Origin of the sequence: Crateriforma spongiae (genome assembly GCF_012290005.1) — a bacterium.
Taxonomy (GTDB): domain Bacteria; phylum Planctomycetota; class Planctomycetia; order Pirellulales; family Pirellulaceae; genus Crateriforma; species Crateriforma spongiae.
Genome location: NZ_JAAXMS010000002.1, coordinates 1 through 57,671, shown reverse-complemented (window position 1 = coordinate 57,671; position 57,671 = coordinate 1). Strand labels below are relative to the sequence as shown.

Annotated in this window: 46 protein-coding genes (1 of these 46 running past the window's edge); 29 read left to right on the top strand and 17 right to left on the bottom strand. The window is 57.8% G+C overall.

Translation table 11 applies throughout. The annotated features are described in order from the left end of the window. Both HFP54_RS04425 and HFP54_RS04420 read left to right on the top strand, forming a co-directional pair. Positions 1-245: the final stretch of a DUF6655 family protein gene (locus HFP54_RS04425; protein WP_168564240.1), read on the top strand. 385 nt of this gene lie to the left of the window's left edge; 245 of the gene's 630 nt are visible here — the last part of the coding sequence; its start codon lies off the left edge, out of view; the stop codon is at positions 243-245. A gap of 230 nt (positions 246-475) precedes the next feature. Continuing rightward, on the top strand, positions 476-2,272 hold the full coding sequence (locus HFP54_RS04420; RefSeq protein WP_168564239.1) for an endo-1,4-beta-xylanase: 1,797 nt from the start codon (positions 476-478) through the stop codon (positions 2,270-2,272). 45 nt (positions 2,273-2,317) lie between these two features. Here HFP54_RS04420 and HFP54_RS04415 read toward each other — a convergent pair whose 3' ends face one another. From HFP54_RS04415 to HFP54_RS26105, 3 genes are all read right to left on the bottom strand, one after another. Continuing rightward, positions 2,318-2,734: a thioredoxin family protein gene (locus HFP54_RS04415; RefSeq protein WP_196784368.1), complete on the bottom strand. Its 417-nt coding sequence runs from the start codon at positions 2,732-2,734 to the stop codon at positions 2,318-2,320. A gap of 245 nt (positions 2,735-2,979) precedes the next feature. Further along, positions 2,980-4,551: an SPFH domain-containing protein gene (locus tag HFP54_RS04410; RefSeq protein WP_206036005.1), complete on the bottom strand. Its 1,572-nt coding sequence runs from the start codon at positions 4,549-4,551 to the stop codon at positions 2,980-2,982. Positions 4,552-4,559: 8 nt separating this feature from the next. Further along, positions 4,560-6,260 carry an SPFH domain-containing protein gene (locus HFP54_RS26105; protein WP_168564237.1) on the bottom strand — a complete coding sequence of 567 codons (1,701 nt, stop codon included), beginning with the start codon at positions 6,258-6,260 and terminating at the stop codon, positions 4,560-4,562. Positions 6,261-6,398: 138 nt separating this feature from the next. Between HFP54_RS26105 and HFP54_RS04400 the strand changes: the two genes are divergently transcribed. Beyond that, on the top strand, positions 6,399-7,793 hold the full coding sequence (locus tag HFP54_RS04400; protein ID WP_168564236.1) for a hypothetical protein: 1,395 nt from the start codon (positions 6,399-6,401) through the stop codon (positions 7,791-7,793). Here the strand turns inward: HFP54_RS04400 and HFP54_RS04395 are convergent. Beyond that, on the bottom strand, positions 7,773-9,122 hold the full coding sequence (locus HFP54_RS04395) for an NTP/NDP exchange transporter (protein WP_235951271.1): 1,350 nt from the start codon (positions 9,120-9,122) through the stop codon (positions 7,773-7,775). The two genes, HFP54_RS04400 and HFP54_RS04395, sit on opposite strands and share 21 nt — an antisense overlap. A gap of 242 nt (positions 9,123-9,364) precedes the next feature. On the opposite strand from HFP54_RS04395, the gene HFP54_RS04390 reads away from it, so the two are divergent. The 4 genes from HFP54_RS04390 to HFP54_RS04375 all read left to right on the top strand — a co-directional run bounded on the left by HFP54_RS04390 (position 9,365) and on the right by HFP54_RS04375 (position 17,483). Then, complete coding sequence (locus HFP54_RS04390) at positions 9,365-10,678, top strand: Gfo/Idh/MocA family protein (RefSeq protein ID WP_168564234.1); 1,314 nt, start codon at positions 9,365-9,367, stop codon at positions 10,676-10,678. A 216-nt stretch (positions 10,679-10,894) separates the two neighbouring features. Beyond that, the gene (locus HFP54_RS26100) at positions 10,895-11,764 is read left to right on the top strand and encodes an EF-hand domain-containing protein (RefSeq protein WP_168564233.1); all 870 of its coding nucleotides are present in this window, start codon (positions 10,895-10,897) and stop codon (positions 11,762-11,764) included. Positions 11,765-12,044: 280 nt separating this feature from the next. After that, positions 12,045-13,217, top strand: a complete 1,173-nt coding sequence (locus tag HFP54_RS04380; RefSeq protein WP_390656852.1) for a DUF3500 domain-containing protein — start codon at positions 12,045-12,047, stop codon at positions 13,215-13,217. A 312-nt stretch (positions 13,218-13,529) separates the two neighbouring features. Then, a complete protein-coding gene (locus tag HFP54_RS04375) occupies positions 13,530-17,483 on the top strand; it encodes a PVC-type heme-binding CxxCH protein (protein WP_168564232.1) in 3,954 nt (1,317 codons plus the stop codon). A gap of 77 nt (positions 17,484-17,560) precedes the next feature. On the opposite strand, the gene HFP54_RS04370 is transcribed toward HFP54_RS04375, so the two are convergent. The 4 genes from HFP54_RS04370 to HFP54_RS04355 form a co-directional block, all read right to left on the bottom strand. After that, on the bottom strand, positions 17,561-19,153 hold the full coding sequence (locus HFP54_RS04370) for a hypothetical protein (protein ID WP_168564231.1): 1,593 nt from the start codon (positions 19,151-19,153) through the stop codon (positions 17,561-17,563). 70 nt (positions 19,154-19,223) lie between these two features. Then, entirely contained in the window at positions 19,224-20,570 is a 1,347-nt protein-coding gene (locus HFP54_RS04365) for a serine/threonine-protein kinase (RefSeq protein WP_168564230.1), read from the bottom strand. After that, positions 20,561-21,169, bottom strand: a complete 609-nt coding sequence (locus HFP54_RS04360; RefSeq protein WP_206036004.1) for an RNA polymerase sigma factor — start codon at positions 21,167-21,169, stop codon at positions 20,561-20,563. Before HFP54_RS04360 ends, HFP54_RS04365 begins: the two co-directional genes overlap by 10 nt. 155 nt (positions 21,170-21,324) lie before the next feature. Beyond that, on the bottom strand, positions 21,325-21,807 hold the full coding sequence (locus HFP54_RS04355; RefSeq protein ID WP_168564229.1) for a PDZ domain-containing protein: 483 nt from the start codon (positions 21,805-21,807) through the stop codon (positions 21,325-21,327). A 298-nt stretch (positions 21,808-22,105) separates the two neighbouring features. On the opposite strand from HFP54_RS04355, the gene HFP54_RS04350 reads away from it, so the two are divergent. The 5 genes from HFP54_RS04350 to HFP54_RS04330 all read left to right on the top strand — a co-directional run bounded on the left by HFP54_RS04350 (position 22,106) and on the right by HFP54_RS04330 (position 27,537). After that, positions 22,106-22,750, top strand: a complete 645-nt coding sequence (locus HFP54_RS04350) for an RNA polymerase sigma factor (RefSeq protein WP_146411102.1) — start codon at positions 22,106-22,108, stop codon at positions 22,748-22,750. After that, positions 22,750-25,047 (top strand): serine/threonine-protein kinase, encoded by a 2,298-nt coding sequence (locus tag HFP54_RS04345; protein WP_168564228.1) that lies wholly within the window; start codon positions 22,750-22,752, stop codon positions 25,045-25,047. The genes HFP54_RS04350 and HFP54_RS04345 overlap by 1 nt, the downstream gene beginning before the upstream one ends. A 222-nt stretch (positions 25,048-25,269) precedes the next feature. Further along, positions 25,270-25,770, top strand: coding sequence for a hypothetical protein (locus HFP54_RS04340; protein WP_145302554.1), 501 nt, complete (start codon positions 25,270-25,272; stop codon positions 25,768-25,770). A gap of 64 nt (positions 25,771-25,834) precedes the next feature. Then, entirely contained in the window at positions 25,835-26,497 is a 663-nt protein-coding gene (locus HFP54_RS04335; protein WP_168564227.1) for a hypothetical protein, read from the top strand. A 341-nt stretch (positions 26,498-26,838) separates the two neighbouring features. Continuing rightward, entirely contained in the window at positions 26,839-27,537 is a 699-nt protein-coding gene (locus HFP54_RS04330; protein ID WP_145302548.1) for a hypothetical protein, read from the top strand. 121 nt (positions 27,538-27,658) lie between these two features. Here HFP54_RS04330 and HFP54_RS04325 read toward each other — a convergent pair whose 3' ends face one another. Then, entirely contained in the window at positions 27,659-28,699 is a 1,041-nt protein-coding gene (locus HFP54_RS04325; protein ID WP_146411112.1) for a hypothetical protein, read from the bottom strand. A gap of 286 nt (positions 28,700-28,985) precedes the next feature. Between HFP54_RS04325 and HFP54_RS04320 the strand changes: the two genes are divergently transcribed. The 5 genes from HFP54_RS04320 to HFP54_RS04300 all read left to right on the top strand — a co-directional run bounded on the left by HFP54_RS04320 (position 28,986) and on the right by HFP54_RS04300 (position 34,062). Then, a complete protein-coding gene (locus HFP54_RS04320; protein ID WP_146414185.1) occupies positions 28,986-30,329 on the top strand; it encodes a hypothetical protein in 1,344 nt (447 codons plus the stop codon). Positions 30,330-30,416: 87 nt separating this feature from the next. Further along, a complete protein-coding gene (locus HFP54_RS04315; protein WP_197136022.1) occupies positions 30,417-31,244 on the top strand; it encodes a hypothetical protein in 828 nt (275 codons plus the stop codon). 14 nt (positions 31,245-31,258) lie between these two features. Beyond that, positions 31,259-32,668, top strand: a complete 1,410-nt coding sequence (locus HFP54_RS04310) for a DUF11 domain-containing protein (RefSeq protein WP_168564226.1) — start codon at positions 31,259-31,261, stop codon at positions 32,666-32,668. Positions 32,669-32,800: 132 nt separating this feature from the next. Continuing rightward, complete coding sequence (locus tag HFP54_RS04305) at positions 32,801-33,598, top strand: 50S ribosomal protein L11 methyltransferase (RefSeq protein WP_146411118.1); 798 nt, start codon at positions 32,801-32,803, stop codon at positions 33,596-33,598. Positions 33,599-33,759: 161 nt separating this feature from the next. Continuing rightward, complete coding sequence (locus HFP54_RS04300) at positions 33,760-34,062, top strand: hypothetical protein (RefSeq protein ID WP_146411121.1); 303 nt, start codon at positions 33,760-33,762, stop codon at positions 34,060-34,062. Between the two features lie 16 nt (positions 34,063-34,078). Here HFP54_RS04300 and HFP54_RS04295 read toward each other — a convergent pair whose 3' ends face one another. The 4 genes from HFP54_RS04295 to ftsY all read right to left on the bottom strand — a co-directional run bounded on the left by HFP54_RS04295 (position 34,079) and on the right by ftsY (position 37,353). Beyond that, complete coding sequence (locus HFP54_RS04295) at positions 34,079-35,218, bottom strand: hypothetical protein (protein WP_168564225.1); 1,140 nt, start codon at positions 35,216-35,218, stop codon at positions 34,079-34,081. A 90-nt stretch (positions 35,219-35,308) separates the two neighbouring features. Beyond that, positions 35,309-35,509: a hypothetical protein gene (locus HFP54_RS04290; protein ID WP_168564224.1), complete on the bottom strand. Its 201-nt coding sequence runs from the start codon at positions 35,507-35,509 to the stop codon at positions 35,309-35,311. Between the two features lie 287 nt (positions 35,510-35,796). Beyond that, positions 35,797-36,378, bottom strand: coding sequence for a MiaE family protein (locus tag HFP54_RS04285; protein ID WP_146411130.1), 582 nt, complete (start codon positions 36,376-36,378; stop codon positions 35,797-35,799). 81 nt (positions 36,379-36,459) lie between these two features. Next, positions 36,460-37,353 carry a signal recognition particle-docking protein FtsY gene (ftsY, locus tag HFP54_RS04280; protein ID WP_390656849.1) on the bottom strand — a complete coding sequence of 298 codons (894 nt, stop codon included), beginning with the start codon at positions 37,351-37,353 and terminating at the stop codon, positions 36,460-36,462. A gap of 637 nt (positions 37,354-37,990) precedes the next feature. Here ftsY and HFP54_RS04275 point away from each other — a divergent pair. The 4 genes from HFP54_RS04275 (at position 37,991) to HFP54_RS04260 (ending at position 44,547) form a co-directional block, all read left to right on the top strand. After that, on the top strand, positions 37,991-39,289 hold the full coding sequence (locus HFP54_RS04275; RefSeq protein ID WP_390656847.1) for a porin: 1,299 nt from the start codon (positions 37,991-37,993) through the stop codon (positions 39,287-39,289). 835 nt (positions 39,290-40,124) lie between these two features. Next, complete coding sequence (locus tag HFP54_RS04270; protein WP_390656845.1) at positions 40,125-41,291, top strand: porin; 1,167 nt, start codon at positions 40,125-40,127, stop codon at positions 41,289-41,291. A gap of 774 nt (positions 41,292-42,065) precedes the next feature. Next, complete coding sequence (locus tag HFP54_RS04265; protein ID WP_146414187.1) at positions 42,066-43,523, top strand: ammonium transporter; 1,458 nt, start codon at positions 42,066-42,068, stop codon at positions 43,521-43,523. Between the two features lie 676 nt (positions 43,524-44,199). Next, positions 44,200-44,547: a P-II family nitrogen regulator gene (locus tag HFP54_RS04260; RefSeq protein ID WP_145302519.1), complete on the top strand. Its 348-nt coding sequence runs from the start codon at positions 44,200-44,202 to the stop codon at positions 44,545-44,547. Between the two features lie 32 nt (positions 44,548-44,579). On the opposite strand, the gene HFP54_RS04255 is transcribed toward HFP54_RS04260, so the two are convergent. Next, positions 44,580-45,695 (bottom strand): hemolysin family protein, encoded by a 1,116-nt coding sequence (locus HFP54_RS04255; protein WP_168564220.1) that lies wholly within the window; start codon positions 45,693-45,695, stop codon positions 44,580-44,582. Between the two features lie 164 nt (positions 45,696-45,859). Next, on the bottom strand, positions 45,860-46,891 hold the full coding sequence (locus tag HFP54_RS04250) for a potassium channel family protein (RefSeq protein WP_146411146.1): 1,032 nt from the start codon (positions 46,889-46,891) through the stop codon (positions 45,860-45,862). Positions 46,892-47,243: 352 nt separating this feature from the next. Between HFP54_RS04250 and ccoN the strand changes: the two genes are divergently transcribed. The 8 genes from ccoN (at position 47,244) to ccoS (ending at position 56,158) form a co-directional block, all read left to right on the top strand. Beyond that, entirely contained in the window at positions 47,244-49,652 is a 2,409-nt protein-coding gene (ccoN, locus tag HFP54_RS04245; RefSeq protein ID WP_315853843.1) for a cytochrome-c oxidase, cbb3-type subunit I, read from the top strand. Between the two features lie 155 nt (positions 49,653-49,807). Then, complete coding sequence (locus tag HFP54_RS04240; protein WP_145302511.1) at positions 49,808-49,987, top strand: hypothetical protein; 180 nt, start codon at positions 49,808-49,810, stop codon at positions 49,985-49,987. Beyond that, the gene (locus HFP54_RS04235) at positions 49,980-50,609 is read left to right on the top strand and encodes a cbb3-type cytochrome c oxidase N-terminal domain-containing protein (RefSeq protein WP_146411149.1); all 630 of its coding nucleotides are present in this window, start codon (positions 49,980-49,982) and stop codon (positions 50,607-50,609) included. Before HFP54_RS04240 ends, HFP54_RS04235 begins: the two co-directional genes overlap by 8 nt. Before the next feature lie 124 nt (positions 50,610-50,733). Continuing rightward, positions 50,734-52,140: a cytochrome c oxidase accessory protein CcoG gene (gene ccoG / locus HFP54_RS04230; protein WP_168564219.1), complete on the top strand. Its 1,407-nt coding sequence runs from the start codon at positions 50,734-50,736 to the stop codon at positions 52,138-52,140. Positions 52,141-52,162: 22 nt separating this feature from the next. After that, positions 52,163-52,690, top strand: a complete 528-nt coding sequence (locus HFP54_RS04225; protein WP_168564218.1) for a FixH family protein — start codon at positions 52,163-52,165, stop codon at positions 52,688-52,690. Next, positions 52,687-53,454 (top strand): sulfite exporter TauE/SafE family protein, encoded by a 768-nt coding sequence (locus tag HFP54_RS04220; RefSeq protein WP_168564217.1) that lies wholly within the window; start codon positions 52,687-52,689, stop codon positions 53,452-53,454. Before HFP54_RS04225 ends, HFP54_RS04220 begins: the two co-directional genes overlap by 4 nt. A gap of 14 nt (positions 53,455-53,468) precedes the next feature. Then, positions 53,469-55,973, top strand: a complete 2,505-nt coding sequence (locus HFP54_RS04215) for a heavy metal translocating P-type ATPase (RefSeq protein ID WP_168564216.1) — start codon at positions 53,469-53,471, stop codon at positions 55,971-55,973. Continuing rightward, a complete protein-coding gene (ccoS, locus tag HFP54_RS04210; RefSeq protein ID WP_145302493.1) occupies positions 55,970-56,158 on the top strand; it encodes a cbb3-type cytochrome oxidase assembly protein CcoS in 189 nt (62 codons plus the stop codon). The genes HFP54_RS04215 and ccoS overlap by 4 nt, the downstream gene beginning before the upstream one ends. 362 nt (positions 56,159-56,520) lie before the next feature. Here the strand turns inward: ccoS and HFP54_RS04205 are convergent, their stop codons facing one another. Next, on the bottom strand, positions 56,521-56,763 hold the full coding sequence (locus HFP54_RS04205; RefSeq protein ID WP_168564215.1) for a hypothetical protein: 243 nt from the start codon (positions 56,761-56,763) through the stop codon (positions 56,521-56,523). A 154-nt stretch (positions 56,764-56,917) separates the two neighbouring features. Beyond that, positions 56,918-57,412, bottom strand: a complete 495-nt coding sequence (locus HFP54_RS04200; RefSeq protein WP_145302484.1) for a hypothetical protein — start codon at positions 57,410-57,412, stop codon at positions 56,918-56,920. Positions 57,413-57,671 lie beyond the last annotated feature (259 nt).

Sequence of the window (57,671 nt, the reverse complement as noted above, 5' to 3'; positions counted from 1 at the left end):
TGCCCGATGTCCATCTTTGCATTCGCGGCACCCAATACGGTGTCGCCAAGCTTTCGATGTTCGCCTGGGAAAAAGAAAGTGGTGCCGCCATTTGGCATTCCGGGATGATGCGTGCCGACGGCTACCAGGAATATCGCAAGTGTCTGGGAACCGGTCCCTACTACTCTGGAACCATTCAACATTCCGCCAATCGAATCGATCGAGCACGGTTGGGGTGGTTGCCATGGTTGTCCATCCGTCGCTAAGCCGGTGATCCCACCAAAAATCGTGGTGGGTTCAGGCGGGGGCAATCTCGTTCGCAATGGCGGTCAACGCCACGACATTGTCCTTGGATCGATCGAGCCGGCGGCCACGCAGATGGACGAAAGGAAGCACCGCATCGTCGCACCATGGCGTCGCAGGTGATTGTGGACTTCAATGGGATGTTTCCGACCGTCCACGTTGATTCGCATCTTTCTGGTTGCCGAGCACGACTATGTTCTCTTGGGTTTTCCGCACGCGTTTGCATGCTTGGATTTCGGTGCTGGTTCTGTTTGCCAACTGGCCGTTGTCGGTATCCGCTCAAGATTCGGCACTGATTGCCCGCCAAGACACGTTTGCCACGGTTGTCCGGCCCAACGCAGGCAGTGTGCTGCGATCCGGCGGGGTCTTGAAAGTGGATTCGCCACGTGACGGACTGGACGCCTGGGCGATTCAACTGCAGTCGCCCATGATCGGTCATCCCATTGGCAAAGGCGAAGCTTTTTCGGTTTGCTTTTCAGCGCGAACCGTTAGCGCGGGCAATCAGAATTCTGGAACCATCCATGTGACGGTTTCTAAAGATGATCCTTGGCGCGCGATTCAAGCAAACAATGGATTTCGCACTTTGGCCGTGCCGAATGTCTGGCATGATTTCGCGATTAACTTTCGCGCCGAACAGGACTTTTCAGCCGATCAGTTCCGCGCCTCACTGCAACTGGCCGCTCATCAACAGCAACTGGAGATTCGTGATCTGAAGTTTCGTCGTCACGGTCAGGCTCCCGATGCGTTGTTGCCCAAACAAAAGCTGTTTTACCCTGGCCGTTTTGCGGACCCGACATGGAAGCAACTGGCCGACGATCGGATTCGCCGGCACCGCCAAAGTGATCTTCGTATCCGAGTGACCGATACTCTTGGAAACCCGGTCCCCGACTGCACGGTGACGATTCGCCAACAAAAACACGCTTATACTTTTGGCACGTTTGTTGGAGATGTGCCCAATCGCAACGACGATGCCGGACAACGCTTTCGCCGTGAAACCCTACACAATTTCAATCGCGTGACTCTGCCACGTTACTGGGCCGACTGGGGAACGGATTCGCCCGAGGGCTTGGATCGAAGCAATGCCGTTGCTCGCTGGGCGGCGTCGACGGATTTGGAACTGAAGACGCACCTGTTGCTGTATCCCCGCTACATCCCAGAACGCGTCGTCGCCGATCGCCAGAATGCGGCGCTGTTTCGTGCGCAGGTGGTCACTGCGATGGAAGATGCCCTGGACCAGACACGGCATTTGAAGTGTTTCGTCTGGGACGCGATCAATGAATTGCGTGACGATGAACTGGTCGGAGACGTCTTGGGTCATGAGTTTTATGCCGAAGTCTTTAAACTCGCGAATCGTCGGCGTCCCGATGTTCGCTGGTTCATCAATGAGTACGGCTTGTTGACCGGAGGGGCCAAGCGTCAGGAATACCTGGACCAGTACATTCGCACGATCAAGCAAATTATGGCCGACGGGGGCGCTGTCGAAGGCATCGGCGTCCAGGGACACTTCACCGAAAGTCTTGTGACGCCGCAGCAGATTTGGGAAGTCTTGGATCGGTTGGATGATTTTGGTTTACCAATCGAAGTCACCGAATTCGACGTGGACACCGATGACGTGGTGACTCAGGCTGAGTTCACCGAAGACTTCATGACGGCGATTTTTGCGCACCCGTCCACGACGGGACTTACGACGTGGGGTTTTTGGGAAGGCGACATGTGGCGCCCCCGCGGCGCGATGTACCGAACCGATTGGACGATCAAACCCAACGGAAAGGTTTGGCAGAAACTGGTGTTGGACCGTTGGTGGACCGATGAAACGGCGGTGACCGATGGCACTGGCGAATGTGTCGTTCGCGTTTTTCACGGCGACCACACAGTGACGGTCCAAACGAAAACGCCGGAGCGAAGTGTCGCTCGGCGTTTCACAGTGACGGCCGATCAAGAGGCCCAGATTGTCCTGGGCGAACCGGAACCAACCGGCCAAGCGAAATAGAGACGGGCGTTAAAGCGACGCGGCCCGCCATTGACGGCGGCGGGGCTATTGGACGTTGCTGATCCAGGATTCCAATTCACCGGCCGACATGTAACCGACCCGATCGCTGACGACCGAGCCGTTACGGAACAGCACCATCTTGGGAATCGACGTGGCGCCGTATTCGCTTGCCAAGTCGGGGTTGTTGTCGACATTGATTCGCAGGATTTCCAAGTCGGAACCCATGCCCCCGGCCAGTTTCGGCAATTCTTCGTCGATCATCCGGCAGGGGCCGCACCAGGGAGCCCCAAACTTCACCAGAACCAGTTGGTCTTGGTTCACGGTGGCTTCAAATGCGTCAGGGGTGATGGTTGTTTCGTCGTCCATTTCCACCACCGCTGTTTCTGAATTGCATCCGGCCATCATGGCAACGGGAGCGATGATCAGTGATGACAAAGCAATGGTGGTCAGAACGGATCTCATGGAAACAGTCTTGCCGAACAGGGCCAGGGAAAAGATGCCCGAACCGGACATCAAGGATTGGGGGTAAGGCGGACGTCAAACGCCCTGTCAATGGAATGACCGAGCGGCCGAGTCTACCGTCACGGGCGGGCGGCGATTCGTCCTGAACCGCCGTCTTGCACTTCGTGGACTCACTATAGCGGCCGCGTCCCTCGGTGGCTGCGGCGATTTTTAACCCGTGCCGGCGGTGGGCGTGTCCGCGAATCCTACTTGTTCAATGGCAGTGTGGGCTGGACGCCCTTCAAGTCCGTCCACAGCGTTCCTTCGCCGGCATAAAACAGCTGCAGATCCAGGGCTTCCGGCAATTCTTCCGCAAATTGCCACTTGTTGTACGCGGTAGGCGAACCAAACGCTTCAACCGCCAAGCGGAATTTGTCCGCTTCGGCCTCTTTGGACATTTGTTCCGCTTCGGCGTCGGCACGCCCCAAGACGACCGTCTTCTGAGCGTCCAAGTCGGCCGTTTCCCGATCGATGGCGGCGACCAACTGTTTGGTTTCCGCTTCGATTTCGCGTGCCTTCTTTTCGCCCTCGGCCATCACGCTGGCTTTCAAGCGTTCGGTTTCGACTCGGATCCTTTCGGCTTCCAATTCCACCTTTCGTTCGGCTTCCCGCAAGTTGGCTTCGATACGTGCCGTTTTGGTTTCTTCGTCACGAGTCAGACGAAGTTCTTCGGAAACGTAGCCCTTCTGAATCGGTTCGCGGACGTTTTGGGGGATATAGATGTGACGCACCAACCCGTACAGCAGCGAGATATGCTTGTCGTCCAAGACATTCTTGAACTCGTCACTGACGGACGTCTGAAACGCTTCGCGTGATTCGCCCACCAGCAACTCGACCGCACCCATTTTGGATCCGTTGTTCCGGCAGATGCTTTCACTTTGCGGTTCGATCACCTTTTGCCGAACGGCTTCGATATTCCCGAATAGACGCACTATTTCCGGGGCGTTTTCGGGCATGACACCCCAGATCGCGCTGAAGTCCAGTTGGATGTCAAAGCCATCGTTGCTGGGAAAGTTGATTCCCGTGTCGGCAACGGCCAACGGTTCACCCTGTTCGTCAAACAAAATGTTGCCTTGGTTGTCCAACTGATTTTCGACCTGGATACTGGCTTCGGTGTATCCGACTTTAATCACATCGATTTGTTGTTCCCGAGGGTTGATCGGATACAGACCCGGCTGCAGGACATTGTCCTGGGTGCCCGGGCTGATTCCCAGAGCCTGATTGCCGGCTTGCATCGTGACGACGCCGACAAAACCAGTCGGGATTTCCACCCAGCCACTGATTTTTTCCTGGCTGCTGAAGTTGGTGACCTCCGTTTCGACAATCTTGAACTCGTAGGCGTACGGATTGGCACGATAGCGACCAGGTCCGAATACCTTGCGCAAGATGCCTTGATGTCGGGCTCGGTTTTCGCCCTGCAGATCGCCGTCGACCAGGAATTCACCTGGCGGTAACGGTTCACCAATTTTGCTGGTCACGACTCCAATTTCGCCAGGTCCGATGACGATGTCCGGAACGATTCGTCGTTCCCAGTAGATCGGGTTGAAGAAGTGCCGGCCGGGGCCACGCATTTGCTCATGCACACCGACTTCGTTGCCACGTGACAATCGACCCGGCTCCGGTTCACTGGCTGGTAACACGAGCGGGCCTTTGTAACGCAGCAGCAAGCTATGGCCCTCCGGGACATATTTGCGACAGACGAACCACTGGAATGCAAGGAACAATCCCAGCACGACCCACAAGCTGCTAAAGATCAATCCGATGGACGATTTTGCCATGCGAAAGTTCACTGGTCTTCTCCGGCTTTGGTCAGGGTTTCGTCGCGTTGTTTGGACGGTTGGTTCGATGGAGTGTCCCGAGTGACGGCACTGTCCGGTTCCGTATTCGCCGAATCGGGGATCTGGTTGAATTCGTCAAAGATGTTCATCAACGGACTGTCCGCCGTGTTGACCATCATCTTGCGGAACGCGGGAGCCATCTTGCGAAGCATCACCCAGCGTGCGTACTCGTCGCCGCTGCCACCATAGGCCTCCACGGCCTTGGCCCATCCGGCTGCTTCCGCTTCGTTGCCAAACTTGATCACGTCGGCCGCGGCGACCCCGCGTGCTCGGACGGCTTCGGCTTGGTCATTGGCAGCCGACAATTCCGTTTCGGCAACCTTTTTGCGTTGGTTGGCTTCGATCACGGCGACGTCCTGCTGTCGCTGGGCTTCGGTGGTCAGCGTCACGACCTCTCGATCGGCTTCGACCAACACCTCCTTGCGTTTGACCAGTTCTTGTTCCATTCGCAACTGTTGTTCGCTGGCCTGTTGCTCGATTTCTTTTTGATACTGTGCGGCCTGCTGAACGGCGATTTGACGTTCACGCACGGGCAATGCGATCTGTTGCGGCGGGCTGATACGTGTGATCAACGCTTGAACGATTTCGATTCCCTGTTGCTCACAGGTTTGTTCCAGTTCTTTTTGGAAATCCTTTTGAAACTGCAAACGCTTTTCGCCCAAGATGAAATCGCGGCCGGAGTTATCACTACCGCGAAGTCGGCAGAAAGATCGAGCGTTGGGCAGAATGATCTTTTGAATGATTTCCTGTTCGACTCTTGCGTCCAGGCCGTCATCGTTGTCCGAATCGTTGTAGGTCACAAAGACTTCGGCGGCCCGATCAGGATTGACGCGGAACTCGATTCGGCCGTCCAGTTTGACCCAGAATCCGTCTCGACTGGGAAAGCCCATTTCGCCGCCGGTGCTAAGGTTGAACCGCTGGCTGCGGCAGTCGACCAGAGAAACACGTTGGACGTACGGGTTGATGTAGTAGACACCGGGATCCAAGGTTTTCTGCTGAACGCCTCGGCGACCCTCTTCAACAATCAATTGGTTCGGGTCATCGGCAAGTGGCGCAGACAGGAGCGTGACCACGCCTTTGAATCCGGCCGGGATGACCACGGGCTCGTGCAATTCGATCAGTTCGATGTAGTTGTCACGAAACGGATTGGGATCTTTTCCGACTTCGTAGACGACGCCGTTGATCGGATAGCGTCCCGGTCGCAAGACTTCGGTTGAAATGCCCTTTTTCGATTCCGTATCGGCGATCAAGTTGCCGTAACCCAGATCGTCGCCATACAAGCGAATGCGAACGCCCAATCGGTTTTCAGGGATCTCCACCTGCGGAACGACATCCCAATCCCAACTCCATGGGTTGTAGAAATAGCGTCCTTCGGTCAGCACCTTTTCTTGGATGCCTTTGAACTTCCCGAAGTCAGCGGCGCTGACGATTTCCGTTTCATTGGTCAGGTCGTCGCCCGTCTTTTTGGTCAAGACGGCGATATGTCGACTGGGGACTTCGATCCGGCAGAACAGAAACACCCAGGCCGCCAGCCCGATCAGTCCACCGGCGATGAGAACAGCCGCACTGCCCAGGTTTGCCGGGTTCAGCAGACGTCGGAGTCCTTGTTCGGATTGGGAGTCCTCAAAATCATCAAATTTGTTGGACACGGTATGCTCTGTGGTTGGCGCGTGAACGGTACGTGCAAAACGCTGGACAGGATGCCCCCTGCCATTGGGCAGGAAAGGCTAGCACCTCGGGGCGCGCCACTGGCAAAAAAATCGTCTGACCCACCAGGAGAACTTCGGATGGACGCTTCGCGTTTGACGCTGATTCGGAACGGTCGCACGGATCGTCGCGGTTTTATTGCGGCATCCGCGGTAACGTGTTTGGCCGCATCGGGACAGACGCAAGCCGATTCACCCGCCGCTGACGCGCCTAGTTCGACCAGCCCGCAGGTCCTTCTGCCGCGGGACCGAGTGCCGGTGTCGTTCATCATTGATGACTCGACTTGCTTGGTGAACATGGGCTATTTCTGCACGCCGCAATTTGCAACCGCCTGGCCGGGGCGTGCGGAATACCGGAAACCCTGGCGGACTTGGCCGGCGGAAATTCCCGACGACTTTGTTCGCGAGTTCGGTCATTGGTGTGCCGAACATGGGGTGAAGGGAAAGTACAGCGTGGTGCCCTACCCCGCTTGCGTCGGTTGGATGGATCGAATGTTGCCCGGTTGGTCCAGACGTCAGTTGCGCGACAGCTTGGATTTGGTTCGTACGCTGATGTTGCCGAATTGGGACATTCACCCGGAAATGATCTCGCACACACGCGTGCTTGATCTGCGCACCGGACGTCCGATCGAAGCGATCAATGACGGGACGATGGAAAACTCGTTCCCTCAGAACGATGTCAGCGTGGATCACCTGACCGAGTATTTGGCCTACGCACTTCGGATCTTGAAAAACTGCGATCTTCCCTGTCAGGGAATCACAACGCCGGGCGGTTTTGGCAATCACGTGAAGCGAAAGTTGCCGATCGCAACCCACCAAGCGGTGCGAGATGTTTTTGGTGCATCTTTGCCGCACTACTTCAAGTATGTGCGTCAGGGCGAACAAGGCACTGAACCGGAGCTGGAGTTTGTAGGTGCCGATGGAGATATGTCGAACGTCACCGTCAACGTTCCCGCGGGGACGGGGGATTGGTACGGCGGTTGGCAGGGTGATGGTCAATCGGAACCGGATCGATACGTGACACGTGATGGACAATCCGGCCGGATGGCCGAACTGATTCAGCGGCGGCAGCCCGCCGTGATGCTGTGTCACTGGCCGGGGATGTACTGCAACGGGACGAAGTCTGGTTTCCAAGCGTTTCAGCAAAACGTTCTTTCGCTAGCGGAACACTACGGTGATCAGATTCACTGGATGAAGGTCAGCGAGATCGCGTCGTACTGGGCGGCCAAACAATGCACCACCATCCGGCCCGTTCCAGGTGGCTATCAGTTCGACGCCGTCCATGCGACAAGCGACTTCACCGTTCAGTTGGACGGCGTGGCCGCAGATCGGTTTTGGTTCGGTGATCGGAAGCAGCCACTGAATCGTGTCAACGATCGCCGGGCGCTGAAGCCCGGATCGTGCTTGCTTGAACGCGACAAATTGATCGTTTGTGTGGATCTGCCGGTCGGAAGCTCACCGTTGACCTGGGCCTGACTGCTTGTTCGATCCTTGATCGTCCGGGGCTAGATGGTCACTAGGGTTGCCATGTGTCTGTTGTGCCAGACGCCGTTGTTGTCGGCCCAAATTCCACGCCAACACGCCCCATCCGATTGCGATCGGAATGGCACAGATGTTTAACGTTGCCAATCCGAACCCGGCGAAGTTTCGAAGCGAACCGAAGATTTGCCCGGTCAGCGCGTCGCCTCCTCGTAGCACCACCGTGTCGATGAAGTTCTTCGATTTGTATTTGTCTTCGCGGCTGACCACGGTGAAAAGCACTTCGCGGGCGGGAACCGCGATTCCATAGGCGGTCGAACGACAGGCAATCATCGTCACCACCAAGATCGGCAGCGTTTGCGACACTGCCAAGGCGGAAAAACCGAGCCCGTAAACCAGCGGCAATAACACCAGGGCCACGCTGACCCCGAGACGGCGTAAGATCGGACCGGCGAAAACGATCTGCAACAGCAGCGTCAGCGTTTGGGTTCCCAAATCGATGTAAGCGAACAGCTGCGTTTTCTGGCCGTCGTCGGCCACCTGTTGCGCCACGATTTCTGCTTGCTGGAAATACAGCATCGTTCCGCCGGCTTGGATCAACACCAAGAAGCCGCAGATCGATGCCAGATAGCCAGACGATAGCACCCTCGCAATGCCCGTCAGCAGGCCGCCGCCGGTGGGACGTCCGTCGTCGCGATGCTGTTCGCGATCGGGATCCGAGCGATGCAAACAATCCGTTTGTTTTTCCAGTCGCCATGCACACCACAAACCACACTGGATTGCCGCCAAGGGCAACAACAGAATCAAGCTGGTCGACGTGGAAGCGGCAAGTTGACTGGTCAAAAAAGAACCCGTGATCGCACCGACGGTTCCACCAGCGGCGATCATGCCAAACAGACGTTTGCCCTGTCGGTTTGAAAACAAGTCGGCCAACACCGACCAAAAAACACTGGTCGCGACCAAGGCGAAGACATTCACCCAAATGAAGAAGACCCAAGCGGTCCAAGATCGAAGCGTTTCGCTGCCGGACTGTAAACCGATGGAGAAAAGAAGCAGACAAACACAAAAGAAGTGAAAGACGATCCGGACGACCCAGCGTCGGGGAAGCCGTGCGACCAATGCGGCATAAGCGGGAACAGCCACCAGCATGACCCCAAAGGTGATCAGCATCAGACCTTGCAAGCCTTGTGGACCGACGATCGCGCCCATCGTTTCGCGAAGCGGCCGCACGATGGAATAGCTAAGCAGGATGAAAAAGAACCATGTCGTTGCCCAAGCGACGCTGGCACCTTCGCCGACGTGAATCCGAGAGCGCCAGGGTCCCATTATCCCACCGGTTTGGGGTGTTGCCCGGGGGGCAGGAGGCGTCGGTTCACTTTGCGAATCACGGGATGTCATGAACGACGTTTTACACCAAAGCCACCAAGGCGCCCTGTGGCCGGCATTCACGCGGCATCTGGGGTGATCCATCACACATCGCTGTTGTCAGGTCGTGACAGCGGAACAACGATCACGCCGATGGGGATAAACTGCGGGTGTCCATTTCTGCACGCCTTGGAGCCGCACCGATGACCAAACCGATTCATCCAATGACGTCAACGATTGATCGCCGTGACATGTTGTCCGCCATGGCCGGAGGGATCATCGCCGGTGGGGTATGGGGGCAGGTTGCCGCCGAAGAATCCAATTCTGCTGGTCAACGTTTGCGATTGCTTTGCGTGGGGACCGCGAACCGGGCCGCAGCCAACATTCGCGAAGTCCGCAACCAGGAAATCGTCGGGTTGTGTGATGTCGACCAAAACTACTTGGACAAAGCGCATGCGGATTTCCCCAACGCCGCGACCTTTCGCGATTATCGAGAGATGATTGACGCAATGGCGGATCAAGCCGACGCGATCGTCATCGGGGCAAGTGACCATCATCACGCCCCCGCTGCGATCCGCGCGATCGAATCCGGTTTGCACTGCTACTGTGAAAAACCGTTGACGCACACAGTGGCCGAAGCACGTAAGATCACCAACGCGGCGCGGCGCAAAGGAGTTGCGACGCAAATGGGAACGCAGATTCACGCCGGTTCAAACTATCGACGCGTGGTGGAGATCATCCGCAGTGGCGCGATCGGCGATGTTACCCAAGTGCATGTTTGGGTCAACAAAGCTTGGGGCGGCGGTGAATTACCCTCGACCGCCGATCCGGTTCCGCCGCAATTGGATTGGGACCTGTGGATCGGCCCCGCTGCGATGCGTCCCTATGCCAAAGGTCAATATCATCCGGCCCAGTGGCGACGTTGGTGGGAATTCGGCCAAGGCACCTTGGGTGACATGGGATGTCACTACATGGATTTGCCGTTTTGGGCATTGGGGCTGAAGTATCCCGAACACATCCAGGCCGAAGGCGAACCGCCGCATCCGGAAACCTGCCCGCTGGGTTTGACGGTGAAGTATCAATTCGCTGCCAGCGATCAGCACGGTCCGTTGGAATTGATCTGGTACGACGGAAACCATGCGCCGAAAGAAATCGATGGTCATGCGGTACCCGGCTCCGGCATCATGTTTGTCGGTACCGAAGGAAAAATGGTGGCCACTTACGGTCAGTACCAGTTGTTACCGGAAGACAAGTTCGCTGATTTCCAGCCGCCCGAGCCGTCGATCCCCGATTCGATTGGTCACCACGCTGAGTGGATCAAGGCATGCAAGGACGGCACGCCCACCACATGCAACTTTGACTATTCCGGTCCGCTGACTGAAACGGTGTTGTTGGGCAATGTTGCTTATCGTACGGGCGGGGCGATCCAGTGGGACGCGGATAATTTGAAGGTGACCAATGATTCCCAGGCGAATCAGTACATCAGCAAGACCTATCGACCCGGCTGGGAAGTCTGACAAAGCCAGGATTAGAAAAAGTCGCTGAACCTTGGCCCGAACTTCCGGTTTTCGACGCATGAATCGATGACGAGACGATGATCATCGTTTTCGACGGTCGTTGTCTCGAAAAGATCCGACTTTCCCATCTTTGTTATCGGGGAAGATTCGGCCGGCGGAATCAGTCCGTCGCCGATCCACGGTGATTCAACATTTCGAAACTAGGAGATCCTTGTCGTGAAATTCACCCTGCCCCTTGTCATGGCATCCGTGTTGGCGGTTCTTGTCACTTCAGCGATCCAAGCACAGCCGCCCGGTGGGCGTGGGCAAGGTGGCCCTGGTTTCGGTGGCCAAGGTTTTGGTGGTCCCGGCCGTGGCGGACCCGACTTTGGTGGTCCCGGCGGACCGCCACCCAATGCGATCGCCGAAGCATTGGACACCGATGGCGATCATGTCATTTCCGGTGCGGAGATTCAAAAGGCCGTCGATGCACTGAAGAAGTTGGATCGTAATGGGGACGGTCGGCTGTCCAATGACGAATTTGATCCGATGGGTCCGCGATCCTTCGGTGGTCCTGACGGACGTGGTCCCGGCGGCGGCGGTCCGGGAGGACGTGGGCCCGATGGGCGTGGTGATGGTGGCGGGTTCGTCAGCCGCATCATGAGTTTCGATGAAAACGGTGACGGCAAAGTTAGCAAAGACGAATTGCCGGCTCGTATGCAAATGGCGCTTGATCGCTATGACGCCAATAAAGACGGCGTGCTGGACCAGGATGAGTTGGACAAGGCGTCGGCGGGAGCCGGTCCCGGAAATCGCGGCGGCCGTGGCCCAGGACCGGGTGGCCCAGGACCGGGTGGCCCTGGTGGCGAACGTGGTGGCGAACGCGGTGGACCTCCCAGCCCCGATCAGTTCGTACGCGAGGCGATGGAGTTTGATGCCGATGGCGACGGAAAACTGGACGCCGGTGAATTGGCCAAGGCAGCCGAACAACTGATGCGTCGTGGACCCGGTGGGCCCGATGGACGCGGTGGACCAGGGTTTGGTGGCGAAGGCGGACCTCGCGGACAAGGCGGCCGGGCGGGTGGTCGACCACAACGTCCCAACTGATCAACGCCCGAATCGAAGTGATCGTAAGACGCTTCGATGCAGCGGCAAAGCAGCCTTGATTCACTGAGAGATGTTTCGATCCGATTGCGCGGGAACCATCGCGGTTCCCACGCAATCGATGGCCGGGAAATGGACAAACTGCGTTGCATCGCACCTGTCTTTTCGCAAACAGAATTCCCGCCCGGCTCGGCCATACCGTAATCTGGCAATAGCCCACAATGGGCGTTGTGTGTTTATTGCCTCGGTCGTTTGTTCTGGATCAAGAAGGTTTACCGTGAAAATTCGTCATGTCATCGCTTTCGGTTTGTTGGTCGTCTGTCTTGTCGGGATCGCTGTCACTGCGTATTCCCAACAAGGTCGTCGCCGACCGATGCGCGGCGGTGGCAACGCAGCGGTGGATGAACCGTTTCGCGGTGTCACCGCAGGCGGAAAGATCCAACCCGATGTGTTCAAAATCGAATCCACCGGTGTCAGCACCAAACCAGTGGTTGATGCGGCCAACGCGTTTCTGGCATCGCTAAGCGCCGAGCAACGTGAAAAGACGACCTTTCCCGTGGATGATGCCGAGTGGCGGCAATGGGACAACCGTCACTTTCCAAAGCGGCAGGGAGTCGGCTTTGATGAAATGGACGAACATCAACGCGATCATGCGTTCGGATTGTTACAGGCCAGCTTGAGTGCCAAAGGTCTGGAGTTGTCCAAGGATATCATGAAGCTGAATGGCACCCTGGCGGAGTTGGCGGACAACTATGACGAATATGGTCGCTGGCTGTATTGGATCACGATCATGGGAACGCCGTCGGAAACCGAGCCCTGGGGATGGCAGATCGACGGACACCACCTGATCATCAACTACTTCGTTCTGGGCGACCAAGTCGTGATGTCGCCTGTATTCGTCGGCAGCGAACCGGTGCGGGCGGTCAGCGGCGAATTTGCGGGTACGGTTGTCTTGCAAGAACAGCAAGACAAGGCATTGCAATTGATTCAAGCCTTGGATGCGGACCAGCAATCCAAAGCGATCTTGTCAGAAGCCAAACCGGGAAACAATGCATTGGCCCAAGCGTATCGCGACAACGTGAATATTGATTATGCCGGCATCGAAGCTTCGAAGCTGGATCAAAAACAACGCGACCTGTTGATTGAAGTCGTCCAATCTTTTGTTGGGACCATGCGCGACGGCCATGCCGAAATTAAAATGGATGAAGTCAAGTCGCACCTGGACCAAACGTACTTTGCGTGGATCGGCGATACCAAGGCGGACAGCGTTTTCTACTATCGCATTCAAAGCCCCGTTGTCCTGATCGAGTTTGATCATCAACGTCGTGTCGCACCGTTCCGCACCGACCGCCCCACGCGTGATCACATTCACGCCGTTCTGCGGACACCCAACGGCAACGACTACGGAAAAGATTTGTTGCGCCAGCACTACCATTCCCATCATCACGGTGAATGATCTGCTGCGTGACGACGGTGGACGCATGATCAATGCTGGCAGGAGGCGACCCGGCCCGGATTCTGGGGACGGATGATCCAGCGTTTGGTGGACCCGCACGTCCGCCAGTTGATGCAAGATAAACCTCCCCAGCGTTGCCGCATGTGTCGGCCCCGGAATCGTGTGCGGTGATATGACGCGGATCCGGTTGGTCAACTATACTCAGTTCACGGGGCTTTCTCTTTCCCCCAACGCCGCTGCTGCGTCTTCCGCGTGGCCCTACCTGGCGGCCGGCCCATTCCGAATCCCTCCTTGCACGGCTTTTTCTGCGACATGCCAAAGCTCTCTTGCGCCCTGCCAACGTTGTTGTTCGTGGTGGCTTTCCTTTCATCCGTTCACCCGGCCACCGCACAGGACGGCGTGATCGATGGTGATTGGGGCCCCGACGTGATCACGACCGTCACCGACAATGAAACGCAGCAAACCAAACGTGTGCGTCCCGAATACCTGCAACCGTCGCCCGTCAAAGAGATCGCCGATGCGGTCACCTTGCCGCTTCAGCCGCGTGACGGCGAAACGATCGTGTTTTTGGGCAACGGATTGGCCGCGCGGATGGAATTGTTCAATGCCTTTGAAGCATCGCTTTATCAAAAGTTTCCCCAGGCCGAATTGACGTTTCGAAACATGGGCTATCCGGGGCACACGCCCGGGTTTCGGCCCGAAGCGGGGCGCGATGATCCTTGGGCGTTTCCGGGAGCCAGCCAATTTCGACCGGAAATCAAAGCTCACTTAGGCGAAGGTCACTATCCCAGTCCCGACGAATGGCTGACCATTGTCGGAGCCGACACCATCGTTGCCTTTTTTGGATTCAACGAGTCGTTCGACGGCACCGAAGGGATCGAAAACTTCAAGAACGAATTACGGGCGTTTGTCCAGCACACGCGATCGCGTTCCTATCGTCAAAACGCCGATCAACCACCGCGTCTGGTTTTGGCCAGTCCGATTGCGATGCAGCAGTTGAGCGAGTTCAACCTGCCCGATGCGGACGAAAGAAATTTGTTGCTGCGTAATTATGCCGATGCCGTCGCACAGGTTGCCGGTGAAATGCAGGTCGGGTATCTGGATTTGTTCTCACCCACGCTGCAGTGGTTCACCACCTCCGACCAACCGCTGACGATCAACGGCGTCCATCTGTCCGAGGCCGGTTATCGAAAACTGGCACCGGTCATCATGCAACAGTTGTTTGGGACCGATGCACAAGTCCCGGAAACCGATTCGCTGTTGTATCAAGCGGTCAAAGACAAGGCATGGTTCTGGCGAAATGATTACCGCATGCTCAACGGCGTTCACGCCTACGGTCGCCGCTGGGCACCGTACGGGAATTTCAACTATCCCGAGGAGATCGAAAAGATCCGCCAGATGACCGTCTTGCGCGATCGCAATTTGTGGGCGATTGCACAAGGAAAATCGTCCACCATCGAAGTCGACGATTCGATCACACGTCCCTTGTCGACCGTGGAAACCAATTACCGGGCAAGCGCAAAGAACGGAACGCTGGACTATCTGGATCCCGAAACCGAAGCGATGAAAACGTTCACGCTGCCGGAAGGTTACGACGTTTCGTTGTTCGCGTCGGAACAAGATTTTCCGAACCTGGGGAATCCAGCCCAAATGCGTTTCGACAACCAGGGACGACTGTGGGTTTCGACGCTGCCCAGTTATCCGCACTACAAACCGGGCGACGCCAAACCCAACGACAAAATTCTGATTTACGAAGACACCGATGGCGACGGGCGTGCCGATAAGGAAATCGTCTTCGCGGACGGTTTGCACATGCCGATCGGATTCGAACTGGCACCCGAAGGCGTCTACCTTTCGCAGGAACCGTTTCTAGTTTTGTTGAAGGACACCGATGGTGATGATCACGCCGACGAAATGGTGACGTTGCTGGACGGATTCGATCCTCACGACACGCACCACGCGATTTCCGCTTTTGATGTGGACAACGGCAACGGCATCTACATGTGCGAAGGTCGGTTTTTGCACAGCCAAGTCGAAACGCCTTGGGGCCCCCAACGGATGACCGACGGCGGCGTTTGGCGGTTCGATCCCAATTCGTGGAAAGTCGAACGCGTGATGCAAACCGACGTTTCCAACCCGTGGGGCGTCGCCCATGACGAGTATGGGCAAACGTTCGTCAACGACGCATCGGGTGGTTCACAGTATTGGATGCTGGGCTATTCGATGAACATTCCGCATTCGATGGAGGTGCCGAAGGTTTCGAAGTTCAACTACGAACACCACACACGGCCGACCTCGGGATCGGAATTCTTGCACAGCCGACATTTTCCCGACGACGTGCAAGGCGACTATCTGTACGCCAACACGATCGGGTTCTTGGGAATCAAGCAATACAACACGGTCGAAGATGGTGCTGAAATCAAAGGCAAGTTTCGTCAAAACTTGATCGAATCGACCGACGGCAACTTTCGTCCGTGTGACCTGGAAGTGGCTCCCGACGGCAGTCTGTACTTCATCGATTGGCACAACACGCTGATCGGTCACATGCAACACAGCGCGCGTGATCCGCTGCGGAATTCCGAATATGGCCGGATCTATCGCATCACTCACAAGCAGCGTCCGTTGGTTGATCCGCCGCAGGTGGCCGGCGCGACGATTCAACAACTGTTCGAAAACATGAAACTGCCCGAGCTGAATGCTCGGAAGCGTTCCCATCGCGAATTGCGCGGCCGTGATCGACAAGACGTGTTGAACGTGGCGATGCAGTTCGCCGACGCCAACGCCGGTGACGATCGTTTGGTCTTGGAATCGTTGTGGGCAACCTGGGGCCAACATGCTCCGTCGACCGAGCTGTTGCAGCGGTGCCTGAATGCCGATGATCATCGCGTTCGATCCGCAGCCGTTCGTGTCGTTCGGCATTGTTTGCATCTGCTGGATCAGCCCGAGACGTATCTGATGCAGGCGGCCAAAGACACCCATCCGCGGGTTCGCCTGGAAGCTTTGTCCGCCGGAACATGGATGGGCGGAAAAGCCGGTGCCGACATCTTGTTGGTCGTCGCGTCGCAACCGACCGATCGCTGGATCCGTAATGCACTGAATAGTGCGATGTGGACACTGAAGCCCTTCGTCGAACAGGCCGTTGATTCAAGTTCGGTGGACCCGGACAGTTTGTCGGTGGATTTCGAACAGCTTTTGGCTAGCAAGCTGGAAGGTGCGATGAAGCCCAAGGATTACCGCACCAAATCGCCAAAGTTCAAAGACAAAGCGTTTGCGCGGACCTACAAATTGGGCCAACAAGTCTTTTTCGAAGAAGGTTCTTGCTATGCATGTCACCGTGACAACGGCGAAGGCGTCGTTCGCATCTATCCGCCGCTGGCGGGCAGTGAGTGGATCAACGGTGATCCGGAACGTCTGATCAAGCTGACGCTGCACGGCATTTGGGGCAAGATTCGTGTCCGCGGCAAGATCTTTGAAACGACCCAAGGGGTGCCGCCAATGACGGCGATCGGGAACATGTTCACCGACGCTGAAATTGCCAGCGTGCTGACCTACGTCCGCAATAGTTGGGGGAACGATGCCAGCGAGATCACGCCGGAACAGGTGAAACAGATTCGGGCGGCGACCAGCGATCGACAACGCTTTTATAGCCCCGAAGAATTGCTGGAAATGCATCCGTTCCCCGAAGGCAGCCGACCCGAGCTGATCGAAGATCAGGTGGCCGGCAGCGAATTGGAAAAGGCGTTGTTGGCCGAACCCATCGCTGACTTGGTGCGTGACGCCGCAGCCGAAGGGGATGCGATTCGAGGGGCGAAACTTTTCTACTGGGAAAAGACCGCCTGTGCGACTTGCCACGACGTCGGCCAAGGCTATCAACTGGGACCGCAATTGACGGTGTCCCGCGATGAAGTAACCGCCCAGCACGTCATCGAATCAATCTTGAAGCCGTCGGACAAGATTCTTGAGGGCTATCGAACCGTCAATGTCATCACGCTGGACGGCGCGATTCTGTCCGGATTCCTGATCGAGGAAACCGACGACAAGATCGTCATCAGTATCGCGGCCGATCAGGGCAAGCCGCGTGAGATCTTGATCGACGATGTCGACGACGTGATCGAGTCCAAGAATTCGACCATGCCGACTGGGTTGGCAAACACGCTGAAGACCCGCCAGGAGTTTTTGGATCTGGTCCGCTTTGTCACCGAAGTGAACCAGGGCGGCCGAAAGAAGCTGAATCAGCTGAAACGAAGAGCCAAGATCAAGAATTAGGTACGACAAGCCGGAATGTTGGCTGTTCAGCCGGGATCGCAATGCGATGTGATCCCGGCTTTTTTTGTGTCCGACGACTATGGTTTCTTTCGTCGATCAAGGATGGCTTCAACCGTCCGATCAACAATCGTGTCCTCGTCTCGCTGTCTTAGCATGCGACGAATTTCGACCAGTTGCAACTTCATGCCGGCTGTCTGGACACGCTGTTCTTGTTCTTGCTGACGCAATTGAAACTGTTTGCGAACCGCTTGGCGAAGTTGGTCGACGGTGGCTGGGTCTTGTTTTCCAGAACCGGTCAGTTGACGGGTCAGATCCCCAATTTCTGTGTCGATGTTTTCCAGTTGCTCGCGAATCTCGGCAATCTTGTCTTGCGTCTTGCGAATGGCAATCTTCGCACTGGCCTCGGCGGCATACAGTTCGTCGATGTCGGATTCGACCTTGCCCGGTGGCGAATCGGAGGCGTCGGCCTCGTCGGGAAATTCCACCGGTTCGGCCATGCGTTCCGCGTCGGTCAGCAAGCCGGGGATCGGTTCTTTGGCTTGACGGTTGGTCAGTTTGCCTCGGACACCGTCGATCTGGACCAATCGGGCGCTTTCCATGCCTTGGAAACTGCTGGCAGTCAGGCCGGTGATGTCGTACAGCATCCGGGCCATTTTGCGTCCTTCGTCGGTTGTCCAGGAATACGCATACGCCCAAAGTCCGCGGCGTTGTGGTTGTTTGTCTTGGCGAAAGTAGGAAAGGTTCAACACCGGAACCTGTTTGCTGTCGGTGGTCAGTGTCAGATCTTGTGCAAAGTATCCCGTTGCGATGACCAATTTGACGTCGGAGTCTTTGGCGATTCGAATCCGCCAAAGCACTTCCATATAGGACGAAACGACGATCACGCTGGGGTGATCCAGCGGTTTGACATCGACGAAAACTTCATCGCTGCTGCGGTCATCGGCGGCGCGGTACAAGCCGACGATGTGCATTCGGCAATCGGCCAAGTCTTCTTGAGCCAGGTCGACGTCGGACAAGACTTCCGGCGGTGCGTCCTTCTCGGGTTTCTTCGCCGCGGTGCCAGACGTTTTCTTGCGTCGATCGGCTTCCTTCTTCACCGATGCAAGCTGCAGTTTGGCAAATTCCAATTCAGTTTCCGCCTGACGCAACGCCAATCGCGATTGTGTTTCATCTTGTCGCAACTCCAATAGCATTGAATCGAAAGACTCGTCCAGCTTTTTCTTTGCCTGGTCATGCGATTGCAGGTTGTTTTTGGCGGATTGAATGACATTGCCCATCGGGGATCCGACAGGGTCGTTTTGGGCTATTTCATCTTCAATGTCACGGAGTCGATCGAGCAGAGCCTGTCGACGCTTGTCATGTGAGGCAAATGCTTCACTGCGTTTGGTCTCAAAATTCTGCATCTTCTTATCAACGAGCTCAGCAGCACTCTGGGCCGCTTGAAGCTCGTCTTGCTTCAGTTTCATCAACAGTTCAGCTTTTTTGATCTCGGAATCCAAGTCGCTGGCAAGCGGATCGGGAACCAGTTGCTGCGACAACGACGTCTTCGAATCGGATTTGACGCTGTCAATGTAAATGGGAACGGAGTCCGTTTCCTGTGCGTACCCCTGTGCAGCCAAGAGCATGCAGAACGAGAGGTATACGGCGATTCGTATTGGAATTCGGTTCATCAAAACAGCCTTTCAAACAGATGGCCGAGGGAATGGAGTGTATTGCGAAGTCAGCGTGGATCATTCACGGTCAAAATTCTTCAAGCATTTGATCGATCTCCGATTCAACTTGCAGTAACAGCCGGTCACTTTCGACGAATGAATCACTGGCGGATCCAGTTTGGCGATCGAGTTGTGTTCCGGTGCGGTCAAAGAAAAACCAAATCGTGATCACAATCAGTGCCGCAGCGATCGCTGACACAAGCCAGCGGAATGGCCGCCAGCGCTGGCCAGCGTTTGGCAATGGCGCCAGTAGTGCCGGGGGCAAAGGTGCGGTGTCATTTTGAACGTGAGCCAGGCATGCTTTGAAAAGTTCCGCGGCTTGTTCTGCCGATGAAATCCGTCTGTCTGGATCCTTGGCGTGCAGTCGTTCGACCAAGTTTTCGAACCAAGCGGGAAGCGACGGATCGATTTGGCGCAGCGGTTTGGCACCGTCATCAACGATGCGGCGGATGATCGCGTAGGGGGAATCGGCGCGGAACGGTGGCCGACCGCTGGCCATCGCGTACACCACGCTGCCCAGTGAAAAAAGGTCCGAGCGTGGATCGATCGTGTCACCACGGGCTTGTTCGGGCGACATGAACTGTGGGGTGCCTGCGATCACACCGCTGCGTGTCAGCGTGGCGTCGTCGACCGTTCTTGCCAGGCCGAAATCCGTGATGACGACGCGTTGAACGTCGTGCGGTAACAGGATGTTCGATGGCTTGATGTCGCGGTGGATCAAACCTTGTTGGTGGGCGGCGGCAAGACCGCGAGCGATCTGCATTCCGATTCGCAGGATTTCTTCGATGGGAAGTGGACCCAGCCGATCGATGCGACGTTGCAGTGATTCACCCTTCACATACGGCATCGTTAGGTAGGGCAGCGTGCCAGACGTTTCAACACCGTGGATTGCGATCACGTTGTCGTGGACCACCGCGGCGGCCGCCTGGGCTTCGCGTGTGAATCGAGTTCTAGCCGCGGCGCTGGATGCCAAGTGTGGGGCCAAGACTTTGACCGCGACGAATCGATTCAGCGATCGATCCAAGGCTTTCAGTACGATGCCCATTCCACCGGTGCCGATCACACCGCTGATTTCCAGCGTTCCCAATCGGCCCAACATGTCGGGATCGTCGGTTGGTTGCAAAAAGCTAAGGTCGGGCGCCGGGTCGACTTGGAAATCCAAATCCGACAGCAGCGACCGCGCATCGGTCCAATAAGAATCATCCGCGGCGGTTTGATCCAATTGACGTCGACATTGGTCACACGTTTCCAAGTGGGCTTCGAAACGGAGAACGTCTTGTTGGCCAAGCTGATCGCTTAGAAAGGCTTCGATCATTTCCCGGTTGCATTCGTTCACCGAGGGATCGGGTGGTGGGACGGAAGGATTCACTGCCATGGTTCGACCTTTTCACGGATGCGTCGCATGACGCGGCTGCGGGATGCGTACACGCTTCCCTTGGTGCGTCCCAAAGCGTCGGCCACGTCGTCGATGTTTTCTCCCAGCACGGCGGTTCGCCAGAACGATTGCCAGGTCGCGTCGCTGAATTCGCCTCGCACGGCGCGGGCGGCAGCCTGGAAGTGTTCGCGATGTAGTTCGGTTTGCAGCATGCGCGAATCACCGGGGTCCGGATCGGGGTGTTGATCCAGCCACCGTTGCAACGCACTGTCACCGCTGCCGCGATCCGGCCGACCGCGTGTCAACGCGTTCAAAGTGGCGTTGTCGGCGATCCGACGCAGCCAGGTTCGGAATTTGGCTTGATTCGAAGTGTGATCGAACCGATCGATGGCACCACAAACCGACATCAGGACTTGTTGGGCCAAGTCATCGGCGTCGGCCCGTTGGATGCCTTTGGCGGTGGCGACCCGCACGATCACCGGCCGATAGATCTGCACGAATTCCTGCCAAGCGGCCGCGTCGTCGCGGTCACGCAGGCGGATCAGCAGGCTGGCGCGGGTTTCGGGCAGATTCATCGTGGGCGTGGTCGTCGTGGACATCGGTGGGGACCAACAACTTACACACGCCGTCGAATCGCATTTGACACAAAAAAAGCCAAGATCGCGGGATCCGCGGTCTTGGCTGGGTGAAACACAGTCGTCAAGGCAGGTGATGTTCGTGCTGAAGCGGTTCGGGGTTTCAACGGCGTTGGGCTTCAACGGTTCAGCGCCACCGGGCCGCCTTGGTAACGCGGGTAAGCGGTCAAGTTCATCGGCTGTCCCGTGCGAACATTGATCACGACCAAGTTCAACTGGCCCCCGCTTTGATTCACGGCTTGGATCAGAGCGTTTCGGCACGTCAGCGGTCGACCGTTTCCGGTGACCAGCTGATCGCCGGGTTCCAAGCCGATGTGGGCGGCCGGCGACCCCGGGACGACTCCCGTCACACGCTGGACGTAGTGAACAGGACCAGGGCCGGGTGACGGGACGACTCGGACGCCGACTTGAGCGGCGGCAACCGGGCCGACGGGACCGCCGGGAAGCGTGACCGCGACGGTTTCGGTGTACACGCCCAGGAAATAGCTGGCGGCCGGTCCGGTGCCCGGATTGGGCTGAACCAAGACGCGTTGGTCGGCACTGGCGGTGGTGAAGGTGATCAGGGCGGCAAGGACGGCGGTGCAGGTGGTCAGCGTTTTCATCGGTCGGTTCCCAAATGGTTTCGAAGTGAAGTGGTCCAGTCGGCGTGTTTGATTGCCGGAACACTTACACCCAGCGGACGTGACCGGAAAAAAGGGACACCGGATCGCCAAAAAAATCTCTCGAATCTGTCTCCGCCCCGTTTCCAGGCATCAACGGTTCGGCTTGGTGGTACGATTGTGCCGAGCGCAAACGTGTGAAATGCGAGCAACCGTGCGAGCCGCGTGCGACTGTGAGGGGCAAAAATCGTTTCCGAAATCCGAAAGAATCGGATGACTGACGCAAAGGGACCACGACGAAATGCCCGATGATTCTGCCCGTGGTGAACAAACGATCGCCGTCGAACGCTGTCTTGAATTGCTCCGCGATGGTGACACCGCCGTTCGAGGCGAACTGTTGAATTTGACGCAGGAACGTCTGATGCGTCTGACCACCAAAATGAAACGCGATTTTCGTGGCGTCGGACGGTGGGAACAGACCGAGGATGTCTTTCAAAATGCGTCGATGCGTCTTTACCAAGCCATGTCGTCGACGAAGATCGAAGACGCACGCCATTTCTTTCGATTGGCCGCATTGCAGATCCGCCGCGAATTGATCGACCTGTGCCGTCATTACCGGGGCCCCCAAGGTCAGGGCGCCCATCATGTGACCCAGGCCGGCAACCAGGACGACGGTGACGGTCGCGCGATGGCGTTCGATCCCGGTGACGCCGCCGCCAATCCCGCGGAATTGCAAGCCTGGAGCGATTTTCACGAATGCGTCGATCGACTGCCGGGCAAGGAACGCGAGGTGTTCGAATTGTTGTGGTACCACGAGCTGAAACAGGACGAGGCGGCCGAGCTGCTGGGAACATCGACGCGAACCATCAAGCGGCTGTGGCGTTCGGCAAGGCTGATGTTGCATGAAAAGCTGAGCGATTCGACACGCCAAAGCATCGCGTTGTGATGAACGTGCCCTCCGAAAACGACGACGAATCACGACAGCAGGTGATCGATGAGCTGTTGGACGTGTGGGAGGAAGCTCAGGAGAACGGCACCGATTTGAGTGTCGAGGAACTGTGTCGATCACATCCGGATTTGATCGCCGAGGTTCGTGACAAGATCGCGCGGTTGGCGGAGATCGATGGACGCATCGGTCAAGGCATGCCGATGTCGGATTGGTCTGATGCGACGTTGCCGGTGCGGACGACGATCGAGGAACTGGAGTTCTTACAACGCGGCGGCTTGGGCGCGGTTTATGTCGGCGAAGACATGACGGCACACCGGCGTGTGGCTGTGAAGTTTTTGCACAAGCACTTGGTTGCCGATGAGGTTTGTCGTGAACGGTTTCTGTTAGAAGCCGAGGTGACCGCGCGGCTGGAACACCCCGGTGTGATTCCGTTGTACGGCGTGGGGCGGACGACCGATGGTGACCCTTTCTATGCGATGCGTTTTATCGACGGCCAATCGATGGACGACTTGATCGCTTCGTTGCACAGCCGTGACGATGAATCGAAAACCAACCCGCTGGAAACCGACCGGCGCTATCGATTGTTGTTGAATCATTTTGTTTCGGTCTGCAAGACGGTTGCCTATGCCCACAACCGTGGCATCGTCCACCGCGATATCAAACCCGCCAATGTGATGTTGGGCAAATACGGGGAAACGATCGTCGTCGACTGGGGCTTGGCGATTCCCGTCGTCCGCGATGAACCGTTTCGTCAAAGTGGGGAAAACACACTGATGCCCGTGCAATCGGGTGACAGCAGCACGTCCGGGCTCGGTGCGGGAACGCCGGCGTATATGAGCCCCGAACAGGCGTCGAAGCTGGCCCCGACCCCGGCCAGCGACATCTATAGCCTGGGAGCCACGCTATACAAAATTCTGTGTGGGACGACGCCGGTGGATGGCGAATCGGTGGTCGAGATCAAAGAAAAAGTGATCGACGGACGGATTCGACCGGTCAAAGACGTTCGCGGTGCCGTGCCGGCGGCCCTGGCCGCGATCGCCCACAAAGCGATGTCTCTGCAGCCCGCCGATCGTTATCCCACCGCGCTGAAGATGGCCGAGGACGTGGAGGCGTTTTTAGCCGACGACCCCGTATCGGCTCATCGCGAAACTTGGTTCGGACGATTGTTTCGTTTGGCCCGGCGGCATCGGGTGGCGACCCAGATTGCATTGATCGCATTGGTGCTGTTTGGGGTGTTTTCGGCCTTCGCGTTCTTGACCTTGGGGGCTTATGCGACACGGGAGACTTTCGCGCGTAAAGCTGCCGAAGCCGCGGAACGTTTGGCGGATGAAGCAAGGAACAATGCCGAACAATCACGGAACAATGCCGAACAATCACGGCGGGCATCTCTCGGGGCGAGTGCACAGTTCTTGGCGCAATCGATCGGCAATCAAATCGATTTGCGTTGGCGGATTTTGGAATCCGAGGCGTCATCGGGCGTCTTGCGAGACTTGGTCGTCGAACTGAATCGCAAAATCAAAACCGCTTCGCCTGATCCCGAACGTGGGGCTGGTGCCGTGGTGCTACAGGAACTTGCACCGGAGCAGCCGGAGCTTCAGAACTGGTTGCAGGATCGATTCATCGAACATCAGAACGCGGTGAAGACAGAGTCCTGGTACGTGCAAAGTGTTCAGGGGATTCAGATCGCTCGGGTCAAACGAGAGCCCAGTATTGGTCGCAGCTATCGACATCGTGATTACTTTCACGGGCTGGGGTACGACCTGACACCGGAGGAGGCTCGGGACGTCGGTCCGCTGGCCGGACGCATCGTTCACATGTGTGCCGCCTACAAAAGCACCAATTCGCACACCTTGAAGGTGGCCTTTGCCGTCCCCATCTATGACGGGCCTGCCGAGCAGACCGATCGTCGGCGAATCGGCGTCATCGGGATGGCGGTTGAACTGGGCGATTTTGCCATGCGAGACAACACGTGGTTGGTCGACACACGGGTGGATCAGTACCAGAAACGTCGCGGGTTGCTGTTACAGCATCCCGAATTGGGACTGCAAAACGAAGACGATCCGCCACGATATATGGAAGACGCATGGGTCCAGCAAGCTTTGCGTGGACGCCGGATCAGAATGCGGGACCTGAATCGCGGGAATTCGCATGATCAGGAAGTGATGGTGACCGAGGTGGCTGATCCCATCGACGGTCGGCCTCGGGTGGTCGCGACCGAACCGGTGATCATTCACGGCCGACCCGATGACGTGGCCGACACCGGCTGGATTGTGGTGGTCAGCGACCAGGGGTGATTTCGCGCCCGCTGAGCACGAATACCGTTTCAAGGATCAGAAAACGGCCGAAATACGGGCGAATCTGGCCTGCTGGGCGTTCTTTGGCAGGGGGGGGGGAGCACACGTGTTTCTTGAAGAAGTTTCACGATTTTTCCGCCGGTCTTGTCCCCTTGGCGGACCGGGTCTCGCCAGGAGGAGTGTTCACCACCACCAAACACTCTGTCACCCGGAGACTATCCCATGCGTGCTTCCAATGTTTTCGCCACTGTTTGTCGTTTGACCCTTTCGATTGCCGCCGTCGCGGTGATCGCCACCGCCGCATCAGCACAAAGTGCCGGAACGATCGTTGATGTCGGTCCGGGATTCGCCGGGGCGGATGCGTCCGCCAGCGGCCAGTGGACCCATACCGACACGGAATCTCGCGTCGGACCCGGCGGCAGCATGGGACGCGGCTTGGCGATCGGTGCGGGCCCCAACGGTTTGTCATTGTCCCATTCGATTGGGGTTAACAGTGGCGGAGTCGGTCTTGGGCACAACTTCAACCTGTCGATCGGTCGCGGAGGAACGCACGTCAGCCACGGCGGCGTGCAATCGACCGGCGGAAATTCTCGCGTCATCGTCGGCGGCCAAACGAATCATGGATTCGGCAACATGGGCGGCGGCAGCACGGCGACCGGTTTCGGGAACCGAACCCGCGCATTCAGCCATTCCAAGACTCGCAATTTCTTCCGTCGCTGGTAATCCGGCCAGCCGACCCCGATCCGAATACATCTGACCCAAAAACACTCAATTAAGGAAACCAATCATGATTCGCCTGACTCTGCTTTCCGTCGCTGCCCTTTCGTTGGTGTCGATGTGCTGTGGCCAAACGCCGTTGTTCGATTCCCAAGGCAACGTGAACGTCGATGGCATCCGTCGGCAAGTGATGTCGCAAGTTCCCGCCGCTGCGATGGCCGAGGACGATGACCCAACTGATCATCGTCCTCACGACGCGGCCGCCGAATCGTGGGGGCTGCAACTGACGACCGTTCCCAATTTATTCCGCGGTTGTCACGAGTCATTGACCTCTGGCGGCGGATTGCTGGTGGTCGATGTGGTTGCCGGGTCACCCGCCTATCAGGCCGGAATTCAGCCGCACATGGTTCTGTTGACGTTGGACGGACACGTGCTGCGTGACGTTTGCGAAATGCCGCCGGTCACCCCCGGCATGCGATTGACCGTTTTGACCGAGGACGGCGTACGATCGACAACGATCCGCCATCGTCCTTTGATCGAAGACACCCAGTCGTCAGTCCACAGCGTGTCGGTCAGTAATATGAACGGACACATCCGCATCGACGCGACTGTATCGACCGATGAGGGGCCGAAACAAATCCGGCTTAGCGGTACCGCTGGTGAAGTCGATCGCAAGATCGAAGCTTTGCCCGCCGACGTGGCGCGGCAGCTTAGAAACAGCGTCAGCTACTGATTCGATATCAACGAACGCACACCTCAATCGACCAATCACCGTCCGCCATCACGGTCGGACGTTCATCGGCCGGTGTCGTGTCTTGCCCAAATAAGGGAAGGACACGGCATCGGCCTTTTTTCGTTGGGTCAGCGTCTTGCTCGGGGCTTCGCGTGCCGGATGTGATGGTCAAACGCCATGCAGATCAGCATGGCACAAAAAATCAAAAAGGTTTGTCCCCTTGGGAGTTTCGCGCCCGCTGTGTGAAACGTGGGCCGGCGACAAACGATAGTCGCGGCCGCAACTTCACCATTTCAGATTTGTCCGCAGTGTCGGACAGAACCATCAGGAGTCACCGACCGATGAAACGCTTCTTCAAAACCTTCGCGATCCTTGCCGCCGCCACCACCGTCTCGATCGTCGCCGACGACGCATCGGCTCAAGTTACATCCAGTGCTTACTCCACCGGCGGTGTCGCCCGGTCGTCGGCATCGGGCAGCGGAAACGTTCGACTGAACGCATCTGCCGCGGCATCCAACGGCGGGTACGCCAACGCACGGATGACCGGATCGGGATACAACGGCGGACGTGCGACGGGCAACGCGATCGCCGCCAGCAACGGTGGTGTGGCGATTGCCAACGGTCGCAGCGTCGCCAACGGCTGGAACGCACGGTCCAACAGCAACGCGATTGCCGCGTCGAACTACGGCACCGCGATCGCCAACGATTCGGCTCGGGCGTACGGTAATGCTAGTGCCAACAGCATGAGCGGTGCGTTCACAACCGGCGGCGTTTCGATCGCCAATGGTAGTGCGGTCGCTCGCGGACGCTGGGGCGGACGTGCGGTGGCCAACAACACCGCCATCAGTGCCGTCGACTACGGCGTTGGGGTGGCCAACGGATCGGCACGATCCAATGCGATGTTCGGCGGCCGTGCGATCAGCAACAGCGGTGCCTACAGCGTGGGCGTCGGCGGCTTCCGATCCTCCGGCGCATCGGCGAACGCGGGAGCCATCTTCGGCGGCCAAAGCATCAGCAACGCGTACCACTTTGGTCCCTGATCCGGGACGAACAACGAATCAAAAACTTGAATCAGTTCCCGACGGCGGGGCATCGCACCATCGCGATGCTTCGCCGTTTTTTTGCGGAATTATCGCGTGACGGCGTTATCTCAATCGACGTTCACAGCCCGTAACGTTTTAAGTAACGCTGCGTTTCGTTGACGTAGTGATTGTTTTGGTCTTGGCTTTCAAAACTGAAACGGTCCGGCGACGGCGCCGTGATCGGCTTGAGGGCGTACAGTTCGATCAGGCTGATCAAATGACCCGGTGCGACGACGTTGGCGTCCGGTGCCGTGGTGGGTGCGGCTTCACCCTCTTTCGTTTCCGCCGGTGGCGGATCGCTGAAGAAATAGATGCGTCGAGGCAGACCGCGCCCGAAGTCCGTTTCTGTGTCGCCTTGGGTGGCAATCAGCATCCGCATCGATGTCGGGCACAAGGATGGCCATTGGTCGCGGCCGCTGGATTTCAAAATCGTTTCTCGGACGTCACTTTTCAGTTCACCGCTAAGCACCAGGAACGTTTGTTCGTCGTCGCCATCGTCCTGGCTGGATTTCAGTTTGAATTTGCCGGATTGCAGCGTCAGGTCGTAGTCGCGTTGAATCGATTCGACCAATTCGACCAAGCCGCCGACGACCAAATGGGGTGCCGGATCGACTTGGATACCGGCGTCGCGGATGCGTTGTTGCAGGATGCGTACGTCGACCCGCTTTAGAACCACACTGCCGGCGATCTCGGTTCGGGTCCACGCCAGGCGGCCGTCGCTGATTTGTTGCAACGTGTGTTTGCCCGCCCCGTCGTGCATGGTGACTTGCAGGTTGTAGTGACCGGTGCCCTGCCCCGCTTGTTCGTACAGACCGACGCCAATGACTTCGCGTCCGGAGGTCCAGACGCGTTTGCGGATTTGCGCGTTAAAGGCCGGGCCGTACATCAAGCGTTTCAGCACTTGGTCGATGACCTTGGTCGCACCGGGATCGGAGCGGTTTGGGATGCCCGCCGACGCATTTTCGGTGCCGGCGTGTGCGACCGGATGCGACAGCGACGTGGCCGATGCGCTTTCGGCGGCACGCGAAGAAGCCGGCGTCACCCAAACGAAACCAAGGGCGGCGAAAACGAGCCAAGACAGGGATGCGATGCGTGCCGGTGAAACAGATCCGTGTTTCATGGACGGGTCATCGGCGTCATGACTTCTGTGCGGATGGATCTTCATGGGGCGGTTGTGCCGGTTTTATCAAAGAAACCGCGGGCTTGATGCCGATGCTGTCCCAAGCAGCCGGTCTGTGATGCGTCGGTGGAGGTTAGTGATTCCTTCGCCCTCAAGTCCAGCCGGATCAGATTCACACCATTGTCACCACCGACGTGGCTCGCGATTCATGGATGGACGTGTGCGTCAACGCGAGCGGCTTCGGCTGCGACCCAAGGAACTGAAACCGATTTATCGGGGGGAAATGATGAAACGATCCGTCACCCATTTGTCGCTGCTGGCGGCCGCGGCGGTGCTCGCCACCGGATGCGTGCCGGTTCGCCACAACCTGCCGCCCGAGCAGCGGTTGATGCAGCCCGGTCCGGGCGTCGGCGGCCCAGGCCCCGGCGTGTTGGCACCACCGATGTATGGTGCCACCGCACCGGCACCGGGACCCGCATTGGCAGCCAGTGAAAACGATGCTGCCGCGAACTTGGCCAAGATTGAAGACAGCGGCAACGGCACGATTGCCCAAGCCAGCTACAACGTCGGATCCGAATGCGGTCCGGCCGGCTGCGGTCCCGCACCGGGCCCCGGCCTGTGCGGCATCGGCGGCACCAACATCCCACAAGGCGGCGGCGTCATGATGGGCGGCGGCCCGGCGATGCCGATGCCCGTGCCCGCGACCGTTCAAGTTACTTTCGGACGTCCCGACGGGATGCAAGTCCGATATGACGCCAGCGGTGCCGGCATGTTCGACAGCGAACCGCTGATCGTTCCGGCACGCCAGAACTTTCCGCAAGGCGGACTGTATCGTCTGAAGCTGACGAACATCCCCGGACGTGAAGGCGTTGAACTGTATCCGACCGTTGAATTGGCGTACGGTAATCCCCGAACCGGTGCCTACCTGGCGCACAATTCGATCCCGCTGCAGTTCACCGATGAAGACTTTGACCAAGTCTTGACCGGCAACTTTGTGACCAAAGTCATCTACCTGCCGGATCCGGAGTTCCAAGGACCCGCCCTGGCCGGCATCGACACGCTGGTCAGCACCCGATTGGATCCTGGCATCGACCCGATCGTCGAAGCGGACAACCGCGGTTCGATCCTTGCCATCATCCGCTTGGGTGACAAAGACATCGAAATGGCTGGCGGATCGGCCGGCGGATTTGGCGGACCCGGCTTGGGTGCCCCGATTGCCGGATTGCCCGCTCCGTTTGCACCGGCCATGACCGATGGCTGTGGATGTTCGGCCGACGGCACCTGTGCCCCGACCGCACCTTCGCTGCCCGGGATGGTCGCCGGCTACAACGCTCCGCAATACGGCATGCCGATGACCGGGACCCCGATCGGATTGCCCGGACCGCCCCACATTCCGTTGGGTGCACCGGCCGGCTTGAAGAAGCACACCATCAAGAACCACACGCCGATGCACATTCCGCGACCGGTGGAACACCTGAAGATGAACGTGCGTCAGCAACCCGGTATGAGTTATCCGAACCCGGTCAGCCGCGTGCGGATCACCGAACAGAACATCCACCCCGGTATGCCTGCCGGTCGACCGCTGCACTACAAAGCCAGCCAAGAAGTAGATCCGAACTGTAACCAGTAATTCTGGTCAGACAGTTCAACGTGACAACCGAATCAACGCGGTGTGGCGATCGACCGCTACGCCGCGTTTTTTTATCGAAACCAATTGATGCTTGATCGGCCCGGCCGAATGATTCGCTCCGGCCACGAGACACAAGGGACTGGGATGCACCACGACATCAGTCTGCATCGCGACTCGGATCGTCGCCGCGGCGGCATCCGCTGTTGGGCGGCAGGGATCGTTTGCTTGTTCAGCTTGGTGGCGATTGGCTTGAACGCAAACGCCACCGATCCGTCGCAATACTTGTCGTCGGCCGGCCAGCATCGTGTGTTCAGCGCCGACGCCCAACCTGGCATGATCGGTTACGGCCGCAGTTTGGGCCACGGACCGATCGCCGGCTACTTTCAACCGGTCGCGTTTACCGGACCCGACGGAGTCCAGTTCGCACTAAGCCAAGGCGGCACCTTTGTTTCGCCCGAAGACCATCTGATGGCGGGATTGCAAATCGGCCGGGTCTATCGGATGCGAATGACGGGATTGCCCGATGCCGAGGGCGCCGAACTGTACCCCAGCGTCGAAGTGATCGATCGGACCTATCCGCCGCCGGGATTAGAAACGACCTATCCGATCCAGATCGTCTTGGACCGAGCCGATATCGACGAGGCCATGGCCGGCCGGATGGTGACCAAAGTGATCTATCTGGAAGACCCGCAAACCGCGTTCGCCGAACAAGAAAAGCCGGACACCGGACGCGTCATTGATGTCGGTCTGCCGCATGACCCTTTGGAAGTCGCCGACCGATTCGGACGCCCGGTCGCCATCGTTCGCATCGGCACGCTGGCACCGCCGTCGTCGCCCGTCCTGGTGCCTCAGTTCTTTTTCGGTGATCCGACCTGGGCGCCGATCTATCAGCCCGAAGTCGAACCCGTTCCATGATGAAGCTTCCGACGATGAACGATTCTGCCAACGAACGGTTTAGCGTCCCCGGCCGATTGACGTCCCACGCCATCACGATGCGGCGATGGATGCGTTGGATTGCCTGTGGCGCTGTTGCTTGTGCGACCACCGGCTGTGCCCTGCCCCAAAACATGCGGGTGTTTTCGCCGGCAACTGAAACGGAAGCTCAATCATCGGGTCAGCCCGGTACACCCGTTGCAAATGCGCCGGAAACGAACACGCCGGCAACGAACACGATGGCGACGGCTACCACCGGAATGGCTGCTTCGGCGCCCACGAATCAACGTCAAACGGCGGCCGACGTGCGACAGGTCGGATACACGGCTTCGCTGACCGATTTGCCAATGGATGAATGCCAGTCGACACTGGGGCAGCCCTGCGGACAATGCAACGCTTGTGCGACAGGCCAAGCCTGCACCGAGTGTGGAAACAACGCATGCACCGTTTGCCAGCCGCACGGATATACCGCGCCGCCGGCGATGTACAACGCCTATGGAATCGATCCTCAAGAATTCTTATGCGATGGCGGTGACGCCAACGCCAAAGCGTTCCTTCGTCAAGACGACACGATTGCGGCCTTGGACCCCGAAGACACGGTCGTGCACTTCACGAACCGTCACGGACAAATTGAATTCGCCGAAAGCAATCGTGTTTGTTTGTACGCACCACGTTTCGCCTCGGTGCGGCGGGTGACCGGTGCATCGGCAGGTGGACGGGTTACCGGCGCGGTAGGCGTCGCCCAACCCGTGGGGCCGGAACGGATGAACTTGGATCAACCCGGTTTGGTCGTTACCGATACCACGGAAATCGGCATGGCCGACACGGCTCGGCGGATCGACGCAATGCGTGACCGCAACCGTGGTGTTCCTGTCGATGCGGTGTTGCAACCGATCTTGACCGCCGACGTGTTTGCCGTCTTGGCCAACATTCGTGTGTTGGATCTGACCGAACTGCGTGACGCAGATTTGGCTTTGCTGGAACAAGCCGCGACAGCCGCGATCGCTTGGTCCATCGAAGAATCGGTGGAAGTCGCTGTCCAGGACTTGAAGCCCCCGGTGCTGAACCGTTCGCAAACGCCGCGTGGCTTCACCGAGTACGACTTTGGCGATGGCCGTTTGGTGATCGGCAAGTTTGCCGACAAGCATCACGCCCAACCCGGCGACATCGTTGAATTCGCACTTCGTGTCGACAACGTCGGTGACGGTCCGGTCAGCCATGTGACGGTGACCGACAATTTGACGACTCGCTTGGCCTACATCGACGGCAGCCAATCGGCCAGTTGTGAAGCGGACTTCGAAGTCGTGCAAAACGATGTCGAATCGGCACAACTGATTTGGACCATTCGCGACGAACTTGCCGTCGGCGAATCCGCAATCCTGCGATTCAAGTGTCGCGTTCGCTAGGAATCCCGCCGGCATACGCTCGCCTTCCGGGTCCGATAAACTATCGGGAACGTTTCAGCGGTCGCATCATCCCTGCGTCGGATGGCTGCGACCCGTGTGACCGATAGATCGTGACCCGTCCGATTGCACCGTATGCCACGCCTCGCTTGTTCGTTTTTTCGGTTTGCCGTCGCGACCAATTGGATCGCACCCGTCTTCATCGCGTTCGTTCTGATTGCGACGGGATGTCGGCCGAATCGAAAGGATTTGGATACCGATCACGTCGTCCGCCAAGTTTGGGAAATCGACGACGTCGCGTTCGGCGATATCGTCCAATTTGAAAACGTGTTTTGGGAACCCGATGACACGATTTCGCTGCGGCGAATGATCATCGACGACAACTTGGTCAACGGTCGCGACGTGCTGGAAATCGGCACCGGCACCGGGTTGTTGGCGATCGTCTGTTTGCAAAATGGCGCTGATTCTGTGCTGGCGACCGACGTCAATCCGGCGGCCATCGCCAATGCGAGATACAACGCGGCCATGCTGGAGACGGAAAAAAATTTGCAACTGCGATTGGTGCCCAAATCGTCGCAAGGGGCTTTTGACGTCCTTCGTGATGACGAAGCATTCGATGTGATTTTGTCGAACCCGCCTTGGGAAGACGGAACCATTCATGAAGATCTGGATCATGCGTTTTATGATCCGGGGTTCGCACTGATGGATTCTCTGTTGCAAGGTTTGCCCAAGCGATTGCGCCCTGGCGGACGTTGCCTTGTCGTCTATGGAAACGTGTCAGCCATAAAACGGTTGCGCGAACAGTCGACGGATCGCGGGATCGACTTCAAGATTTTGGATGAACGAAGTCTGGACGATCTGGAGGAGAACTTCCTGCCGGGCATGTTGATCGAACTGACGCCCCAACCTCTCGACGCTAAAACGAATCGCTAAGGTGGTGTCAAGACACAAAAATGCTACTTCCAGAAACACACGAACTGACTTGCGATCGCCGTTGTGCTGCTACTAATATGAAATCATAGGATTCACCGAGATTTCATTTCCGGCGTGCCCCAGACGCCAACTTTTCATTCCCACGGTTGGACCTGCCATCGATGATTCATTACACGTGCGATCGATGCAAACGAGAAATTGATTCCATTGACGACGTTCGGTTTGTGGTCCAGCTGGAGATCAAACCTGTTCGTGAAGAGTCGTTCGCACCGCTGTGCGACGAAGTCGACCATCTTTCGGAATTGAACGAGATCTTGGAAACGGCACCTCCGTGTGATTGCGGTGATGACAACGCCACCGGCCATCGCGAGAGCTTTGATCTGTGCGGCGATTGTTACGAGCAATTCCGTCGAAACCCGCTGGGACGTGAATTGAGCTTTGCGCTCGGTTTCAGCAACAACTGAATCGACGACACCGGTATCAGTTCCCTCGGTCGGATGCCCCGTCGGTTCGATTGGACACCAGACGCTCAGCTTGTGACGAAGGGGTGTCGACGGGCTGCGTTTCAATGGCCGACAGTTCGTCGCGTTTGTCGCAGTAGGCGATTGCCAACACACGCAAATCGACGGGCAATCGACGCACGGCGGGATTGGTGTAGGGGTCGACGTCGGCTTGCAATAGTCCCTCCAGCCACTGGTCGCGATCGTGATGACGTGCACCATCGGACGCGTTGGCTAGATGATCCATGGTGGATGCCAGGCTTTGCAGCATCGCGGGGAAGCCGCCGCTTTGATTACGCATCTGTTGCCATTGCGTGGTGGCATTGCGAAGTTCAGCTTCGGCATGGAACAAATCGTATGCCCATTCCTTTGCAACTTGATTGTCGGGCCGATATGCGGCGACGGTAAAGTGCTGCGCCGCAACGGTTCTTTCGACCGTTTCGAATCGACCAAACGGACGCGTTTGACGTTTGGCTTCGATGAAGACGTCGAATAGTCCGGCCTGCCAATCGTTCGGTACCTGGTACGTCACGGTGAAGCACTTTTCACCTTCCAAGATCTGTTGGCGGTCATGACGCAACTGGTAGTAAACGCCGCGCCCGTGTCGAATGGTTCCCGCCGCGGTGATCGCACGCAGTTGAGGAAGTTCCCGAAACGATCGTGATTCGATCGTCTTGTTGATGTTGTCCACGCCCGCATCAGCGCTGGCCGGGCCATAGCTGACCACGCTGGCAAGACCGAATGATTCGCTGTCTTCCTCGGTCACTTTGACGTCGATCGATCCATCCAGATGACTGGCACCGGATGTTTGCGGTGAATAGTCTCGGACGACCAACCGGTCGTTTCGTGGGATCAACCGCAGCGTCCATTGGTCCATCGGGCGATCATGAATCGACGGGACGATCGACGATACTTTCAGCTGAATCTGTACGACCGATGCATCGTTTGGGTCGACGGTGTGCGCGGCGACGACCGGGTGCAGGTCAAACTGGACGGGGCGGGTGTCCGATGCGTCGACGACGTCGATCGGAAGCCAGCCTGGTGAAAGCAAGGTGACCAATGCGATCGCGGACAATGATCCAAACGATGGCGGCAAAGTGGACGGGGAAACCGATGGCATGATGCGGTACTCCATTTTTCGCACGGACCGGGTGGTCTGAAAAATAGGAAACCGGATCCTCCGGTTGGTCATGGATGTCGACGATGCGATTCACTGATCAAACACCACCGCGGCACGGGACGCGGCGATGATTTGCCTTGGATACGCAGCGAATGCTTGGTCAACTTCCATCGACGAAAACGCTTCGGTGTCCCTGAAGCGTTGGTTGATGTTGTTCGACAAAAAGACGATACCGATTCGCGTCGGATCGTCCGGCACATCAACGGTACGGCGTCGCGCCGCCAAAGTCATTGGCGTGTCGGTTCAACGGATCCTTTTCACGGATTCATCAAAGCTGAGGTTGGATCGTGAAACGTAGTCCGGGCATGCGTCCGGCGATCCGTGCTGGCGGGTCGATGGATCTCAAGCGATATCATGTGAAACACCACACATCGCTTGCGTGGACATTCCGCACTACCCAACAAAGGGTGTCCGGCTATGGGATGGACATTTGGTCGGACGTCCATCGGACATCGGTGATGGATCCGTTGTGCTGGCGATGTGTCAGTCCGCTGGATTCAGCAATGGGGTCGCGCGCGTCAGCTGTGCATTCGTGGCAGGTCGCAGCCGCCGGCGATGATCTCGGCTTCTTGGGCCGATAATTCGTCCAACCGCTGGCGGACATCGTCGCGAGGTTGGAAATGCTCGGCGATTTGCACGTAGGTGGTGTGATGCCGGGCTTCGCTTTCAAACAGGCCGGCGTAAAAGTCGGCCAATTCGCTGTCACGCTGCCGAACATGGTCAGCCAGCAAGCGGAACCGTTCGCAACTACGCGCCTCGATTAGCGAAGCGACCAGCAAACGATCGACCGCACGCAGCGGTTCACTGGGACGGACCAATTGGTTCAGCTTGCGGCCGTAAGGGCCCGACGCCAGTCGGCGAAACGGGATGCCTCGAGCATCCAGGACGTCCAACACCATATGAAAGTGTTCGAGTTCTTCTTCGACGATGCGAGTCATCTCCACGCACAGCGGCCGATTGTCCGTGTACGCGTTCATCAAGTTCATCGCCGTCGAGGCGGCTTTGCGTTCACAGTGGGCATGATCGATCAAAATCTCGTCTAGCGATTGGTCGACTTGGGCCAACCAACGCTTTGCCGATTCGGATTGCAGGTGAAGCATGATGAAAGAGTCGCCGATGGATAAGCGTCAAAGAAATCAAGATCGTGTTTTCAGGCGTCCCTTCGCCCGCCATTGAACGGATCAGCTGAACAAGCCTTCGGCGAACGCCGCCGGGTCGAACTTCACCAAATCGTCGATGCCTTCCCCAAGTCCGACGAACTTTACCGGCAATCCGAACTGTTCGCGGATCGGCAGGACCACGCCGCCTTTGGCGGAACCATCCAACTTTGCCAGGACGATGCCAGTGCATCCGGCCGCTTCGCTGAAGCCTTTGGCTTGGCTGATCGCGTTTTGACCGGCGGTCGCATCAAGCACCAACAAGACCTCGTGCGGTGCGGTTTCCAGTTTCTTTCCGATCACGGTACGAATCTTCTGCAGTTCCTGCATCAGATTGCTTTGGGTCTGCAGGCGACCGGCCGTATCGATGATGGCGATGTCGGCGTTGGTTTCGACGGCCTGCTGGACGGTTTGATAGGCGACACTGGCCGGATCGGCTTGGGGTTTGCCGGTAACGATGTCGCATCCGATTCGCTGGGACCAGATCACCAATTGCTCGACCGCTGCGGCGCGGAATGTATCGCCGGCTCCCAAGACGACCTTCTTGCCCGATTGGTGAAAGTGATTGGCAAGTTTACCGATGGAAGTGGTTTTTCCGCTTCCGTTGACGCCGACGACCAGGATCACGGTGGGCGGTTGGTCGGCGGTTTGAATGTCGGTGTGTTCTTGTTCCAGCATCTGCCGAGTCTGGTCGGCAATGGTCTGCAGGATTTCGTCCAGTTGAACGACACGTCCGCGGTACTGTTTGGCGATTTCATCGCGGATCTTGGCCGCCGGGCCTCCGCCCATGTCGGTGCGGACCAGTCGGGCGAAAAGCTGTTCCAGCAAGGCGTCGTCGACCAGGCTGCCTTCGCTTTTGAACAGGTCGCGGATGTCCGTGTTCAGGACGCGACGTGTTTTTTGCAGCCCGCCCCGCATTCGAGACAGCAATCCTCCCGATCCACCGTCGTCGGTGGACGAGGTCGGCTGGGAAGATTCCTTGTCGGATTTCTTTTCGGAACGCCAAAAGGCCATGGTCGATCACTCGGGCATCAAATTGGGGATCAAACGGCATACTAGGGCAAACAGTTTGCCCGAACGACGAAATCACCGAAAGGCGGAGCGACAGGAAGGGGGAGTGGTGTGGTCGATCGATCCCCGAAACAGACTGGGGCTGCTCGGAAAAACCGATGAAATCGGATCAATCGGCAAGGTCAACGGAGCTCGTACTGAACGAACCGCCCGGTGCCAAATCATCGCTCAGTTTTCGAACAAATCCCTGAAGCGTCCGGTCGGAGGTCGATACGGATTCCTGACGTTAGGGTGCGGAAAGAATTGCATCGATGTCGGACGAACGAGGTCACGGACCACATCCGACAGCCTTTGTGATTCAGGCCGCTGGCCGAAGAGACAACTGTCTCGCGGACCGACGCGACGGCTTTCCCGTAAAGCTGGGCGTGAAGGGTCCAACGGGGATCGATCGAGCGATCAGAACCCGGTGCCACGGAAGGTGCCCTGCGACCACTACGTTTCACGAATGGGGAGTTCGGAACTAATGAAACTTTCTAAACTTGCAATGCTGGCGGCGTTGGCCTGTGGCCTGACTGCCGGGCAAGCTATGGCCGGCAACGGCACGATTGCTCAAGTCGGTTGCTTCAGCGACAGCTGCGACAGCTGTGATCCTTGCGGCGAAATCACCTGTGGTTGCGAACCGGTCGGATGCGACCTGGGTTGCGACAGCGGATGTGACAGCGGCTGCGATTCGCTGGGCTGCAACCTGGGCGGACTGGGACTTTGTGGCGACTGCTGCCACGACGATCCGTTCACGCTGTTCGGCGAGTACGGCGGAATTTCGGTCGGCGGATGGTTGCAAATGGGCTACCACACGGCTGCCCTGCCGCTGTTCAACAGCCGTCCCGATGAAGTTCAGCTGCACCAAGCTTGGTTGTACGCCGAAAAGGCGATCGACACCTCGTGTGGTTTCGATATCGGTGGTCGCATCGATTACATCTACGGTACCGATTCGCAAGACACCCAAGCGTTTGGTATCGCCAACGATCACTGGGATAACGGCTGGGACAACGGTGCCGATTACGGGCACGCCCTGCCCCAGTTGTACGTTGAAGCTGGCTACGGCGATTTGTCGGTCAAGGCCGGTCACTTCTACACCATCATCGGATGGGAAGTCGTTACCGCCCCTGACAACTTCTTCTACAGCCACGCGTACACGATGTACAACAGCGAGCCGTTCACCCACACCGGTGCACTGGCGACGTACAACGCGACCGATGACCTGACCTTCTACGGCGGATACGTCTTGGGCTGGGACAGCGGTTTCGAAGACAACGGCGATGCCTTCTTGGGCGGGATTTCGGCCGGTCTGACCGACAACCTGACGGTCACCTACGCGACCGTTGGCGGACGTTTCGGTGATGGCAACATCAACCGCGTCGATCCCGGACCGCCAGCAACGGTCGGTCGTGGCGAAAACGGATACATGCACTCGATCGTCGCCGACTACGCGGTCAGCGACAATCTGCAGTACATCTTCCAGTCGGACCTGTTGGACACCGAAGACATCGACGGCGCGACCGTTCGTGACACCTTCGGCATCAACCAGTACCTGATCTACTCGATCAACGACTGCTGGGCTCTGGGAACTCGTTTCGAGTGGTACCAAGCGGACGCCGGCGTGTTCAACACCGACAACGACGTCTACGCTTGGACCAGCGGCATCAACTACAAGCCGAATGCCAACGTGATCATTCGTCCCGAAGTCCGCTGGGACTGGGTTGATGGCGATCCGACCGGAATTCTGGAGAACGATGACGACGACCAGTTCACCTTCGGTATGGACACGATCTTCCTGTTCTAGGCCCCAGTGGCATAGATACAGAGGCTAGGTGTACGGAATGTGGGCTTTGGCCCGGGCGAACCACCCTTCACAGGTGTCTTCGGCCCGGGCGTCCGGCCGCGAGGAGTTCGGTGGCAAGCAACGCCACCGGTGAAACTCCCCATCCGCCCCGGCGTCTTGTCGCTGTCAACTGAACTGCCTGGAGGAAGCTTCAACGTCTTCTCCACACGACGAATTCCTGCTGATCCGACCATCAGGCAACTCGGGCCGGAACGACAGAAAGCTCTGACCGATATCTTCGACCGCGTGTCATCCATCTCCGGTGACACGCGGTTTTTTTATGCGCCGATGGATCGGGGCGATCGGCATCCGCGATCGGGCCGAGGGAAACTTCGCTTAACCGGCACAGCTTGCCAAATTCCGGCCGTGAAGGACAAATCGTTCGCACCAGTTCCAACACTGCGATGAACTTTGACGAATTTCCCGGTCGATACGCTCCTTAGGAAATTCGCCGGCGTCGATTCGGTGGCTGAGGAATCACGTTGATTCTTTCAGGTGGAGACCACACGAAAGACGCCGGTCTGGCCCGCCGTGAAACAGGACACGACGTCCTGGAATGCGGCCGGCAGTTGTTGCGATGAATTCCGCGGCCAGGAATCGGTTTCCTGATGCGGATTGTTTTGCGTGCTGCCAAACACATGGATGGGGAGTCCAACGGATGAAATTGAGCAAACTCGCTCTCTTGGCCGCGATTTGTTGTGGAACAACCGCATCGGCCGCCGGAGTGCAATCTGGTTACTACCAAGACAATGGTGTTCAACAAGTCGGACACTGTGAAACCGGCTGTGACGTCGACATGTCGGCTTGCGACATGGGCGGCTGTGATGGACTGCCTTCATACGGCTGTGACAGCGGATGCGATAGCGGCTGTGGCCTGGGCGGTGGATGCCTCGGTGGCGAATGCGATCTTGGCGATCCCTTCACCCTGTTCGGTGAATACGAAGGGTTCAGCATCGGTGGTTGGGTCCAAATGGGCTACCACACCGCCGCTTTGCCGCTGTTCAACAGTCGGCCGGACGAATATCAGCTGCACCAAGCTTGGTTGTACGCTGAAAAGGCGATCGATACCTCCGACGGTTTCGACATCGGTGGTCGCATCGATTACGTCTACGGTACCGACTCGCAAGACACCCAAGCGTTCGGCATCTCCAACAATCACTGGGACAACGACTGGGACAACGGGACCGATTACGGTCACGCCATGCCCCAGCTGTACGTCGAAGCTGGCTACGGCGATTTGTCGGTCAAGGCCGGTCACTTCTACACCATCATCGGATGGGAAGTCGTTACCGCCCCTGACAACTTCTTCTACAGCCACGCGTACACGATGTACAACAGCGAGCCGTTCACCCACACCGGTGCACTGGCGACCTACAACGTCGGCGATCACGTCAGCGTGATGGGCGGATACGTCTTGGGCTGGGACAGTGGTTTCGAAGACAATGGTGATGCCTTCTTGGGCGGCGTTTCGGTCGGGCTGACCGATAGCCTGACGGTCACCTACGCCACCGTTGGCGGACGTTTCGGCGATGGCAACATCAACCGCGTTGTCGATGGTGTCGTCGGTCGTGGCGAAAACGGATACATGCACTCGATCGTCGCCGACTACGCGGTCAGCGACAATCTGCAGTACATCTTCCAGTCGGACTTGTTGGACACCGAAGACATCGACGGCGCGACCGTTCGTGACACCTTCGGCATCAACCAGTACCTGATCTACACCCTCAGCGACTGCTGGGCCGTGGGAACTCGTTTCGAGTGGTACCAAGCCGACGCCGGCGTGTTCAACACCGACAACGACATCTATGCCTTGACCAGCGGTGTGAATTACAAGCCGCACGCCAACGTTCTGGTTCGTCCGGAAATTCGTTGGGACTGGGTCGATGGCGATCCGACCGACATCCTGGAAAACAGCGATGACGATCAATTCACCTTCGGCATCGACACGATCTTCTTGTTCTAAGCTGCCGACACTCGGGTGACTTGCCCGAGAATTGTTCGCCCGGTTGGAACCGGCAACGATCGAATGAATCAGGCCACCGTCCAGATCTCCGGATCTGGACGGTGGCTTTTTTTGTGGGGTTCAGGGGCCCCGAGCCATATCGTCTCGCCCGACGGGCGGTTGGGGGGCAGCCTGGACGCGCCCATCAAGTCCGTCGTCACCGCTTGTCAGGACCAGCCGGTGATGCGGCCGACCGCCAACTTCTTAAGCAGCTCTGTGTTTGTGGTGTCCGTTTTTCCCTTCGGAGCGATTAGTGCAAAGTCCGCGATTTGCGGGTCCAAATAGATGTCACAGGCCGCCGGTGCCGGTGTGCATGCTTTTTAGGCGTCGGGGCGGGCGGTGCTGCCTGTTGCTTGGGCAGTGAGGGGAGGCTCCTGAGGGCTGTTCGGACGGTCTTTAGAAAAAATTCAAAAACCTAAGTGCTTTGCCTTCAGTGACTTGTGATTCGTTTTTTGATTTGGCACACCCCAGTGGCTCGCAACGTGCCAAGCAGAACCGTCGAGCGTTGATCAGAAGATACTTCCGTCGTCGGCTTTCGAGCGATTCGATGGATGGCCCGGGCAGGGGCCGACGGTGTGGATCGACGGAGATTCGCTCATCCGTTTTGTTTTCGAAGCGAGCGTAAGGCTTCACTCGTGCCGCTCGCTTCAACCAATTCACATCATGTGTTGAAGGCGAGATTTGATGAGAAACATGTTTGGAGCCAATTGGCTCGTGATCGCTCTCCTCGTGGGGATGTTGGGGGTCGGTGCGCCGCTTGCGACAGTTGCTTCGGCTCAGGAGGATGCCGCTTCGGTCATGGAGGCCGACGCAGCTGACGCAGGCGGCGACGCCGATTCAGCGCCGGCGGGTTGGAACGCCGGTGATGAGGTGTCGGCCCTCAGCTACGACGATGCGAACGATTACACGATCAATACGTTGATCATGTTCGTGTGTGCCGTGTTGGTGTTGTTCATGCAGGCCGGCTTCGCCATGGTCGAAGTCGGGATGAACAGTGCCAAGAACACGGTCAACATTTTGGCCAAGAACGTTATGGACCTCTCGGTCGGCGTTCTTCTTTACCTGTTCATTGGGTACTCCTTGATGTACCCGGGCAGCTGGATCGCGGACGGTTATCTGGGATCGCCGTCGGCGTTCATCAGCCGTGACGCCCAGGTCGAAGAAGTCGACGGTGCCGAAGTTTGGGCCGCCGCACCGACCTACAGCGATGGTGCCTACGCTAGTAACTCGGCTGACTTCCTGTTCCAGGTTGCTTTCGCCGCGACGGCCGCAACGATCGTTTCGGGTTCGGTTGCCGGGCGGATGAAGTTCGGTGCCTACTTGGTTTACAGTGCGATTCTGACGGGCTTGATCTATCCGATCAGTGGTGCCTGGAAGTGGGGCGGTGGTTTCCTGGATGCCATGGGCTTCCAAGACTTTGCCGGAAGCGTCGTGGTGCACGCGGTCGGCGGCTTCGCCGGCCTGGCAGGTGCAATTTTCTTGGGGCCGCGTTTGGGCCGCTACAGTGCCGACGGAAAGAGTATTCCGATCCCCGGACACAACATCGCGTTCGCCGCTTTGGGCGTCTTCATCCTGTGGATCGGATGGTACGGATTCAACCCCGGCAGCCAGTTGACCTACAGCGGTGCAATGAACGCCGAAGCGACCACTTACATCGCTCTGACCACCACGATCGCGGCTTCGGCCGGTGCAGTGTTGGCGATGATCTTGGGCTGGGGATTGTTCGGCAAGCCCGACCTGACGATGGCGTTGAACGGCGTTTTGGGTGGTTTGGTGGCGATCACGGCCAACTGTGACCGCGTCGGCCAGTTCGAAGCTCTGGTGATCGGCGGCATCGGTGGTGCCCTGGTCGTCTTGGGTATCGTCCTGCTGGACAAGCTGAAGATCGACGATCCCGTCGGTGCATGGCCGGTTCACGGTCTGTGCGGTGTCTGGGGCGGAATCGCCACCGGCATCTTCGGCGACATCCCGGCCGACGACATGACCCGCGGCGGATTCATCACGGTTCAAGTCATCGCGACCGTCGTGATCTGTGTTTGGGCCTTCGTCACCATGTCGGTTGTCTTCGGTGTTTTGAAAGCCATCGGGATGCTGCGAGTCAGCCCTGAGGAAGAACAAGCTGGCTTGGATATCTCCGAGCACGGCATGCACGCTTATCCGTCCGATGCGGTCGCCGGCGGGGCGATCGCCTAGGGCTAGGCGAATAATGGGAGCTACCCACCGCGTCCCGTCGCCGGTCGATTCGAATTCGACGGCGGCGGGGCACCCGGTTGGGCTCTATCGCACGCGAAGTGCAACGGAATTGATAAGTGTTCGGGTTCCGACCGAACCGTTTTGCTGAACATCGAGACGTGACGGCCTTGGCCACACGTTTCGCTTGAACTTCTCGGCTCTTGCCTGGGCCAGAAGGGCCCCGGTTTCCCGCATCGGATGTCCGCCTCATCCGATGCGGGTCGGGGTTTTTTCATGCTCGGCTCGCTAGGCCGGGCTTTTTTTATGCACGGATGATCCGCGTTTCCGGGGCGACTGTTGCTGTTGGCTGGACCGATCGCGTCGGCGGGCCAAAACTTTCCGGTGGCATTGCCGAGAATCCGTCGCGGTTGGGACCGACGTGCGTGTTCACGGCCCATGCACTGCGGCGAATCAAAGCAACGCTTGTAAGTTTGAATCGCAAGGTCCGGAAGAATGGCTTGGTCCCCCGGTCCCCTTGCCGATCCATGCCCGCTGGTTTCCACTGTTTCACCCGTGCCCATTGACTGGCCTGTGCCCAGCCGAGGTCGATTGTCCGAGCCGTCTCGGCATTGATTGGCAGCATCCGAACGGCCCGGTGTGCATTCCGACGACCTGTTCTCCGACGACCTGATCGAACGTGAAACTGATCATTGCCATCATCCAGCCGACCAAACTGGATGCCGTCAAAGAAGCGTTGACCAACGTGGAAGTGCACCGATTGACGGTGGTCGATTGTCAGGGGTTCGGTCGCCAGAAAGGTCAAACCTCAGCGATCCGCCCGTCGACCGGTGGTGTCAGTCTGGTGCGGAAAGTCCAGCTGCAAATCGCCGTCAACGAAGACTTTGTTCAGCCGACGGTCGATGCAATTTTGGCCGGGGGGCGATCCAGCGAAACCGGTGAAATCGGTGACGGCAAAATCTTTGTCTTGCCGATGGACGATTGTGTCCGGATCCGAACCGGCGAACGCGGTCCGGAAGCGATCTGAGCGCTGGCCCTGATCGGTGCCGTTGGGGAGAGCTATGCGTCCGGCGTGTTTTCGTGGCCGGCGGCGTCTTCATCGGTTTCTGCGATGTTGGGCTGGACCACGGCCGTGCCCTGGCTTTCTTTCTGGCTCAAGCGTTTTTCCCAGCGACGGCGTGCCAGTTTTTGCATGTCCACCTCGCGGTCATGCTCGTCGATGATTTCCAGGTCCAGCAAAGTTTCGACGATGTCTTCCAGCGTGACCAGGCCGACGACACTGCCGTACTGATCGACCACGATGGCGATGTGATGGCGTCCCTGCAGCAACTGGTCCAGCAGGCGTGGCAACCGGACTTCATCACGAACCGTCAGCAGCGGACGGCGATAAGTGGTGATTGGGTCGGTGTCTTGGCCGCGTGCCTGGGCCAACAGCAGGTCGTCTTTCAAAACGAATCCGGACACGTGGTCCAATGTGCCTTCGTAGACGGGAATTCGAGAGACCGACAGGATCGATTCCAGGGCCAGTGCTTCGGCCACGGTCGACGATTCGCTGACCGCTAGGACCACGGCGCGGGGCGTCATGACCTCTTGTGCCGTCACGCGGGGAAACCGAATCATCGAATCAAAAATGCGGTGTTCGTTGGCTTCCAGAACGCCTTGTTTTGCACCGATTTTGGCCATCGCTGACAGTTCTTCGCGAGTCAGCGTGTGGTGGGACTTGCCGCCGGAAAGCAGCCGTGTCAAACGCTCGCTCATCCAAACCAGCGGATACAGGATCCAAATCAGCCAGCGGACGCTGGTGGCCACGATCGGCCCGAGCGTCCGCCAGTACAGGGCCCCGATCGTCTTGGGAATGATTTCGCTTAACACCAGGATCAACAGCGTCATCACTGCGCTGGCGGCTGCCAGGTACTGGTCCCCGTAAAGCCGGACCACTTCGGCACCCACGCCGGCCGCACCGATGGTGTGGGCAATGGTGTTCAGGCTGAGGATGGCCGCCAGCGGGCGATCAATATTGTCTTTAAGATCTTCCAGGCGTTTGGCGGCCTTTGGTTTCTGCTGGCCCAGCGTCGCAATGAACGACGGGGTGATCGACAGCAGTACGGCTTCGGCCACCGAACAATAGAAAGAGCACCCGATCGCAAAGAACAGGTAAAAGATCAGCAGTCCCATATCGGCTTTTGCACAGGAGGCACGCGAATTCGATCCGTCCGCTGCCGTGGGGATGGCGATGGCGGAACAACCAGGCTGCGCGAAGGATACCAGATTCGATCGCGCCGGTCCCCTGCCCTGTTCGCCCGCCGGCGATGCGTCTTCGCGACCGATCCCGCGTCGCGTCAATCGGCGATGTCCCGGCGAAACGCCAGGATGTTATCGGGGTGTCCCAGGATCAAAAGCGTTTCACCGCTGTGGATCTGGTCGTCGCCGTTGGGATTGAACTTTAGGGCCGCACCGTCACGTTGGATTCCGACGATCAACAGGTTGCGGGACTGAAGCGTAACGATCGATCGAATGGTCCTTCCACACATGGGGCTGCCCGTTGGTATCAGGACTTCGTCCAAATCGATGTCTTTGAAACTGGACTCGGTGACCACGTCGATCAAATCGGCTGTCGACGGCCGGGCGACCAGACGCGTCATCTGTTTGGCGCCGACGATCGTCGGCATGACCACGCGATCGGCACCCGCCTGGCGAAGTTTCTTTTCGGTGGTGACCTGCTCGGCGCGGGCGATGATGGTGAATTTGGAATTCAAACCGCGGCCGGTCAATGTGATGAAAACATTGTCCGCGTCATCGGGCAATGTGATCACCAGTGTTTCCGCCTTGGCGATCCCCGCCATCGTCAACAGGTCGTCGTTGGTCGCGTCGCCGTGCAGGGTCAAAAGACCCGCTTCGCTGGCGGCGGCAATGGCTTCTTCGTCGATGTCAATGATGACCATCGATCGCGAAGCATGGCGTAGACCGTCGACCAGATGTTGGCCCATCCGACCGTAGCCGCAAACGATGACATGTCCGTTCAGTTTGGCGATTTCACGATTCATTCGCTGGCGTCCTATCACGCGATCAAGTTCGCCCTCCAGTATCATCGAAAACAGACCGCCGAACGTGTAAACCGATGCGGTCATTCCGAACACAATCACCAAGACGGTGAACCATTTCACCAACGCGTCGGATTGACTGTGCTCGCCATAGCCGACCGTGCTGATTGTGATCACGACCATCCAAACGGCATCGGACCATCCGTATCCTCCCAGGTACCGATAGCCCAGCACGCCGATGAAGACCACGCCGGCAAGGATTTTGCCGCCGCTGCGAATACGGTCCAGTGGCGTTACCGAAGATTGAAAGATTGCGGCCGGGCGCGCCATGTTGTCTCGGTCGGTCTGGTTTGTCAGGAATCGGCTGACAACACGATGGTAAAGTCAGGACGTTCGATTTGTCGCATCGAAAGGCGCCGAAATGCCGCGGGGTGCGACAATTTGACTTTCGTTTTGAGGGTGAATCCGCTGCGTCTATCGCAGATAACAGTACAGACTGTGGTGAAGTCGTCACGTCACATCGTTACACTATCGCCATCATCGCAACGGACGTTGGGATTCTTTCCTGATTGCCCACTGCGTGCGTCAATTTGGCGCGTCGGGCAAGTCGTCTCAAGGACGCTTTCCCACACTGGATATCAACCTTTGTCTTGCTATTGTCCCCTTCGTCGAGGATCACTTGGTGGCCACCGCAGAGACCAGTCTAGACCCGAGCGACCCATCCGGTCCGTTTGAATCTGGCCAGACATCCGCCGGGCGTGCGTCGGAGCACATCGAATCGTTTTCGTACGATGACGATATTTCCCGCAAGTTTGCCGTCGCGACCATCGTTTGGGGATTGATCGCGACGATCGCCGGTTTGGTCGTTGCCTTGTTGCTGGTTTTGCCCAAGGCCTTTGTCGGCCTGGAATGGCTGACCTTTGGTCGTCTGCGACCGCTGCACACCAACGCGGCCATCTTTGCCTTTGCGGGCAACGGGATTTTCGCGGCGATCTACTACAGCACCCAGCGACTGTGCAAGGCACGCATGTGGAGCGACGTGCTCAGTCGTCTGCATTTTTGGGGTTGGCAACTGATCATCGTCGCGGCGGCGGTAACGTTGCCACTGGGCATCACGCAAAGTCGCGAGTACGCCGAATTGGAATGGCCGATCGACTTGGCGATTGCCGTGGTGTGGCTGGGCTTTTTCGGTGTCAACTTTTTCATGACGTTGATCAAACGTCGCGAACGGCACTTGTACGTGGCGTTGTGGTTTTATATCGCAACCATCGTCACCGTGACCGTTTTGCACGTCTTCAACAACTTGGTCGTGCCGATCGCGGCTTTCAAAAGCTATAGCGTTTACGCGGGCGTCCAAGACGCATTCATGCAGTGGTGGTACGGGCACAACGCGGTGGCGTTCTTCTTGACCACTCCGTTTTTGGGCCTGATGTATTACTTCTTGCCCAAGGCGGCCAATCGTCCGGTGTTCAGCTACAAGCTGTCCATCCTTCACTTTTGGTCGTTGGTGTTCATCTACATTTGGGCAGGCCCGCACCACTTGCACTACACCGCACTGCCCGAATGGGCATCGTCCCTGGGGATGTTGTTCAGCGTCATGCTGTGGATGCCGTCTTGGGGCGGAATGATCAACGGCCTGCTGACCCTGCGTGGTGCTTGGCAGAAGGTCGCCGTTGACCCGGTGCTGAAGTTCTTCGTCGTCGGAGTGACGTTCTACGGAATGTCGACCTTCGAAGGTCCCATGCTAAGCGTGAAAAGCGTCAACGCGCTCAGCCACTACACCGACTGGACCATCGCCCACGTGCACTCCGGTGCACTTGGTTGGAACGGCATGATGACCTTCGGTATGTTGTACTGGCTGGCCCCGCGGTTGTTCCAAACCAAGTTGTGGAGTGTCAAAGCGGCCACGCTGCACTTCTGGATTTCGACGATCGGAATCTTGATGTACATCGTGCCGATCTACATTGCCGGTCTGACCCAAGGTCTGATGTGGCGTGCCATGGACGAAACCGGCCAACTGGTTTACCCCGACTTTGTCGAAACCATTTCATCGATCGCCCCGATGTGGTGGCTGCGTGTGGTCGGCGGGGCCTTGTTCGTCGCCGGCGTCGTGCTAATGGTCGTCAACTACTTCATGACTTGGTTGTCCCGTCCGTCGACCTATGAGGTGCCGGTCTATCAGGCACCGCGTTTGGCCAAGCAAGCGGACTATCGCGAGCCGGCCGAGGTCAGCGAAGCGATCAAAGACGCTCCGATGCTGGAAGCCGCCAAGAAATTGGACACATGGAGCCGAATGGGTTGGCACCGCCGTTGGGAACGATTGCCGGTTCGGTTCACCATCTTGGTCACCCTGGCCGTTGTGATCGCCAGTTTGTTCGAAATCATTCCGACGTTCTTGATCCGCAGCAACGTTCCGACGATCGCCACCGTTCAGCCTTACACGCCGCTGGAGTTGGCCGGACGCGACATCTTCGTTTCCGAAGGCTGTTACAACTGTCATTCGCAAATGATCCGCCCGATGGTTGCGGAAACCAAACGCTATGGCGAGTACAGCAAGCCGGGCGAATTCGTTTACGACCACCCGTTCCAATGGGGCAGTCGCCGGATCGGACCCGACTTGGCACGCGAAGGCGGCAAGCAAAGTAATCTTTGGCACTGGTTGCATTTGGAAGACCCACAAAGTGTCAACGAGGCGTCCGTGATGCCGTCGTACGTGCACTTGCTGGATACGGCCATCGATTTCGACAAGATCACCGATCGTGTTTGGGCGGCCCACATGTTGGGTGCCCAGTACGATGAAGAGCTGACCAACGCTCCGGAGATTGCACGCAAACAAGCCGAATTGGTGGCCGCGGACATCGTTTCGCAGGGCGGCCCGATCAAACGCGGCGAATTGATGACGTATGACACACAAGCCGTCGCGTTGATCGCCTATCTGCAGCGAATCGGCACCGACATTTTTGCGACGCCAGAAGCGGATGATTCGGCGGAGACCGATGGCCCCGCTCCGGGCGAAGTCCCCGAAGACGTCGATGCGATTCCCGAAGTCGCCGCCGGCCAAGCGGATCCGCAATCCGATGCCACCGGCTGATCCTGTCAACGATGCTTGCCGCCCTGCCCCATTGCGATGCTTCCTTGGGTTGCATGCCCGCCTGTCCTTTCGGTGGCGGGCGAGATATTCGGGCGGTGGCGGCCGGTTTGACACTTTCACTTTATCTCCTAGCCCCATCCCCCCAGTTCATCGCCATGTTGAAAGACGTGATTCGATCGGTCGACTACAGCGACTGCGCCGAGATCGCGTTGGCAATGTTTGTCGTCGCCTTCGCAATGATGGTCTTCGCCGTGCTGCGTCTGTCACGCAAGTCGGCCGACCGGTTTGCTTCGATTCCACTTTCCGATCAAGTGAAGGATCCTCGTGATGAGTAGTGTGACCCCCGAGACGCCCGATGCTGGCGCGGTGCCGGACGATCCGTTGACCGGTCATAGTTACGACGGCATCCAGGAATTCGATAACCCGTTGCCGGGTTGGTGGAAGTGGTTGTTCGTCGGAACGATGTTGTTTTCGCCGCCCTACTTTTTCTATTTCCACAGTGGTGTGGAAAGTCGGACGCGTGCGGCCTCCTATGACCGTGATCTCGCAAAGAACTTGCAGCTTCAGTTTGCCGAGATCGGTGAATTGAAAGCGGATCGTGAGACCGTGGTGAAATTCCTGTACAAGCCCAACTGGCTGCAGGTCGGTAAGGTCGTCTTCAAAACGAATTGTCAGTCATGCCATGGCGCCGATGGTGGCGGTTTGGTCGGCCCGAATCTGACGGATGATCATTATAAGAACGTCCGTGAGATTGAAGACATCATTGGTGTGCTGCAAAACGGTGCCGCCGCTGGTGCAATGCCGGCATGGAAAAATCGTTTAAGTACAAACGAACTGGTGCTTGCCGCCAGTTATGTGGCCAGCATGCGTGGGACCGAAGCGGCGAATCCTAAAGCGCCCGAAGGAAACGTGATCGCGCCCTGGCCAGATCCGCCGGCGGAACCCGACGCCCAATAGCAATCACCTTAAGGTCGCCGGTAAGTGATAGGTCGCCGGTAAACGACCGTGCAATGATTCCGAATGCATGCGGTTGGCGATCAACGAAGTTTTGAAAATCTGATATTCGTCGTAAGACACAGTCATGAACGCCCCGTCCCCAATGTTGGAAGCGCCCGAACATGTGCTAAGCACGTTGGAGGGCGACGGGTCACGTCGATGGCTGCGTCCCAAGTTGGCCAAGGGGCAATGGTGGCGTCGACGACAGATTTTGGCTTATGTTTTGATCGTCGTTTTCGTGGCGTTGCCGCATTTACGGATCAACGGACGGCCGCTGATCTTGTTGGACATTCCCGCACGTAAGTTCGTGCTGGCCGGACACACGTTTTTGCCAACCGACACGGTGTTGTTGGCGTTGCTGTTGGTGTCCATTCTGATCACGATCGTCTTGTTGACCGCTTTGACAGGACGCGTTTGGTGCGGATGGGGATGTCCGCAAACGGTCTACATGGAGTATGTGTTCCGACCGATTGATCGTTTTTTTGAAGGCACCTTGGGACGTGGCGGAAAGCCCAAGCGAAAGGTGACCGGTATCCGGGCGGTGCTGCGGTTTCTGGTTTACCTTGTTTTGTGTATGGCGTTGGCCCACACCTTCCTGGCGTACTTTGTTGGTACCGAACGTCTGGCACAGTGGATGCAAAGCAGCCCGTTTCAGCATCCGATCGCTTTTGTTGTCATGTTCGGGACCACGGGGTTGATGCTGTTCGACTTTCTGTTCTTTCGCGAACAGATGTGTCTGATCGCCTGTCCCTATGGACGTTTCCAATCGGTGATGTTGGATCGGCACAGCTTGATCGTCGCGTATGACGAAACTCGTGGCGAACCGAGAAAGAAGGGTAAGCGTGATGTCAGTCTGCCGATCGCCGAACGTAGTGCCGGCGATTGTGTGGATTGCAATCAGTGTGTGGTGGTGTGCCCAACGGGCATTGATATTCGTGACGGCTTGCAGATGGAATGCATCAATTGCACCCAGTGTATTGATGCCTGCGATGACGTGATGGACCGCGTTGGTTTGCCCAAGGGGTTGATCCGCTACAGTTCCCAGGACGCCATGGCGGGCAATCCGCTGCGGTTTCTGCGGATGCGAACGGTGTTGTACCCGGCGGCGTTGGTCGCCGTGCTGTCGATCTTCTTCGTGGTGTTGTCAACGAAGTTTGCGTTCGACGCGCGATTGATCCGGTCGGCGGGCAATCCCTTTCAAAGGGGTGCCAACGGCCAGATCGTGAACAACTTCCGCTTGCGTCTGTGGAATCGAAGCGAAGACAATCAAGACTATGAGTTCCAAATCGTTCGGCCCGAAGGAGCCTTGTTGGTGCAGCAAGAAAATTCCGGCGCCAACCTGGACCCCGGTCAAACGGAATTGATCCCGCTGACGATACAAGTGCCTCCGTCCAAGTTTGGACCGGCGGGCCAGTGCGACGGTGAAATCGAAATCACCGACGGTGCGGGCAATCAACGCACCGTGACGACAAAACTGCTCGGACCTCGCTGAGAAAGCGAACAGGTGGATTGCAATGGTGAAAAATGACGCCAATTCGAAAGCAGCGTGGCGTTGGGGATCAATGGTCGTCGCTTTGTTGACGCTGCAGGTCGCCCTGGGGGTCGTGGCGATCTTTCTGGCCACCGGCGATCGTTCGGTGGCGGTGGTCCCGGACTACTATCAAAAAGCGCTGGATTGGGACAAACAGGCGGAGCGAAAACGTACATCGGAAAAACTGGGCTGGACCTTCACGGTCGCTGAGATTCCCGCGGGCCAGTCCGGAAACGGGCTGATGTTGAAGTTGTTGGATGCAGACGACCAACCGGTGGCCATCCAAACCGGTACGGTGTCGATTTACCATCACGCCCGCGCCGGGGATGTGCTGCAGTTTTCCCTGGATGAATCGATGACGGCAGACAGCCCGTTGGCGTTCACCGAATGCGTGGATCGTGGCGGTTGGTGGCAAGTCGAAATCGATGTCACCGATGACAGCGGCGCACGGTACGTCGAATCGCGGCAAGTCTTGTTGCAAGGGCCGGCATCGTCGGAGCAATCGTCATGACGGCTTTCCTGGCGGCAACCGTTTTGGCCAGTGTCTTGGGCAGTTTGCATTGCGTCGGGATGTGTGGCCCACTGGCGATCTGGGCGACCGATGGCCGCAGCCGAGGTACGGCACTGGTGGCTTATCATCTGGGACGTTTGACGACGTACCTGTCCGCCGGACTGATGGCGGGGCTTTTGGGGTCCGCAATCACGATCGGTGGTGATGTCGCGGGATTCCAAATGCTGGCGTCCAAGTTGGCCGGGATGTTATTGATCGGCATGGGGTTGTGGCGAATTTTCGGTTTGCTTCCTCGCAACCGATTGACCGGCACTCGGGAAATCAAACCATCGAAAATTGCCGGTCTGCTTTCAAAGGCCAAGCCGGTTTTGGCATCGCGTGGCCCGATCGGCAAAGCGTATCTGGGCGGCCTTTTGACGACGTGGCTGCCTTGTGGTTGGCTGTATTTATTCGTGCTGATGGCTGCGGGCGCCGGCACGGTTCCCGGCGCGATGGCGACGATGACGGCATTCTGGATCGGTACCTTGCCCGCACTGACCGCCGTGGTTGTCGGGGCCGGAACGCTGATGAATCGGTCTCGCGTGGTCATGCCGATGCTTGCAGCGGTCTTGTTGGTGCTGACCGGTCTGTATACCGCCACCGGTCGCGCTTCGGCGGACTTGGCGTCGATGCAACCGCCGCGATTGGGTGACCAGCCCAGTGCCCAGGAAGTCTGGTCCGCCACCAACGACGAACCGCTGCCGTGTTGTCACCCTGAGCCTTGAAGGTCAACGACGCAATGTCGACGATCATTTCGCAATCAGGCGATGCGACCGGTGCCGCGGACCGCGATGCTTCGGCCGACAGTCAATGCATCCACTGTGGCCTTACGACGCGACGGCCGGCTGATGCAAACGGCAATGTCTTTTGTTGCCACGGTTGTCAGGGGGCGTACGAGCTGATCCAAAGCTGGGGACTGGACCAGTATTACGAACTGCGTGATGTCGACGGTGACGCTCCGTGGGAACCGGAATCGGTCGACTACTCGGATCTGGATGATCCGCGGCTGATGGGACGATCGGCGCCATTGGTGGTTGATTCCGATGACCAAGTTCCCCTGTTGAAGTGCAAACTGGCGGTCGACGGTTTGCACTGTGCCGCCTGTGTGTGGCTGCTGGAACGTGCACCGGAACGTGTGCCCGGCTGGGTTCGCTCGGGCGTCAACTATCATCAACAGACCATCGAAATAGTTTTCGATCCCAGTTGCCAGAAACTGTCCCACATTGCCGACCGGGTTTCCAAACTGGGGTATCACCTGTCCCCGCTTTCCGATGGGGATGACGACCGCAACCTGCGCGAAAGTCATGGCCAGTTGATCGATCTTGCGGTGGCCGGGTTTTGTGCCGCCAACGCAATGTGGGTTGCGATCGCGTTGTATGCGGGAAGCTTTACGGGGATCGCCGATAGCCATCAACAAATCTTGCGATTCGCCGGCGTCGGCCTTGGCGTGGTCGCAGTTATTTTTCCCGGTCGTGTGTTTTTCCAAAGCGCCTGGGCTTCGTTGCGGACCCGAACGCCACACATGGATTTGCCGGTGGCCGTCGGTTTGGCGGCCGGTTTGTTGGCAAGCTTGCATGGGCTTTTTGATTCCCAACGCGATGTCTATTTCGACAGCATTGCCTGTTTGGTTTTTTTCTTGTTGGCGGGCCGGTGGCTCCAGTCACGACAGCAGCGCCGCGCCGGGGACGAGGTCGCCGGCCTGATTCGGATGTCCCCGGTGGCCGTCAATCGCATTGACCCTGATGGCGTCGCGCAACGTGTGCCGCTAAGCGAAGTGATGGTGGGCGATCGTGTTCGTGTCGACGCGGGTGAAAGCGTTCCCGTGGATGGTCAGGTCGTCCAAGGGACATCGACCTTGGATCGTTCACTGTTGACCGGTGAATCCGTCCCGGTTCCCGTCGATGAAGGCGATCACGTCGAAGCGGGAACGGAAAACGTCCAAGGGGCGTTGACGATTCAAGCCACCGCGGTGGGCGGCGACACGCGACTGGCGGCCATCACCGATGCCGTCGCCGATGCCGCCGCCGCACGAACACCAATCGTCCAGTTGGCCAATCGTATCGGTGGATGGTTCGTCATCATCGTTTTGATGCTGGCGATGATCACCGGGGTTTACTGGGTGATGCATGATTCCACACAAGCGGTGTCGAATGTCGTTGCACTATTGATCGTAGCCTGCCCTTGTGCGTTGGCACTGGCCACGCCGTTGGCCGTCGCGGTGGCCGTCGGCCGCTTGGCAAAGCAGAAGGTCTTAGTGCGTGCGGGTGACTGTTTGGAACGCTTGGCGAAGCCGGGGACCATCTTCTTCGATAAAACCGGCACGCTGACCGAGGGGCGAATGAAAGTGACTCATTGGTACGGAAGCGATCGTGACTGGAACGCCGTACGGGCGATTCAGCGTCACGTGCACCATCCGATTGCCGCGGCGGTTCAACGTGGGCGACCGGGGGCGATAGAAACCGATGAATCCATCGATGGTTTCATTGCACACGTGAACCATCGTCCGGGACTTGGCGTCACCGCACGGGATGGATCACACGACTACATGATTGGAAATCGTCGCTTGGTGCAGTTTCCAAACGGGCATTCATTGCAAGGTTTTGTCGACGAAATTGAATCCAGCGGTAGCACGCCGATCTTTGTCGCACGCGACGGCGACATCGTTGCCGTGATGGGGATTGCCGATCAGATCCGCCAGGAATCGCCCGCCGTGTTGGCCAAGTTGCAGCGTTTGGGGTGGCAGGTCGGGATTCTGTCAGGCGATGATGCCGCCACCGTGGCTCGCGTTGCCAGCACGCTCAGCATCGCCAACGAAAAGGCTTTGGGCGGTCTATTGCCCGAAGACAAGTTGGCGGCGGTGGAATCGGCCAAGCGATACGGCCCCGTTGTCATGGTCGGCGATGGGTTGAATGATGCGGTCGCCTTGGCCGCGGCCGATGTCGGCGTTGCCTTACGTGGTGGTGCTTCGGCAAGCCTGACGGCCGCACCCGTCATGATCGGCGATGGTTCGTTGATGGGAGTGGTCCGATTGATGGATGGATCCCAGAAAACTCGTCATAGCATCCGCCGCAACTTCGCCGTTTCGATCGGCTATAACCTTCTGGCGGTGGCTCTGTCCATGGCCGGTCTTGTGACCCCATTGTTGGCCGCATTGTTGATGCCGCTCAGTTCCCTTTCGGTGATCGCAATGACTTTGTCGCAGCGCAAGTCCGACGAAACGAACAACGAGGTCTGTCCCCAATGAGTGTCCTGTTCATTGCCTTACCGGTCGCGATTGCCATGGGGGCCACGGCTCTTTGGGCCTGTGTGCGCTGTATCCGTGGCGGGCAGTTCGATGATTTGGAATCGCCCCCGATTCGGATGTTGATCGATGACGCGCCGTCAAGCAGCGATCCGCAGGATGCTACTTCGGCGGACGCCAAACGTTAACGCACCGGTTAATTGACCGAACGTAGCGACAACGTCCGTTTTCATCGCCCCTGGGTCATGGGGATCCGGCAAGCCGTGTTCTGCGACTGCTGCCAATACGGGCCAACATCGTCGCCTGTCGCTCTGGGTAAGCGGCGACCCGATCCATCGTTGGCGATCTGCACGGAATGCTTCAACCCGCAATGCAAGACGCCAGTTTTGGATGGCGTCGTCGAAACAGATCGGCCCGCGGCTAGAGCCAAAGCGACTCAGAGTTGTCGCCCGTTGCACCACCAATGCAGCACGTAGACCGAAAAGACCCCCGTCCCCTTAAATGTTTCCCGGTAGCCAGAAGCGTCCTGCGACGTGTCGATCAAGCCTTGTCATGGCCGTCGAATATCCATCGCCGAAGGCGTGACCATGCCAATGATTACCATCACAGAAGCAAGTACGCCACCGAGAACGACGCCAATAAAGACCTCAAACGGCGAGGATGCAAATCTTATTGTCGCGAGCAAGGACATGGGAAAAATTGCAACTGCAGCAACAAATGCAAGAAGTTGAGCAAGGCTAACAACAATGCGATCAGGTACGAATGGGCGAGACTCGGTTGTTGTGCTGGACATCTCGATTGCCTTTCAGTGTGAATAGTGGAACTTGGGCACGGCTTGTGGTGGATGCGTAACGGGAATCGGTCTGCAACGTCCCGCATCACCGGGTCGGGACGATTGGTGATCCATGTGTGAAAACGTGCTAACGCAGTTCCGGTACATGTGATATTTATCCGCTGTTATCAGTTCCCGCGCCCGCCGGACACGGACCGTAATTGATTGCCGCAGATACTGCAGTGTAGCAAACGACGCCATAGGTAGCAGCAAATGCGATGGCCCATCCAGCCATCTCCAGAGTGTCGTTCCACGCGTTCGAGTAAACGGCCATCTCCACGCGTTGACCAGAACGCATCATCGGATTGTATGCGTTGGTAGCGTAGTGAAGGCCCACGGCGTGCAGGAACGTCCATGCGATAGTCAGGACGTAATGCACGAAGATCGCCGCGGAGATGTTCAGGCGCAATCGAAGGTGAATCAAGCATGTGATCGCCGTCGGCGAAAGATAAAGCAAGGCGGCAATCTCCGATCCTCCTTTGGATACTTCGGCGGGGAGTGAAGCGAGGTGCAACGCTACCAAGGCGGTCACAGCGAGCAGGTCAATGATCCGGAAGCGGCGGAGTACCGTTGCCCGTGGTGGTTGATTGTTGACCTCCGTCGCGGCCACCAATCTTAGTGGAGTCTCGCACTGTGGGCATTTCATGAAGATGGCGACATTTTGATTTCAGTCGGACAACGGTCGCGTACACAGGGACGCAGGAGAGGATATTGATGTCACGAAGAAGCTTTCCACCGCGTCTCCGGTGCGACGCATGGTCATCCGTCACCAGCAGTCGGCTCAGCGTTCTTTGACACAAAACCGTCAGTCACCGATGGGCGCATGAGAACGACAAGCGTCAAGACACCAATGACTGTTCCAAGCGGCA

Coding starts and splice junctions, on each gene's coding strand:
- HFP54_RS04420 (WP_168564239.1), top strand. CDS start 476: ATGTTCTCTTGGGTTTTCCGCACGCGTTTGCATGCTTGGATTTCGGTG.
- HFP54_RS04415 (WP_196784368.1), bottom strand. CDS start 2,734: ATGAGATCCGTTCTGACCACCATTGCTTTGTCATCACTGATCATCGCT.
- HFP54_RS04410 (WP_206036005.1), bottom strand. CDS start 4,551: ATGGCAAAATCGTCCATCGGATTGATCTTTAGCAGCTTGTGGGTCGTG.
- HFP54_RS04400 (WP_168564236.1), top strand. CDS start 6,399: ATGGACGCTTCGCGTTTGACGCTGATTCGGAACGGTCGCACGGATCGT.
- HFP54_RS04395 (WP_235951271.1), bottom strand. CDS start 9,122: ATGGGACCCTGGCGCTCTCGGATTCACGTCGGCGAAGGTGCCAGCGTC.
- HFP54_RS04390 (WP_168564234.1), top strand. CDS start 9,365: ATGACCAAACCGATTCATCCAATGACGTCAACGATTGATCGCCGTGAC.
- HFP54_RS04375 (WP_168564232.1), top strand. CDS start 13,530: ATGCCAAAGCTCTCTTGCGCCCTGCCAACGTTGTTGTTCGTGGTGGCT.
- HFP54_RS04370 (WP_168564231.1), bottom strand. CDS start 19,153: ATGAACCGAATTCCAATACGAATCGCCGTATACCTCTCGTTCTGCATG.
- HFP54_RS04365 (WP_168564230.1), bottom strand. CDS start 20,570: ATGGCAGTGAATCCTTCCGTCCCACCACCCGATCCCTCGGTGAACGAA.
- HFP54_RS04360 (WP_206036004.1), bottom strand. CDS start 21,169: ATGTCCACGACGACCACGCCCACGATGAATCTGCCCGAAACCCGCGCC.
- HFP54_RS04355 (WP_168564229.1), bottom strand. CDS start 21,807: ATGAAAACGCTGACCACCTGCACCGCCGTCCTTGCCGCCCTGATCACC.
- HFP54_RS04350 (WP_146411102.1), top strand. CDS start 22,106: ATGCCCGATGATTCTGCCCGTGGTGAACAAACGATCGCCGTCGAACGC.
- HFP54_RS04345 (WP_168564228.1), top strand. CDS start 22,750: ATGAACGTGCCCTCCGAAAACGACGACGAATCACGACAGCAGGTGATC.
- HFP54_RS04340 (WP_145302554.1), top strand. CDS start 25,270: ATGCGTGCTTCCAATGTTTTCGCCACTGTTTGTCGTTTGACCCTTTCG.
- HFP54_RS04335 (WP_168564227.1), top strand. CDS start 25,835: ATGATTCGCCTGACTCTGCTTTCCGTCGCTGCCCTTTCGTTGGTGTCG.
- HFP54_RS04330 (WP_145302548.1), top strand. CDS start 26,839: ATGAAACGCTTCTTCAAAACCTTCGCGATCCTTGCCGCCGCCACCACC.
- HFP54_RS04325 (WP_146411112.1), bottom strand. CDS start 28,699: ATGAAACACGGATCTGTTTCACCGGCACGCATCGCATCCCTGTCTTGG.
- HFP54_RS04320 (WP_146414185.1), top strand. CDS start 28,986: ATGAAACGATCCGTCACCCATTTGTCGCTGCTGGCGGCCGCGGCGGTG.
- HFP54_RS04315 (WP_197136022.1), top strand. CDS start 30,417: ATGCTTGATCGGCCCGGCCGAATGATTCGCTCCGGCCACGAGACACAA.
- HFP54_RS04310 (WP_168564226.1), top strand. CDS start 31,259: ATGAACGATTCTGCCAACGAACGGTTTAGCGTCCCCGGCCGATTGACG.
- HFP54_RS04305 (WP_146411118.1), top strand. CDS start 32,801: ATGCCACGCCTCGCTTGTTCGTTTTTTCGGTTTGCCGTCGCGACCAAT.
- HFP54_RS04300 (WP_146411121.1), top strand. CDS start 33,760: ATGATTCATTACACGTGCGATCGATGCAAACGAGAAATTGATTCCATT.
- HFP54_RS04295 (WP_168564225.1), bottom strand. CDS start 35,218: ATGCCATCGGTTTCCCCGTCCACTTTGCCGCCATCGTTTGGATCATTG.
- HFP54_RS04290 (WP_168564224.1), bottom strand. CDS start 35,509: ATGACTTTGGCGGCGCGACGCCGTACCGTTGATGTGCCGGACGATCCG.
- HFP54_RS04285 (WP_146411130.1), bottom strand. CDS start 36,378: ATGCTTCACCTGCAATCCGAATCGGCAAAGCGTTGGTTGGCCCAAGTC.
- ftsY (WP_390656849.1), bottom strand. CDS start 37,353: ATGCGGGGCGGGCTGCAAAAAACACGTCGCGTCCTGAACACGGACATC.
- HFP54_RS04275 (WP_390656847.1), top strand. CDS start 37,991: ATGCTGGCGGCGTTGGCCTGTGGCCTGACTGCCGGGCAAGCTATGGCC.
- HFP54_RS04270 (WP_390656845.1), top strand. CDS start 40,125: ATGTCGGCTTGCGACATGGGCGGCTGTGATGGACTGCCTTCATACGGC.
- HFP54_RS04265 (WP_146414187.1), top strand. CDS start 42,066: ATGTTGGGGGTCGGTGCGCCGCTTGCGACAGTTGCTTCGGCTCAGGAG.
- HFP54_RS04255 (WP_168564220.1), bottom strand. CDS start 45,695: ATGGGACTGCTGATCTTTTACCTGTTCTTTGCGATCGGGTGCTCTTTC.
- HFP54_RS04250 (WP_146411146.1), bottom strand. CDS start 46,891: ATGGCGCGCCCGGCCGCAATCTTTCAATCTTCGGTAACGCCACTGGAC.
- HFP54_RS04240 (WP_145302511.1), top strand. CDS start 49,808: ATGTTGAAAGACGTGATTCGATCGGTCGACTACAGCGACTGCGCCGAG.
- HFP54_RS04235 (WP_146411149.1), top strand. CDS start 49,980: ATGAGTAGTGTGACCCCCGAGACGCCCGATGCTGGCGCGGTGCCGGAC.
- ccoG (WP_168564219.1), top strand. CDS start 50,734: ATGAACGCCCCGTCCCCAATGTTGGAAGCGCCCGAACATGTGCTAAGC.
- HFP54_RS04225 (WP_168564218.1), top strand. CDS start 52,163: ATGGTGAAAAATGACGCCAATTCGAAAGCAGCGTGGCGTTGGGGATCA.
- HFP54_RS04220 (WP_168564217.1), top strand. CDS start 52,687: ATGACGGCTTTCCTGGCGGCAACCGTTTTGGCCAGTGTCTTGGGCAGT.
- HFP54_RS04215 (WP_168564216.1), top strand. CDS start 53,469: ATGTCGACGATCATTTCGCAATCAGGCGATGCGACCGGTGCCGCGGAC.
- ccoS (WP_145302493.1), top strand. CDS start 55,970: ATGAGTGTCCTGTTCATTGCCTTACCGGTCGCGATTGCCATGGGGGCC.
- HFP54_RS04205 (WP_168564215.1), bottom strand. CDS start 56,763: ATGTCCAGCACAACAACCGAGTCTCGCCCATTCGTACCTGATCGCATT.